Origin of the sequence: Rhizobium sp. 3T7 (genome assembly GCF_020166565.1) — a bacterium.
Classification (GTDB): domain Bacteria; phylum Pseudomonadota; class Alphaproteobacteria; order Rhizobiales; family Rhizobiaceae; genus Rhizobium.
In genome coordinates, this window is the sequence record NZ_JAIQXS010000007.1 from 227,012 (window position 1) to 268,676 (window position 41,665).

Sequence of the window (41,665 nt, forward strand, 5' to 3'; positions counted from 1 at the left end):
GAGGCGCAAAATGGCCTTCACTGAGGAAAGAAAGCTTGAGCTCGAATCGAGATATATTCTGGATTTCGAACGACTCTTGGCGACCAGGGCGCGACGAGATTGTCTCCTCGCGGGTTGGGCGACCAACCTGCTACGACGAAACGACTCTCGGGCATATCTTCAGGAGTTGAACGATATCGCGATAGGCACGCCAACCGACGACGACCTTGTCGCAAAGCTACTTCGTGACTTCGACCTAGCCGGAATCAAGATATCAAAGGATGATCTCGCCAGAACGATGCACGAGATGATGTTCGAGGCCGCGGAAGAATTGGACTCGGGTCGAACGTAGTCGGGCGATCGACCGGCCTGTGCGAAGATCTCTCGTTTGAGGCACGGGGGAGCCGCTGCTGGAGCCGGATCGCACTGCCGAGCCTGAAGATGCATTGGATCAATCTCTCGAAGCGATTTTTCTGCCACAACAGATTATCCGCCAACTCCAATCTAAAACGTCTCATCAGGCTTTGCTGCCCATCACCGACATTGATCCGTGTCAATGCAGTGCGGCACTAAAAATGATCGTCTGGCTTCATTTGCGGGAGGATCAACTGATGATCACTGAGGACCAGTCCTCCACCGTTTCCTTTCTTATGAAAGCCCTGTCGTCGGGGACTGGAAAGGTCGAAACGGTGGAAACCCACATATCGCGCATCTTTCTCGCCGGTGATCGCGCTTACAAGATGAAAAGGGCGGTCGAACTACCCTATGCGAATTTCTCGACCCCTGCTGTGCGGCTCGCAACGTGCCGCAAGGAGGTCGAATTGAACAGAGCGACGGCTCCAGATCTCTATCTGGGCGTGCGGACCATAAACCGGCACGCCGATGGTCAGCTAACCCTCGACGGGCAGGGGGAACTCGTTGACGCGCTTGTCGAAATGCGTCGCTTTGATCAGGCGTCGCTGCTCGATCGACTGGCCACGGAACGGCGACTAACCGCTCCGATGATGACGGCGCTTGCCAGAGAAATCGCTCGATTTCATCGTTCCGCGCCAATCGTCCGCGACGAAAGCGGAACTTCGAACATGGAAGCGGTTCTGCGGATCAACGAGGCCGGGTTTGCGATGAGCAGTGTGTTCTCAAGGCACGACGTCGCCAAACTGGTGCAAGGCTTTGAGTCCCGACTCTCAGCGCTTTCGGGCGTGCTAGACAAGCGCCAGGAGGCGGGGAAGGTCCGCAGATGCCATGGAGACCTTCATCTTCGAAACATTTTTCTCAATGCGGGCCTGCCCTGCATATTCGACTGCATCGAATTCAATGAAAGTATCGCGACGAGCGATGTCCTTTATGATCTGGCGTTCTTGCTAATGGACCTTTGGCACCGAGGTTACTTTCAATTCGCCAATTTGATTATGAACCGCTATCTCGACGATACCAACGAAGACGACGGCTTTGGTGCTCTCCCATTTTTCCTCGCAGTTCGGGCTGCCGTGCGAGCTCACGTCGTCGCATTACAGGCGGAGGGTGCAGAAAGCGGTACTTCCGCTTTGGCCAATGAAGCAAGGTCCTATTTCAACCTGGCCTGCTCGCTTCTGAAGCAACCTCCAGCCGAACTCGTCGCCATTGGAGGGCTCAGCGGTTCTGGCAAGACCACGCTCGCGGAGGCTTTGGCACCTCATTTGGGCGCGCCTGCGGGTGCACGCATCATCGAAAGCGATCGAATCCGCAAGGCACTATTTGGGGTGCCGGCCGAGACGCGGCTTCCTCCAGCAGCTTATAAGGAGGACATTTCGGCCAAGGTTTATCGCGAAATGACGTTCCGGGCCCGCATCATTCTAGGCGAGGGGGGAACGGCGGTGACCGATGCTGTCTTCGACAATGCCGCCAACCGCCGGATGATGGAAGCTGCGGGCCGAGAGGGCGGGCACCAATTTTCAGGATTTTGGCTGCAGGCAGAGCCGGTTGTGCTTTGGCAGCGTGTGGCAACGCGCAGCGGTGGTCCCTCCGACGCCACGCTGGACGTTCTCGCCGATCAGCTGGCGAGAGAAACGGCTGAGACCGGATGGCTGAAGCTCGACGCGGCTCTATCCACGGACAGACTTGTGGATCAGCTTCTCAATGTACTGGAGATCAACAAGGCTGCTGCGCCACTGGGCATTGGGGACGGCTAGCCAGTCGATCCGGCTTCTACCATGTGCCGCCACAGACAGGCGCAGTTCGACCTTTGCATTTCACCACAACCGAATCCGACAAAGATTTGATGAGAATCAAAGACCGCTGCTCGGGGACTTTGTAAGCTGGTCACCGATCTGGGAGGTTTCCAATGTTTACAAACATTCTCATTCCAACAGATGGGTCGAAGCTTGCCGAAGCAGCCGCCGAGAACGCTGTCGCCTTCGCTCGAGACGCCAAAGCGTCGGTCGTGTTCGTCTACGTAATCGAACCGTTCCATATTTTTACGACGGATAGTGAAAAGCTCACGATTGCCAAGGATGATTATGATCGGTTCGCAAACGCACAGGCCGCAAAGTTCCTGAGTGACGTTGAAGCGCGAGCGCGTCTTCAAGGTGTCGTCAGCCGCACCGTGAAAGTTCGGAGCGATCAGGTACACACCGCGATAGTTGACGCTGCTATAGAGAATGGATGCGACCTGATCGCAATGGGATCGCACGGCCGTGGGAGCGTCGCGAGCTTACTGATAGGCAGCGTCACGGCCAAGGTGCTGAGCCATTCGCGGATCCCGGTTCTCGTCTATCGCTAGCCTCAGCAGGGCTGCCCGGCTCGGTGTGCGAAATACTCGCGTCTCGATGAATGCCTGGACGCGATCCTTCCTATCAGCACGACCATGGAAAGAAGTGGAGATTGAATGATGACAACATGGACCGAATACACGCCTTTCGGGCTGTTTCATCTGCCGGCGGTTGCGAGCGCCGAGCAGGTTTTTGGCGCAGGAGTTCGTTTTCAGACTCAGGCTTTCAGGGCTGTCATGCGCTATCAGATCGAGAGTTTGGAGTTCCTGACGCACCGTTGCGAACAGGATATGAAGCTGATGGATGATCTTACCAAAAGCCTGGAATACAAAGACGCGTTCGACGTTGTCAGCAACTTCGTCCAGAACGCCAGCGCCGAATACGCAAATGAAGCAGCCAGAATGGCCATGATCGGCTCGCGGTTGGCTTCTCAAGCAGCCAAGCGCGTGAGCGAGGAAGCCAAAACGACGTTCGAGGATATGGCGGCGAGATCGCTCGCCTGAGCGCGTCCGCTCACGGCGCAATCGGTTTTTTGACCGAGGTCAAAGTGCGGATGGTGAATGCCGCAGTCCTGAACCGGCCGTTTTGCTCCCGGTTCGGTGCGCGATCTCATCGACGCAGCGCAAGTTAAGTTGATGCTCATTCTTTCCTGATTGAACTGCAATTTCCGATAGCGACAGCTCACGCATTGCAGCTTTGCCCCTAATGTTACCGGTCGACACGCGATGCGCCGGCAATCATCCTCTACCGCAAGGGATGCGCTGCATGGGCTACATCGGCCAACAATGGACAGTTGAACGGAAGCCGTCTCAGGCGCGGTCGCCTTCGGCAATCGGTGGTGGAAGCGCGACACCTAGTAGGGGTCGATCCATGTGAGGTGATCCGTGATCGATCTCACGCCGGGAACATTCTCCGCAGCCACCTTCGCGGCGCGGCGCTCCCGCTCGTCAAAGATTGTGCCATCCAATTCGGCGACACCGTTTGCGACGTGGCAGCGGATGAAGCCGTTGCGGCTCCAAACCTGCTTGGTCAGCTCGGCCTCGATCGCTGCTTGGATCGCCGCATCCTCGACAGAGGGGGCAGTGGGCTGCTGTAGCTGTGAAACAGCGCGCAGCAGATCTGACCGCGAAATGATGCCCACAAGTCTGCCATCGGACACGACCGGGAGCCGCTTGATATCGTTTCGCTCCATCAGCCGCACTGCATCGGAGATCGAATCTTTCGGAGAAATGACCGTGACCTGCGGTGTCATTAGCTCCTCGACACGACGGCCATGCGCGCGAACATATTCGTCGGCGATCTTGCCGGGGCTCGTCAGCCATTCGCGCAACCAGGAGCGCTTGCGGTCAGTTCCGAGTTCGTGACGTCTCAGGAAATCACCCTCGGTGATCATGCCAACCAGAACGCCGTTGGCATCGACGACAGGAAGACCGCTCACCCGGTTGTCGAGCATAAGCTTCGCGGCGTCCAGGATAGAGGAGGATGCGCCGATGGTAACCGGCGAGGGCGTCATGATGGCTCGGACAAGCATATGTCATCTCCTGGAGGAGCATTGCGATGTGGCGATCAGGCGAGTGCTAATGCCGCGCATCCATGGCATTGATCATGTGGCCTCCGAGGTTTGAGTGCATTGACAGAGGTCAAAGTTTCAACTTTCGGATCGGTTTTCCCGGTGGGCAGTTCATCCAGAGCGCAGGAAGCATCGGTAAGCAGAACGAGCAAGCTCGAAAAATCAGAGTTGCGGCGAGATCGGCAAAAGTTCAGGCGGCTGTCAGAAACGATCCCTAAACGAACCGCGGGCTGTAGAGGAAAGGCTGATCCAATGAAGACATTCACTCGTTATGCTCTCGCTGCGTTTGCTGCCGTGTCGATGGCTGGAACGTCGTGGGCAGCGACGACAGTCAAAGTCGTTGCGGGCGGCGAGGGCGGAGGCCCGATGACGCTGACGCTCGACCAGACCACGGTCAAAGCCGGCGAGACCATTTTTGCTGTGCACAACGACGCCATGACCGAAGAGCACGAGATGGTGCTGGTCAAGCTCAAGTCTCCCGATCAGAAGATCCCCGTGATCAAGTCCAAACACCGCGTCGATGAAAAGCAGTTGAAGAGCATCGGCGAGGTATCCGATCTGAAACCCGGCGCCGACGGCGAGTTGAAAGCAAAGCTGGCACCTGGCTCCTATCTCCTCCTTTGCAACATCAAGGGGCACTTCGAGGCAGGAATGGAGGCAAGACTGACCGTTACCGAATAATCCGCGCGCATGAGGTGGCCCGTCTGTCGCACGCAGCCACCTCATATTGTCATTGGCGCTTCGCCTCTTCTACCGAGATCTTGTCGTTCGGAGGGGCTGATCGTGCTGGCGTCGCGGATGAGTTCGTACTTGACCTGGGTAACCTTGAGGTCGCGATACCAGTCCACCAATGCACCCCACGGATCGGAGACCTTGTTGAGGCCTGCAACGAACGCCACGACGGTTCCGATCTCCGTCTTGCCCGTCACCACGTAGTAGCCGCCAAGTGCGAATATCCCCACATAGCCAAGCTGAATCATAAGATTCATCAGGAAGTTCAGCGAGTATTTCAGCCTGTAGATGCTGACGTTCGTCGCAAACAGCCTCTGGACACGGGCCGCCTGATGTTGCGAAGCCTTGGGCGATGCGTCGTGATCGACCATCTGTTCGCTGAGGTGTCGCATGACCGTGATCTTGGTCTTCACGCGCTGATTGATAAGACCCTGCAGAATGGGAACCAGGACGGCCTGGGGTATGAACACCACCGCGACTGCCAGCGCCAGCAGCGGCTGCAGATAGATCATGTAGCCGCCGACGGCGATCAGAACACCTACCTGGAGGATTGGCTCCGAAATGCTCGTGCCGACGAAGCCGCCAACAGGTTCGGCCTCGGCGAGCACGATCGACATTTCGACGCCCTCGGCCAACGTCGTTAGTTCCTCTAGGTGGCGTTCCCTCGCGTCGAGAACCGCCATGCGGAGCCATCGGATAGCGACTTCGCCGATCCAACCGCGGTAGATGTTCAAGGCGAGCTTGATACTCCCCTCGGTCAGGGCAAGTGCGAAGTAGGCGAAAACAAGCATGAGGATGGCGTTGAAGCTCGCGCCCTGTGTCGCGCCGTTGATGATCCTTCGCTGGATCTCCAGCGGCACGATGCCGACAACGAATAGCATGACCGAAAGCAGGACCAAAGCAGCCTGATGGCTCCGCCCCATTGCAAGGATGAAGCCGGCTAGCTTGCGCGGCATTGCGCTTTCCTTCCGGGATCTGGGACGGGCTTCCCGCCCTTCGATCAAAGGAGCGTCCTCAAGTGTCTTTTCGACTCTCATCCTGACATCCTCCAGGGGGGCAGGACATCCGAGCAGATCTGCGGGGGCGTTTCATTGACCCATCGCAATTATAAGCGGCTTGCTAGAGATTTGACCCGCGTCAATGACAGCGGCTTCGGTCGGCCGCAAAATCTCGACAGATCAAGGGCCTTCCCACCCCCACCGTTATCCGGGAAGATGCTCGACCCAGGAGGTCATCATGGCTTACAGCCCGTTTCGAACCTTTCCGGAAGCCGCCCAGGAGGCGGGCGTCTGGGTGCGCGAACTTGCAGATCTCCTTGGATGCGAGCAACGTGCCGCCTACGACGTGTTGCGCGCCACGTTGCATGCCGTCCGCGACAGTCTCTCGGTCGACGACAACGCGAAGATCGGCAACTCTCTCCCCGTCATCGTTCGTGGGATCTACTATGAGGGCTGGAACCCGATGAAGATGGCAACGCAACTCGAGCCCGGAGCGCTTTCAACCCGCCTGCTCGGCTTGATGCCGTCGACCGTCTCTGCGGATGAGCAAGTATTGGTCAAGATTCTGAAGCTGCTTGAAAATCGGTTGGGCGACAAACTGCCAGCAAGGCTCGATGTTGCGCTCAAAGTCTGCACACAGGCCATGCTTGAGATGCAGTTGAGATGACCTGACGTCCTTACAGCATTTTGCTGCCGCTTCTTACATTCCCCATCGACGCACAAACCAGCGTTTCACAAGGTGCGTCATGGTTGCGTACGACAACAGGATTGTCGCCAAGAGCGGCCAGTATGGCCAGGGCAGGGCGACAAATCCCAGGGCGGTTCCGAGTTCGGTGGAGGGCAGAAGGATGCCAATGATCCCGATAACGATGCTCGTGGCGACGAGTGCCGCACTGGCGTTGCTTTCAATGAAGGGAACGCGAGCGGTGCGTATGATGTGGATGATCAAGGTCTGGGTGAGCAATGATTCCACAAACCATCCCGTCTGAAACAGTGCCGGATCGCTCCATGCTTTGAAAACGAATAGCATCATGGCGAACGTCGCATAGTCGAAGATCGAACTAACCGGCCCCAAAAGCAGCATGAATCTGAAGATGCCAGCAATATCCCATCGGCGCGGCGTGGCGATAAATTCCTCGTCGACAGTGTCGGACGGGATGGCTATCTGCGAGACGTCGTAGAGCAGGTTGTTGGTCAGAACCTGTATCGCCGTCATCGGCAGGAACGGCAGGAACAGACTGGCCCCGATGACACTGAACATGTTGCCGAAGCTCGAACTCGCGCCCATCCTTATGTATTTCGTGATGTTCGCAAACACCTTACGCCCTTCGACGACGCCGTCGCGCAGGACGAGGAGGTTCTTTTCCAGCAGGATGATGTCTGCGCTTTCCTTCGCGATATCGACGGCGCTGTCGACTGATACGCCGACGTCGGCGGCCTTGAGCGCCGGGCTGTCATTGATTCCGTCGCCGAGAAAACCGACCACATGGCCGCTCGAGCGAAGGATCCGGACGACGCGCTCTTTTTGCATTGGCGTCAGTTTCGCAAGCACGGTTGCAGCCAAAGCTTTTTCTGCGAGCTCGATATCCGTCATTCCCTCGAGCTGCGACCCAAGGAGAATGTCGCCAGCCGGTATCCTGACATCACCGCAGATCTTGCGCGTGATCACTTCGTTGTCTCCGGTGAGTATCTTCACGCGCACCCCTTTCGCCTCCAGCGCGGCGATGGCGTTGGCGGCACTCTCCTTGGGAGGATCCAGAAACGAGATGTAGCCGAGCAGAGTGAGACCGCTTTCGTCTTCCACGCTGTAGCTCGACTTCGTTTCGGCGATCTCCTTGTACGCAACCGCGACGACGCGGAAGCCGCTATCGTTGAGTGCGACGGTCTCTTCCTTGGCCGTTGCCAGATGGCTCGCATCCAACGTTCCGGACCCCCCGCCATCCTCGTAGCGGGTGGATACCGCGAATATCTCCTCGACCGCGCCCTTGCAGACAAGAATGTGCTTGCCCTGATCGTCAGAAACGACGACGGACAACCGCCGGCGGGCAAAGTCGAAGGGTATTTCCCCTATCTTTCGAAAGCGCTGGTCGATCCCTAAATCTTCATGGACGTCCCCGTGCTGGAGGACCGCGACGTCGAGTAGGTTCTTCAGTCCCGACTGGAAGTAGCTGTTGAGATAGGCGTAGTGCAGCACTCGCGGCGAGTCGCCGCCATGGATATCAACATGCTGCTTGAGAATGATCCTGTCCTGCGTCAGCGTGCCGGTCTTGTCAGTACACAGGATGTCCATCGCGCCGAGGTTCTGGATCGCGTTCAGGCGCTTCACGATCACCTTCGACCGGGCCATTTCGAGCGCGCCCTTCGCAAGGTTGACGGTTACCGCCATCGGAAGCATTTCGGGAGTCAGCCCGACTGCTACCGCCACGGCAAACAACAAGGCCTGAAGCCAATCTCCCTTTGTGATTCCGTTGATGACAAAGACAAGGGGGCCGAGAACAACGGTCACACCGATCATCAGCCAGGTGAAGCGCTTGACGCCGAGATCGAAGGCCGTCTCCTCCTGCCGGGCCACCACCTCCTCGGCCAGCGCGCCGAAGAAGGTTTGCGGACCAGTCCTGACCACCAGACCGCTTCCGTACCCACTGACGACGTTCGATCCCATGAAGCAGAGGTTTGGACGATCGAATGCCGAGTCGACGGGATCCGAGGCAGGAACTGACTCCTTCTCGACGGGCATTGCCTCCCCAGTCAGGGTCGACTGGTTCACATAAAGGTCAGTGGCGTCGATGAGGCGCAAATCAGCGGGAATGAGATCGCCTGCAGATAACCGCACGACGTCCCCAGGCACGAGTTCTTCGACGGGTTCTTCTGTTACCTCGGGCTGGCTGGTGCCCGGACGAAGGACGCTGACAGTCGTCCTTACCATCGCGCGAAGTTTGGCGGCGGCCTGGCTGGAACGATGCTCCTGAACGAAGGCCATCCCCACCGAGAGGATGACAATGGCCGATATGACGACGGCGGCCCGCAGATCGCCGAGCGCGTACGAAATGATGGCAAGCATAAGCAGGAGGGCGTTCAGTGGGCTTTTGGCGCGAATCCAGATTTCTTGGAGCAGCGGGGCACGTTGCTCGCGGCTGATGACATTCGGGCCATACCGTTCGCGCCGCAGTCGTGCTTCGTCGGCGGCAATCCCTGACGGGCTGGAGGCGAGCGCCTCGCAGGCTTCGTTGTGCGAACACAGGCTGACCTCTGTGAGATCGTCGACAGCTTCGCTCGGGTCCTTGGTGGCATGCCGGATAAGGTTCGGCCCGCGTGCGTTGACGTTCATCATCTCGCCGAGCCCCCATCTGCGCTAGGCGAACGTCAAGATCTGGTGCCGGTCGGCGAAATCGATCACTTCGATCGCGACGACCTCTCCTTCCTCATCCTGAACCGTGATTTTCTGCGGCCTTTCAACCACATGCGTGATGCCCTTGACCGAAAGCTCTAGCATGTCCTCCTTGGGTTCGTAGGTCGCCCCCAGCAGAGGGGCGGATCTTACAAGGATCTGATCGCCAACCGTCGCACCCACGACTTCGATTTTGATCTCCTTGCTTTGCACGGCTTCGTGGAGATGCGAGAAGTAAGTCGCCCATTCGGCCTTTGCGAGAACTTTCAATCCCATTTTCCTACCTCCTACTGTCCACTCTGTCCCGCAGCACCCGCTCCTGAGAGCAACGCTTCTGCAGTGCGCGACATCTGGACGACCATCGTCCTTCTCCTAAGCTCTCCCGGTGCCGGGTCCCGCAAACGCGGACAGGGCGGCGAAGACGACGACTACGCCGCCCATGATGGCGCACCCACCTGTGCGAGATCAGCCGGCCTTGATCTCGATCTTGCGATCGTTCTGTTTCGCAGTGAGGCTCTTGGGAAGCGTCACTTTGAGAACGCCCTTCGAGAAAGCCGCGCTGACTTTGTCAACCTCGACCCCGTCGGGAAGCCGGAAGGAGCGCTGAAACGAGCCGTAGTGACGTTCCGAAACATGATACGCCTTTTGCTTGTCTTCCTTTTCTTCGCTCTTCTCGCCGCGGATGGTCAAAACACCGTCCGCAAGTTTGACCTCCAGGTTCTTTTCGTCCAAACCGGGCACTTCGGCCGTCACTTCGAAAGCATCGTCTTTTTCAACGACGTCGACGGCAGGCGACATGATCCATCCATTGGAAGATGCCGCAGTACGCGCAAAAAACGGCCGCGCGAGAGGCCGGAACGACGACGGTCCGAAATCCTCGAACAGGCGGTCAATTTCGGTGCGCAAGGTTTCGAACGGCGACCAGATGCTGCCGGCGGCCGGCATCGTCTTCTGTTCTGTCTTTACGGGGACTGTATCAGGCATGGTCATCTCCTGTTTGCCGAGCAGGTTCCGGAACTCCGGATCCCATCAAAGTTGCTTGCTCTCGACGTTGAGCCTCGCCATCAAACTACATCTTCGACCCGGCCGCTTTGATGCGCGTCAAGAACGGCAAAACATTTTCGGGTTCGGCGCGGCCAGTAATTCTTGATGGGCGGATACGAAGGAGGGGAAAGAAAAAAAGGACGAACTCAAAAGAGCTCGCCCTTCGGCGTCAGAAAGGAGGGCCGCAGGGTCACGCAGTAATCCGTTATTCGCCCGCGAAGCCTTCGCTCACCTTCAATCAGCCGATCCGAAGGTGATCCTCGACGGCCGTGACACCGGCGGCCGACCAAGCGGCATGTTCTGCGGCTTGTCGCTCGGACCACCGCTTCACCGTTCCATCGAGCGTCACCTTGCCGTCCATCACGTTGACGCTGATGGACTGAGCCTCCAGTTCGGCGTCCCGCTTGAACGCGTCTTCGATCCGCCGCTTGACGTCGCTGGAAGTTGGCCGTGGCGTCACCGCAATCACATTGGAAATGCCGACGACACCGGCCAAATCGCGGATGGCGCTAGCCGCCGCGTTCTTTTGGTATTGCCATTCCACATTGCCTTCCAGCGTGACCCAGCCATTCTGCACTTTGACCTTCACGGCGTCCCTCGGAACGGTCGTACGCCAAGCGAGCGTGCTGAGCGCGCGCGTTGCGATCTCGTCGTCCGCGGTGATGTGTGTGCCGTACGGGCGCACTTCGATCTCCTGGGCGATGGCATGAACGCCCTTGACACGCCGAGCAGCACGCTCGGCCGCGTCTTTCTCTGCGTAGGTCGCGACGTGACCAGTCAGCGTGATCACGCCACGCGCGGCCGTAACGCCGATGTGGGCGGCGTCGATGCTCGGTTCGAATTCCAGCTCATCCAGTACATTCTGTCGCAACGAAATGTCTGTCATGGGAAAGCCTCCTTCCATGTTCGACGGGGCTGGATCGTAGAGGCGAATAAGCGTGTAGGCTTTGATCTGGCTCAAACTGGCGAGCATTCGTCAGCGTCGATGGGTTGGGATATTTTTCGCCTGGTTTGATCAAGCGCAATGTCAGGTCGGCAAAATGGCGGATCATCTCGATGAGGTCTCGAGAACCCTTTGTTCAGTGGAGGAATGTCATGAATGATCTCGCACTACGTCAGAATATCATCGACGAACTCGGCTTTGAACCGAGCGTGGATGCCGCCAACATCGGCGTAGCGGTTGAAAACGGCGTTGTCACCTTGACGGGCCATGTCGGCAGCTACGCTGAAAAGATTGCCGCCGAGCTCGCAGTCAAGCGGGTCAAGGGAGCACGCGCGCTGGCAGAGAACCTCGAAGTCCGCTTCGCGGAGAGGAAGAAGCACGCTGACGATGAAATTGCCGCGCGGGCGCTCGATATCATCGAATGGGACACGCTTTTGCCAAATGGCGCGATCGATGTCAAAGTCCAGAAGGGTTGGGTGACGCTGTCTGGAGAAGTGCCGTGGCACTTCCAGCGCGTGGCGGCCGAAAAGGCAGTCATGAAGCTCGGGGGCGTGGTGGGCGTCACCAACGTATTGTCGATCAAGCCGGCAGCGTCGGTTCCGGATGTTAAGAACCGGATCGAAGGCGCGTTGAAACGCAACGCCGACGTCGAGGCTGCCCATATTCAGGTGGATGTCGCTGGCGGCAATGTGACTCTTAAGGGCGGCGTCACCGGATGGCGCGAACGCATCGCGGCGGAACGAGCAGCGTGGTCGATTCCCGGTGTCGTCAGTGTGGTCAATAACCTGTCGATACGTGGTTGACCGGGTTCCGCGGCCCACAGAAGCAAACTGCGGCTGCAGCCTTGCAAGGATATCCTGGGAGATCGACGAATGCATGCTCAAGATTGCTACAGATGGCTGCGCTGGTTCGTGCTCGACCACGCATTGTTGCTATTCCTAATAGCGATAATGATTGCCACTATGTTCAGTGTGCTCCTTTACCGCGCAAGCGGTGACGTAGGTCAACGGGGTTTCGACCTGCAGCGGTCTGTTCGGGACCATCTTTGACAATCGGGAGTGAAAGCCATGACAATGGTGCTCAGGAACATGAGCCACGCGGAATGCCTCGCAATGCTGGAAGGCAGTCACTACGGCCACCTGGCCTGCTGCAATGACGGGCAGCCTTATGTCGTGCCGTTGTATTTCGCCTTCCAGGCCAGGGTCGCCTACAGCTTCTCCATGCCGGGACGAAAAATCGAGTGGATGCGGCAGAACCCGAAGGTATGTCTTCAGGTCGAGGAATCGCCCAGCAAGGGTAGCTGGAAGAGCGTGGTACTGAACGGGCGTTTCCAGGAACTCACGGACACCGATGCCTGGCACGAGGAGCGGCTCCACGCGTGGTCATTGCTTGCAAAGCACTTCGACTGGTGGGAGGTCGGATCGTTGAAGCCGGTCGATGTGCCGCTCGCGACCGCTTCTTCGCACCTCTTTTACGGCATCTATCTGAACGACGTCTCGGGTCGGATCGCCATGCAAGTGGACTAGCGGCATATTCAAGGAACCGCGTCGCGTGGGCCGTTGATCGTTTGTCGAAGAGGAACAAGACTCCCGCTTTATCATTGCGTCGAGAAATTGGCTGCAACAGACTGTCACAAACTTCCACCAATTGGCACAAAAGAAACATCAGGGTGTAACATCCTGGTCGTCAAATGAATGCCGCATGATTGGAGGAAGGATCATGTTGGCGAACAATCTCAATGTCAGGCAGTTGCATGAGCAAATATCGGTCTCACAGGAGCCGATGGGCCTTGGCGTGCTTTTCAACCGAGCTCCGGTCGAACGTGCAGCGGCGGGCCAGGTCGTGTTCTTCGAAGGAGATCGCGCCGATCATGTCTTCGCGGTCCTGGAGGGCAACCTGCGCATCTGCCGACTCCTGCATGACGGCCGTCGAGTGATCACCGGATTTCTCGCCAAAGGCGATATCGTCGGCGTGTCGTTCAAGAACCGATATCTCTACAGCGCCGAGGCGATCGATGACGTTTCCTTTCAGCGGCGGACGAAAGCATCCTTCGAACAACAGCTACGGGCGCAGCCTCACCTGCGTCCCGTACTTCTGTCGCAGCTTCGCGACGAAGTAGCGGCGGCGCAGGACCAGATGGTGCTACTTTCCTGCAAGAGCGCCGAAGAACGGTTGTGCAGCTTTCTTCTGAACCGATTGGAGAAAAGCGCGTCGCAAGTCGCCGATCCGGCCGCCATCTGCCTGCCGATGACCCGGCTCGATATCGCGGACTACGTTGGACTGACCATCGAAACCGTCTCGCGCACCATCACCAAACTGGTCGGCATGGGCGTCATATCGGTAAGTGGCCGATATGGGATCGTCGTGCGCAACAAGTCTGCTCTTGTGCATAGGGCCGGGGAGAGCCAAGCTGACGTAGACGAAGACTTCCGCTTCGACAAAACGCCGATGCGACACCATCACTAAGCGGGAAGGCGACGATGGCAAACGATGCCGCGGTTTCGACGTCCAAGGGGCGGGATCTTGATATCATCGCCCGCGTCTTCGACGACACGAACGTGATCATCCACGGCGTCGACGGTGTCATCAGCCATTGGACATCGGGTTGCGAGCGGCTCTACGGTTGGACGCGGGAGGAAGCCGTGGGGCAAGTAGTCCACAAGCTGCTTGCCACCAAGTTTCCCAGGGCGATCGACGACATCAGGAAGGACGTTTACGCCGGCCTCACTTGGGATGGTGATATAGTTCATCGCCATAAGGATGGACATCCGATGACGGTTTCTGCGCGCTGGGTCGTCTTCGACGCGGCTTCGCCGACGCCCGTCGTCATACAGACCAATATCGATGTCTCAGAAGCCAGGAAGGTACAGGAAGATCTTGCAGACCGCGAGGCGCACCTGAGCTCGATTCTCGCAACCGTTCCGGATTCCATGGTGGTGATCAACGACACCGGCTCCATAACCTCCTTCAGCGCCGCTGCCGAAAAGCTGTTCGGCTACTCGTCGCGCGAGGTGATCGGCCGAAACGTTCGCATGCTCATGCCGTCGCCTTATCGGGAGGAACACGACCGATACATTGCCGACTACCTGCGGACGGGCAAGGCCCGGATCATCGGTCTTGGCCGCGTGGTGAAGGGCCGCAAGAAGGATGGGTCGGTCTTCCCGATGGAGCTCTCCGTTGGAGAGGCGATCTCGAATGACACTCGCATCTTCACCGGTTTCATCCGTGACCTGACCAGCAGGCATCGGATCGAAGAGGAGCTTCGTCAAGCTCAGAAGATGGAGGCTGTCGGACAGTTGACCGGCGGGCTCGCTCACGACTTCAACAACTTGCTGACCGTGATTAGTGGAAATCTTGAAATGCTCGACGCCTGCCTAACCGACGAAAAGCAACGCGAACTGGTACGTGAGGCCCAGGAGGCCGCCGACGATGGCGCGAAGCTGACCGGGCAGCTTCTTGCATTTGGAAGGCGTCAGCCCCTCAATCCCAAGAGCGTCGACATCGGCTCGCTGGTATCGAGCTTTTCCGAGCTCTTGCGACGAACACTCGGTGAGGCAATTGAACTTCGCACCAGCATCAAAGGCAGCGATCACATCGCGCTCGTCGATGGCTCCCAGCTCCAGAACGCCTTGCTCAATCTTGCGCTGAACGCGCGCGATGCCATGCCGAATGGCGGCAGCCTGACGCTCGAGATTTCACGAGCAAGACTGGATCTCGACTATGCCCGGATGTACCCCCAATTGAGGCCCGGCGATTACGTCTTGATCTCCGTAACTGACAGCGGAAGCGGGATGTCTGAAGACGTGAAGACCCGCGCCTTCGAACCTTTCTTCACCACCAAGGGTGTCGGTGCGGGAACCGGACTTGGGCTCAGCATGGTCTATGGCTTCGTCAAGCAACTCGGCGGGCACATTCAGCTCTACAGCGAACTCGATCGGGGAACGACGGTACGCATCTTTCTGCCTGCCGCTGCGGCTGCAGTCACTGCCAAGTCTAATAATGCGGCCAGCACTGAGGAAGCGCCGGGAGGTTCCGAGAAGATCCTGGTTGTCGAAGACGACGAGCGCGTCAGACGTGTTGTCGTCTCGAGGTTGCTAACGGGCGGCTACTCTGTGCTGGAGGCGGCTTCGGCCGCAGATGCGCTGAAGCTTCTATCCGAGGATCACACGATCGATCTTCTCTTTACAGATATTGTCATGCCGGGAGGCATGACAGGCGACGAACTGGCAAGGCAGGCTGTCTTGCTTAAGCCCGACATTAAAGTGCTTTTCACTTCGGGCTATGCTGAGCCGAGCATTGCCAATCGTTCATTGCCTTCCGCGAGTTGGTTGAAGAAACCATACAGAGCTCAGGACCTGGCCATCCGGCTGCGCCAGCTTCTCGATTGAGGTCGTTAAGTCCAAACGACCGACGGACGTTGCGAGATTTGGTGCATGCCTCGCAATACCGGTCGCCTGCCATTTGCGAGCCGGGCCAAAGCCGCCCTTTGGCGCATTTGGATAGCCGCATAATTGACGCCTCCAAAGCGATTGCCGATCTCACGCGGAATTTTTGTCGGCGCGACAATCGCTCAGACAGTTGTCAGCGAATTTTCAGCGAACCTCCTCCTGAAGTCGCGCTTCGATCTCGCGGACGGGCATCTTCGTATAGTCCTTCGCGATTTCTGCAACCAGAGCGGCTTGGGTCGCGGTTCCAAGATGCTGGCGTAGAAAACCGAGCGCGCGTGGAGGAGCGATCAAAAGCAGGCGTTGCGTCGCACCTCGCCTGATGTCTGCTTCGGTCTCCCCCGCCGCATTGGCTAGGAACTCCTCCTCCTGCCGCTCGTGCAGATCAGGGGCTTCAACTGCGCTTCGCACGCCGTCCGCGGATGCGTGAACTTTTCCTGGACGATCGGCGCCGAGCTCATGCGTCGGGACACCCTCATTGATCAAAGTGCGGACTTCGACGAGATTTAGGTACTGCGCGTCGCCATCGTTGCGCAGAAATAGTGCCTTAGATCCATCGCACACCAGGATCCAGTCCTTCGAGCGAATTCGTATTTTGTCCATAGTTTTTCTCCTCTCTTGCATTGTCGGAGACTGGGCCTTGGCGATTTGCCTTGCTCAGGCCCAGCAACTGGAAGGATGTTATCGCTGAACCGAACAAACGACATTGCCGTGGATCAAAGAGCGAGTATTCGGTGGTATCAGCTCACGTAAACATCCCGAATGCCGATGCGCCCTGGGGGCGCTTGCAGCCGCTGCAGCCGTGTTGATCTTTCTATCGTTTGATGACCAGGAAACTCATATGGCCATCACGGAAAATGCCGAGCAGGAGGAGATCCTTCACTGCCTTTGTAAGCTCTACCACCATTTGAGGCGTCGTTGTTTTCGTTCTGTTGACACTGGTTATGACGTCGCCGGGCCGAAGGCCGGCCACGGCAGCGGCGCTGCTGTCGGAGATCGCCATCACAACGCCGCCTTGCACCTTGCCAAAGGCAGCGGAAGCGCTGTCAAGCGTCTGGAGCGTCACCAGCGCCAGCAACCCTTCGCCATCTACGAACTCAGGATTTTCAGCCTGGGCTTCGGGTAGGCTCGCACTAAGCGTCGCGTTGATTTCGACTTTCCCCTCGGGGCGCATCACGGTCAGTCTCACGGTCGTGTCCGGCGCTAGGGCGGTGATCCGCGCTCGTAACTGGCCAGCGGTCGCTACGGGCGTGCCGTTCACGGCAGCGATGACGTCCCCAACCATCACTCCGGCCTTCGAACCTCCTGCGCCCGCCACAACATCGCTTACGAGCGCCCCTGTCGCAATTTCGACCCCGAGGGCGCGGCCGAAATCCGCACTATTATCCTGAACCTGGACGCCAAGCAGACCGCGCTCAATCCTGCCCTTCTCGATGAGTTGCCGCATGATGGCCTTTGCCGTGTCGATCGGGACGGCAAAGCCGATTCCTATGTTGGCCCCGGACGGTCCCAGGATCGCGGTGTTGATGCCGACGACTTTACCGTCGAGATCAACGAGCGCACCGCCGGAATTGCCCGGATTTATTGAAGCGTCTGTCTGAATGTATCCCTCTTCGGAATCGAGTCCGAAGCCAGTCCTGCCAAGGGCGCTTACAATGCCGAACGTAACGGACTTGCCAAGCCCAAAGGGAGTGCCAATGGCAACCACGTAGTCGCCGACCTGGAGCGAACCAGACTGCCCCAACTGCGCCTCGTTCAATCCGGTGGCTTCGATCCTGATGACCGCGAGATCTGTCTGGGGATCGCTCCCGACAACCTCGGCATTGTATGTCGCACCGTCGGCAATCGTGACTTTGATGCTCGTCGCGCCTTCGATCACATGGTTGTTCGTAAGGATGTACCCATTCTGCGCATCCGTAATCACGCCAGTTCCAGCCGTCACCGAAACCTGGGATGGAATCAAGTCGGAAGGCGAGGCTTGCGCGTGCCTGCCCGGCGTCAGGATCAGGGACTCGTCGTCTTCCACTCTTCCCCGAACGGCAATACTGACCACAGTCGGAACGACTCGGCGGAGCATCGGCGCGAGCGAAGGGGAGGCGGTTTCGCTTGCACTTGCTACGCCGCAGGCGCAGGCGACGGCAACCGAGGCGATCTGCAGATACCAAACGAGCGTCCGGATGGTGCGGAGCCGACAAATGAAACCACCCATTTCCTAATCCTCTTCGCGTCTGCCAAGCGCCAAAAATGCGGTTGCAGCCTGAAGATGACTTGGAAGAGGAGTGTCCGCATTGACCAAACGCAAAGAAGATATTGGTGATGGCAGCCGTGCCTGGAATGCTATATGCATTTTGTTGCAGTATCGCTAGCAAGACCACTTACATCGGTGGATCAGCGACTATTGGCTCACCTGACGCGTCGAGTAGCAGTCGCAATCCTGCGACCGCCAGCATGATCGTAGATTTCAGGAGGCGGTGCTCACATGACCACGGGGTCTCCCGGCAGCACGCGGATACTGGTGGTGGACGACGATGCGCGCGTCCGGGAGATGCTAAAGCGTTATTTCGAGCAGGAAGGCTATATCGTCGCCTGCGCCGCTGACGGAAAAGAAATGAAGACGCTCCTGAACTCCACGATTTTCGACATCATTCTTCTCGATCTTGTGCTTCCAGGACAGGATGGAATAGATCTTGCTCGCGAGATTCGAAACACCTCGAATATTCCGATCATGATGCTGACCGGACGCTCGGATATCGTCGACTGTGTGGTGGGGCTGGAGGTAGGTGCCGACGATTATGTCGTCAAGCCTTTTCATCTGCGCGAGGTTCATGCCCGGCTGAAGTCGATCTTGCGCCGTTTTCAAACGGGCGCGGAGCCCGTCTCGATCGCGGGCGACGTGGTCGCTTTCGAGGGCTGGCAGCTCGACCGGGAAAAGCGACGGCTTCTCAATCCCAAAGGGGCGGAGGTGGAGCTCTCGACTGGCGAGTTCGATATGCTCGATGCCCTCGTCAGGAATGCCGGCCGAGTGCTGACAAGGGACGCATTAATGGATCTCACACGCCACCGGGAACGGGAAGCGTTCGATCGGGCGATCGATACCCAGATCGCTCGTCTGAGGCGAAAAATAGAAGTCGATCCGGGACGCCCACAATTCATAAAGTCGATCCGGGCCGTAGGATATGTGTTCACTGCAAAGCCGGTGACATCGGATCGGAAGCCAATCGGTAAATGAGCCCGTGGTCCCAGCGTCGAAAGAACGACGGATCTTCCAGTTCTTTCAAACTTTTGGGAACAGCGTTCCATACTCTTATGAATTGGCAGCCGGTCGCACAGCCCTGGAGGCCCGCGAACAGGCTCTCCGCGATCTCGTTTTGGTTTGCGGCACTCAGAGCGATGAAGATAGGAACGTCCATCATCATGCCGGCTTCCGGATGCATCACGATTCTGAATACGCCCAGCCCCCTGACACGGCCCGCGTGATCACAGATGTTGAGGCAGCGCCAGTTGCGAACTTCATCGAACAAAGCCTCCCAGTCCCTCTCGCCGAAGGTGGGCGCGACACTGCGCACGAGCGCAAACGCGGCAAGCTCTTGATCAGGGCGCAGTTCGCCGATGGTGTAATCGTGCTGCATCGCGGCTCTCCCGGTCGACGGCCATTCAAGTCTCATTTGTCGCGCAAACAAGGCTTTCGGTCATTGTCATAGATCAATAAACTCCGCGGGCTATATGCCATGCTTGGAATTCCCGACCATTTCTGGATGGACCGACGCATGCTGCCACTCGATGCGACGCCACTTGGCAAGACGATTTTCAACGGTCGGTGCGTGAGGGATTTCGCTGAGCGCCTTTGGCCACTCCTCCTGTTTTCCAGCGCGCTGGGATGTCTTCTGATCTCCCTCGTCCTGCAAGCGACGGGTGCCAGATCTCCTGCCGAGGTTCTTCTGATTGTCGCGATCGTCTCGGTGCTTGCACGCCTGCTGGTCGAAATCGTATCGAAACTTCGCCACGGCGAATTCGGCCTCGATCTTATTGCGGCGCTGTCCATGTCCGCGGCCCTATGGTTCGGGCAATATCTGGCAGGCGCTATCGTTTCGGTGATGTACGCTGGCGGACATCTCCTAGAGTTCTACGCCCATAGTCGTGCTGAGAGCGGAATGACCGACCTTCTGTCGCGAGTGCCGCGAACCGCCTCGCGCATTGCAGAAAATGGGCTGGTGGAGATACCAATCGCCGCAATCGGAATTGACGACAAACTGCTTATCCGCCGCGGCGACATCGTCCCCGTCGATGGGCGGGTGGAAAGCCGCACCGCACTCGTCGATCAGTCAGCACTTACGGGAGAACCGCTTCCCGTACGCCTGGGGCAAGGACAGCCAGTCATGAGCGGGGCGTCGAACGCGGGTGATGCGTTTGAAATGATCGCCGCCCGACCGGCTGCGGAGAGCACGTATGCCAGCATCGTCAGACTCGTCGAGGAAGCCAAGCAAAGCAAGGCTCCGATCTTCCGTGTCGCTGATCGATTTGGGCTCTTGTTTCTTGTGCTGACGGTAAGCGTGGCCATTCTTGCCGTGACGCTCTCCGGAGACAGCTTGCGGCTTTTGGCCGTTTTGGTCGTCGCGACTCCGTGCCCGCTCCTTCTTGCGGTTCCGGTCGCCTTCGTATCGGGCACATCACACGCTGCCCGTCACGGCATCCTGGTCAAGGGAGCGGCAGTGATTGAAGCACTGTCCAACATTCGCACTGTCGTTTTCGACAAGACCGGTACGCTTACGATTGGACAGCCTGCCGTCACTGACATTGACTGCAAGGGCGATGCGAACGAGCTGCTGCGACTGGCTGGATCAGCCGAGCAGATATCGTCGCATTCCATCGGCCGCGCGATCGTCTCCGAAGCCCACCGACGCGGCCTCGCTCTCGTAAAGCCGGAGAAGGCCACAGAGGTCGCGGGCGAGGGCGTTGAGGCTTCGGTTGATGGCCACAATGTTCTCGTCGGCGGGCCTTCGTTCATTGCTTCGAAGATCAGCGGCGCTTTATTTCCCGTCACCAATGTTTTGGCCAGTGCCCTTGTGTTCGTGGACGGACGATATTCGGGCACCATCTACTTCGAGGACACGCTTAGAGAGGAAGCCCCTGAGACGGTCGTAAAGCTGCGCGCTACGGGCATCAAACGGATCATTCTTGCCAGCGGTGACCGGATCGGCGTAGCGCGCGCGGTCGCAGAAAGGCTCGACCTGGATGCTGTGGAGGCGGAGTTGTCGGCGGGCAAGAAAGTCGAAATCATCCGATTAGAAAGAGAATCCGGACCTGTCATGATGATAGGCGACGGGGTCAACGACGCGCCGGCACTTGCGGCAGCCGATGTGGGCCTCGCCGTTGCGCGGGGAAATCTCGCCGCCGCATCGGAAGCGGCTGACGTCGTGCTGTTGCGCAGCGATTTGAAGGAAATCGTGACCGCGCTGAAAATTGGGCGGCGTTCGAAACATATCGCGCTTCAAAGCGTCTACGCCGGCATAGGTCTCTCGGCCATCGCAATGCTGGTCGCCGCGTTCGGCTTTCTGCCTCCGGTCCAAGGAGCGCTCATCCAGGAGGCCATTGATGTGGCGGTCGTCTTGAACGCGCTTCGGGCACTGGCTTAGTGCGCTAGCAGCAGGGGGACGCGGAGATTGCCGAGCAGACCACGCGTTACGCCACCGAACATCGCTTCACGAAGCTTGGAGTGACCATAAGCTCCGGCGATCAGCAGGTCGGCACGGCCTTCGAGGGCACCATCCTGAATGGCAGATGGTATGTCTTCGCCATCACAATGCAAAGCCGCGAGTTCCACCTCAAGGCCCGAATGCTTTAAGGCTTCGACATAGCGGTCCAGCAGCTTGTCATGGGATAGCTCTCCATTGCGCACACAGGCGACGATCGCCTTGGTGGCGGATCCGATCAGCGGATAGGCGGTCGACAGGGCGTGGGCAACAGTGGCGCTGCCATCCCAGGCTATGCAAACGGTGTCGATACGTCCGTAGAAATCCTCTGGCGGCAGCAAAAGCAGCGGGCGACCACTTTCGAAAACGAGGCTTTCGATTGTTGGCCGCGCGATTTCGGAGTTTTCGACGATCGTAAGGTCATATGCGCGAGAAACCTCTGTCAGCTTCAGGCTCGCCGACATTGCCTCCGCATCGAACGTATCGAGCCTGACATCGAGAGATACCCTTTCAGACCGATGCTTCAGATGCCTGACAAGCTGGGCGGCCACCTCGCGGTCGAAGCGATCAGCCTGAAGTATCTCGTCGTCGACAGAATTTTCAGCGGGTTCGAGCTGATGGCCAGGACGCCGAGCGACGGAAAGGCTCGCTACCAGATCCGCCGCGTGATGGAGGCAGAACTGGATGGCGTTCTCGATAATCGTAAACGAGCTTGCCTCTGGATATGTGCTCAAGGGCAGATGGAACTGTGGCCTCATGGCGATCCCCATTGGACGGGTTCACTGACTTTCGATTGGGCAAGCCCCGGCGACTGCCGGGGCCGATAGGCGTAGAGTCTGGGTCAACGGGACAGGAAAAGCGGGATCTGGCTGTCCTTCAGCATCGACCGTGTCACACCGCCGAAAAGCCGCTGTTGGATCCGCGGGTGGTTGTAAGCACCCATGACCACCATGTCGGCCGCCACGTCTACCGCGTGCTGACGCAATGTCTCGTCCACACGGCGCCCACCGCTCGCGATGCGGTCAACTTCCACCTTGATCCCGTGACGGACAAGGAAGGTGGCGATGTCGGATCCCGGCTCTTCACCATTCGCGAAGCTGCTAGCGACAGGATCCACGAGGGTGACGTGCACGGCGTCGCAGCCCTTCAGAAATTCCATCGACTGGCGGGTTGCACGCGCGGCCTCTTCGCTCGAATCCCAGGCAAGCAGTACGGATTTCGGAAACGCCACGACCGGCTGCATGCGAGGGTTGATGAGAATTGGCGTTGGGGACTGGAACAGCGCTCCATCGACAATTCGCCGCTGAAGATCTTCATTCGCTGCGGCCTGAGGGCCAATAAGCACAAGATCGGCATAGAGTGCACGTTGTGCAATGTCCTCGTCGGCCCAGGCGAACTCGGTGTAGATTTCCTGCACATCGAAGGACAGTTCAGTTCTTTCGAGGATCTTGCGGACCGCGGCCGTCTCCTCGGAAAGGCGATCGATTTCTTGTTGCTGCCCTTCGAGCCAGGTGGTGGAAAGCGCTTCATAGGTAGCAATCGCCGGAACGCGCCCCATGCAGACGACGAGGGCGGTCATATGTGCGCCCTGCGTTTCGCAAAACTCGATGGCGGTCTTGAGGTCCAGATCCCAGCGGTCGACGCCGAAAACGCATATAACGGTCTTAATGCTCATCTTGCTGCCCTCCTTGGTTTGGTAGGAGAATTGTACTAGCTGCAGGGGCCCTGTCTTTGATGTTGATCAAAGTCGCAAATGCGCGTCGCCAACCCAGCAATGGCTAGATTGACTGCCTCTCGCAGAGTGGGCCGAGCCGCTACAGAAGCGGCCAGTGCGTTCATTAAGCGCTACGGGGACGGCTTGGCCGGACCTGTCTGGTGCGCGAGCGCTGCACTGGCCGCGGCAGCCGCTCCGCCACTTTTGTCGTCTCCACCCACTTGGACCGTTGGCTGAGCGAAGGTGATCCCGTTTGCCAGGAAGACCTCTCGAAGCTTGGCGTAAGCTTTGCGCCGGATGTAGGTTTGCATGCCGGGGACCGTGGTCATCCCGAAGCTCAGCACGATCCCGTAATCGCCGAACTCCTCCACGCCCTTCATCTTCAACGGTTCGATGAATAGCGGTCCAAGCTCGGGATCGGCCTTGAGATCGGCACCCACCTTCTTGGTAAGCTTGCGAGCCATTTCAATGTCGGTGTCGTAGCCGACCGATATCCGGAATTTGTCGATCACCCAGTCGCGGCTCATGTTTTCCACCGCGCCGAGTTCGCCGAAGGGTACCGTGAATACCGGACCGCGATGGTGTCTGAGGCGAACCGAACGAAGACTGAAGCCCTCGACGGTTCCCTTGTACTCTTTCGCCTGAATGTATTCACCGACACGAAACGCGTCGTCGAGCATATAGAAGACACCGCTGATGATATCCTTCACAAGAGCCTGCGATCCGAAGCCTATCGCGACGCCGAAAATCCCAGCTCCCGCAATAAGCGGGCCGATTTGCACCCCCAACTCGGAAAGTACGATCAAGCCGGCCAAGACCAAGACGACAACCGCAATCGCATTTCGAAAGATTGGCAGCAGAGTCCGGAATCGCGCGCGGCGCGCCGCATCAGCAGGTGAAAGAGAGGTAGTGTCTGTAGCCACCTGCAGCGTACGGTCGAACCAGTTCCTTGCCAATTGCCAGACCAGGTCGGCGAGAACCAGGACACCCACGCTTTTCATGCCACCATAGACCAACGCCGAAATCCATGGATCCCGCCGCCCAGGCGCATCCGGATTGAAATGCCAGACGATTGCCAGCCATCCAACCGCCATCCCAATAACGACGGCTCGAATGCCGCGTGTGATCAGAACGCCTCGCAGCCCGGTGGCGTCGGAACAAAGATGGCCGGCAACGCGCGCGACGCCTTTGAGAACACTGGGAAGAACGATGGCATAAATGCCAAGCCAGAACAGGCCTCTCATGTCGAGCGACCAAGCGATCCATAGCACGACGCCGAACGCTGTTAGACCGGCCTTCAATGTCGATGACATATGCATTGTGGACCAGACCGTTTCAGTCGCCACAACGAGTATCATTGCGGAGAAACAGAAAGCGATGGCGTCGGAAACATCACGGCTGATGCCGAGGGGCTCCGCGATAGCCGCATTGGCGATCGCAATGCAGATCAATCCCGCAAGGATCGACAGGCGTAGGCGTTGGCCGGGCGAAATAGCCGCCAAGGATATCAGAGCGATTGCCAAGCGAACGGCGATGAAAGCCGCCAGATAGGCGAGCAACGTCAAGCGGGCGAGGGGTGGCCAATGGACCGCGAAAAAGACCACAGCCATAGCCGCCGAGAAGACGCCGAGCGAACCGAGCCGAGCGGGCAGATCATTGTTGCGCATGACAAGTCTGCGCCACACCAATTCAGCGATGAGACCAATGGCGACCAGGCCCGCGAAAATCGCAAAGACGGGGGCATAGCCCCTGGCGATGGCCTCCTCGCGGGTTCGGACAGCCGCCGTGCTGACCTCTGCCGGAATTCGTGGAATGGCACTTAATACCTTGTCAATGCGGTTACGGACGGCGGCTTCCCAGTTAACGAGGGCAAAACTGCTTTCAGCCGCACCGGGAGAGGAAGTTGGGTTCCCGGACCTGTGGCTATCGAGCCACGCGCGGACATCGGGGTCATCCAACAGGCGTATGAATTCGTCAACCTTTCGGTTCGCCTGAGAGGGAGGCTGCTGCGCGGCAGCGATCGAGGCGAGCACGAGGAAGAATCCTACGATTACAGATTCCAGTTTCATTCGAGGGAACCTCGCGGGCGCACCGGACGGAGTTGACTGTGGTAGGCAGGTCTCAAATTTCAAACGGAGGTCTGGTATCGGACTCCGTTTGATACCTATTCGCAAGATGTGGCGGTAGTCGAACAGCGGGCGAGAAGCTATCATGAGGCAGCTCGCTTTTCGAGGCTATCGCGCGGTGTCCAAGGTAAGATCGAACCTCTTCTCGTGGCCTCGGATCCAAGCCTACGCCGAGCGATGCCGCCGAGGCAGTATTTTACCGTACGTTACGTGCCTGGATCTATAAGGACACAAGGCCGACCAATCAAACCAGAGCGTGGTCGTTGCTTGCGCGGTAACGACCAACGAAGCGCCCAAGTTTACGCCGCTGGGTCGTGAAACGACCGATACGTGCTATGCAGCCGCAAAGGTCCGACAGGCAAGCGGTCGGGGAGCGTAGTGCCGTCTTTCTTAGAAAATGTCCTTTCCACCAAGGCCCACGAATTCAGTCTTGAACCCCTGTTTGCGCGCGTTCTTCAGCAAGCGGTCGGCGCTCATTATGTCAAGACGCATGCTTCCGGCGAAGCAACTGCGAAGCGCGCAGCAAAGCTCGTCAGCGGCCCAGTTTCGCGCCCGCAAGGAGATCATGGTTACGACCCAGTGGTCGTTATCTGACCGCTCGAGTAGAATATCCACATCCCTTGGCCTATCGTTGTTTGGAGCGATCGCGCGACTGGTGATGACGGCACGATTGGCGTTGAGGGTACTGGTTACGATATGGTCCATGTTGCCTTCCTCCTCCTCGTCGTGAGCGTATGGACAGCTACGCCAACAATCCTTCGTATCGCTCGGCGAGGGCGGAGTCTTTGATTCAGGTCAAGGCAAGAACCCTTGGTGTGTTGCTGATTGAGTGACTTTTCGATCGATGGAGGCTGACGTGAAGGCGATGATGCTTGACAGAGTTCGGACGCCACTGCGCCTTGTCGAACTGCCGGATCCGTCTCCGTCAGCGGGACAAGTCTTGATCAGGGTCGAGGCTTGCGGTGTCTGCCGGACGGACCTCCACGTGTTCGATGGCGATCTTCCTGACCCAAAGCTTCCCCTGATACTTGGCCATGAGATTGTAGGGACCGTCATCGCGCTAGGATCCGGCGCGCCGGAAACGTTGCTAGGTCGAAGGGTTGGCGTGCCATGGCTCGGTCGCACCTGCGGCTGCTGCTCCTTTTGCCGTGACGGAAAGGAAAATCTCTGCGACGCCCCAGGGTTCACCGGCTACACGATCGACGGCGGGTTCTCGACTCATGTCGTCGCCGACGCGGACTATGCGTTCACGCTACCAGAGGGCTCGGATCCGGTTGCCACCGCGCCATTGCTTTGCGCGGGCTTGATCGGATGGCGATCATTGAAGATGGCGCGTGGCGGGAAAACCGTTGGGCTCTACGGCTTTGGCGCCGCCGCTCATATCCTGGCACAAGTCTGCCGCTGGAAACAGCAGGAGGTCTATGCGTTCGTCCGACCGGGAGACGACGAAGGAAAGCGCTTTGCATTGGAAATGGGAGCCGTATGGGCGGGATCGTCTGACCAAGTTCCGCCGGAACCGCTCGACGCCGCCATCCTTTTTGCTCCGGCGGGCGAGCTGGTGCCCAAGGCACTGGCTGCCGTTCGGAAAGGCGGTGTGGTTGTCTGCGGCGGCATCCACATGAGCGATATTCCTGCCATGCCCTATCGCCTATTGTGGGGGGAGCGGCGAGTTGTGTCGGTGGCCAATCTTACCCGCACTGACGCCCACGAATTTTTCGTGGTCGTACGAGCAGCAAACATTCGAACTGTCACAACCGCTTATTCCCTTGAGCGGGCCAACGATGCGTTGGCGGCTCTACGAGCCGGTCGACTCAACGGGGCGGCTGTCCTAGTACCGGTAGAAGCGGCTTGATCACTTAGAGCGTCGCTGCATGCTCAGCATATTTCGATGGTGGCAATCCAACGATGCAGGTGAATGCAGTCCCGAAGGCGCTTGCAGACCGGCGCATCGCACATCATTCGGAAACGGGGGTGCAATTCCCTGCATTGACAACCATTGCGGACATCATGCATGAAAATCGGCATGCGAGACGAGGCAGGAACTGGGTGTTCACGTGGCGCGCCTGTTGCTGCCTTGCGATGAGTTTATACGTGACCAGTCTTTCAAAAATACTCGAATTCTTACTGTCCGTCCGCCGTCGCCTCATAAAATGCTTGCGATCGCCGAATGCACCATCGCTTCAACGCCGCGGACGCGATCTCTTCTTTGTTCGGTGCCGCTTTCATTTTCGGATTACAATATTCGGACTGCGGGCTTATGCCTCTCAGAAGGCAGAAGATCGAGGCGGCGCTCGCATTCTGCAGGGCCTTGGGTGCGGCGGCGAAAGTTTCGAGCAATGTTTTCGCGTTCTTGATTTGAGTCAAAGACGGACACGGCTGGGAGGTTCATTGTTCGCTTGTGAAGGTGAGCCGGGCGGAGGATCGTTCAATGGCCAACACAATCTTGCATGTCCAGTCCGAGAGATCTCCGGCGGTGCCGGTGCATGTCTCCGTTTCGGTGCTAGGCGCGACGCTCGCCGCCTTCGCCGCCATTTCGTTCCTGCTGTGCATGCTGCTCGGCTTCGTCGCGCCCGAATGGGGCCTGCACAGGCCATGGCTGCAGTTCTATCTCGGCCTGACGGGCTTCGATCTTCGAAGCCTGGCGCTGGGCCTCCTCCAAAGCGTCATCTTCGGCGCCTATGCAGGAGCATCGATCGCTGCGATCTTCAATTTCATCAGCCGGCGTTTGGGCTGAGCAGGGGAGCGGAGCCGCGCACATGGCCGCCGACCGCCGCAGGTTCGCATGGGTGAACGCAGGGCTGGCCTTCCTGGTCGCACTCGCGCTTCTGCTTGCGCCCGCGGCCGGCGTGCAGGCAATGCAGTGCCATGCACATCCGGCCCACGTACAGTCCGACGTCGAGCATTCCTTCGTCTTGAAAAAAGACGCCCACTTCTCGCTCCCAGGCGGCCTTCAGGTTCCCGACCATAAGGGTTGCTGCGCAGTCCCGTGCGGCTTCTGCATCGTTCTGGCCAGCATGGACAAGACGGAAGCTCCAGCAGCCACAGGCTCCTTTTTCCGTTTCGCATGGAGCGACCAGACCGGCAGCGGTCTGGCGCTTCCGCCCACGCTCGGTCCTCCTCGTCTTCCGATCTGAGGATGCCGGAGGCCGCCTTCGTCGCGGCATCCGGTTGCTTCCACGGGCTTCCCTCCGGACGCCCACGATCCAATGGTCGGCGCAGCCGACCCGGCAGGACCAAGACAATGAAACGCCGTGAATTCCTCAACGACCTGATGGTCGGCGCAGCCGCGCTCGGCACATCGGCCATACTTAGCCCCATGTGCACCTTGGCACAGGAGGCGGCCAAAACGCCACGCGCCTTGTCCGTCGGCTACAGGACCATCGACGTCAAGGGCAGATCCGCCCGAGTCTTCGGCCTCGTCCAGCCGGACGGCAGGCCGGGACTGGCGCTGGACGCCGGAACCGAATTCGACGTCGATTTGTCGAGCGCCATCGACGCACCGACCCTGATCCACTGGCACGGGCTTACGCCGCCCTGGGCGGCCGACGGCGTGCCGGACAATCCGGCGGCACTGCTGCAGCCGTCCAAAACCCGCCGCTACACCTTTCCGGTCGGCGCGGGCGGCACGCACTGGATGCACGCCCATACGCTGCAGGCGCAGAACCTGCTCGCCGCTCCGCTGATCGTGCGGACGGCTGACGACCTTAAGCGGGACGAGCAGGAGGTCGTCGTCCTGCTGCACGACTTTTCCTTCCTGCCGGCGGAGGAACTGCTGGCGAAGCTGAAGGGGAACGCCGCGCCTGGCGCCATGCCGATTAACCACGGCTCGATGCAGGGCATGGCCGGCATGCAGCACATGCAGCCCGGCAACGACATGGCTGGCATGGCGATGCCAGGAATGGCGGCCATGGACCTCAACGATATCGACTACGACGCCTATCTCGCCAACGACCGCACGCTCGACGACCCCGAAGTCGTCTGGGTCGACAAGGGCGTCCGCGTCCGTCTGCGCATCATCAACGGCGCGACGGCCACCGCCTTCACCATCGACACCGGCCGCCTCTCCGGAGAACTGGTCGCCGTCGACGGGCAGGGCGTGGAGGCGCTCGCCGGGACGTCCTTCCCCGTCGCCATGGGCCAGCGCCTCGACATCCGCTTGAGCCTGCCGAAGGAGGGCGGCGCCTTCCCAGTCCTCGCCCTTCGCGAAGGGGCCGTTGAGCGCACGGGCGTTGTCCTGGCCACGGCAGGGGCGGATATTCGAAAGATTCCCGTCGTGGGCGACGCGAAGGGGCCGGTTCTCGGGTTGGACCTCGAGCGGCGGCTGCGTCCCGTCAGTCCCCTGGCGACCCGTGCGGCCGACCGCCGCTTCGATCTGTCGCTGACGGGCGACATGGCCACCTACACCTGGGGCGTCGACGGAGCGGACGGTCTCGTCGTGAAGCGCGGCGAGCGGATCGAGGTGGCGATTAGCAACGCCTCGATGATGGCGCATCCGATGCACCTGCACGGGCATCATTTCCAGGTGGTCGGCATCAACGGAACCCCGGTCGCGGGCGCGGTCAGGGACACCGTCCTGCTGCCGCCGATGACGAGCGTCGCCCTGGCCTTCGACGCCGACAATCCCGGCCGCTGGCCGCTTCACTGCCATCATCTCTACCACATGGCGACGGGCATGATGGCCTACGTCACCTACGACGGCATCGGCTGACGTGGTCCCTCGGATCGCGAGGGCTTCCCCGATCTCCCTCGAACGAGACATCCTCATGAACGACAACCATTCCCCATCTGCCTGGAGCACGTACAGCCGAACCGTCTTCATCGCCTTCGCCGTCATCGCGGCAGGGCTCATCGCCTACGAGCACCGCGTGCATGTGCTCGGCGTCCTGTCCTGGCTTCTCATCCTTGCCTGTCCGCTCATGCACATGTTCATGCATCACGGACACGGCGTCCACTCCGGTCATGATCATTCGGGCCACGATGCGCGCATGACGCCGCACAAGCCGAAGGAGAAAGAAGATGTCTGACACTCCCGCCTACGGGCTCTGGAGCCTGGTGATCATCAATTCCGTGGTGTTTATCGTCTTCGCCGCGAGCTTCACCAGGCTCGAGACAAAGCGTGACTGGCGGTCGCTCGGCGCCTTCTCCGCCTTCGTCGTGGCGCTCTTCACGGATATGTACGGCTTCCCGCTCACCGTCTATCTGCTGTCCGGCTGGCTCGGGCGACAGTTTCCGGGCGTCGACTTCTGGTCGCACGACGCCGGCCACCTACTGGAGATGATGTTCGGCTGGCGCGTCAACCCGCATTTCGGGCCGTTCCATCTCGCAAGCAACGTCCTGATCGTCGCCGGCTTCTGGCTCCTCGCGTCAAGCTGGCATGTGCTCTATGCCGCCCAGCGCGACCACCGTCTTGCGACCACGGGGCCATACGCGCGCGTCCGGCACCCGCAATACGACGCCTTCGTCGTCATTATGATCGGATTCCTGCTGCAGTGGCCGACCCTGGTGACGCTCGCCATGTTCCCGGTTCTGGTATGGGTCTACGTGCGCCTTGCGAACCGGGAGGAGGAGGCCTCGCGGGCCGAGTTCGGAGCTGCATGGGACGCCTATGCCCGAGCGGTTCCCCGGTTCCTTCCGAGGTTCGGCCGCAGAACGGATGCCGCTGGAAGCCATCGCGGAGGAGCCGTCCATGACTGACCACAACGTCCATGAAGGCCATGCCCATGGCGGCCATCACCATCAGGAAGAAGGGCGGGCGGCCATGCAAGCGGCCACTAGGTCGGCGGAGGCTCCGGAAGGCGTGATCTATACCTGCCCGATGCATCCGCAGATCCGGCAGGCAGGTCCCGGCACCTGTCCGATATGCGGCATGACGCTCGAGCCGGAGGTCACGACGACGGAGACCGGGCCGAGTGCCGAACTTGTCGATATGACCCGGCGGTTCTGGATCGGATTCGCCTTGTCGCTGCCCGTTCTCGCGCTCGAAATGGGCGGCCATCTCACGAACCTGCACATGGTGCTCGGTGCACAGATCTCGAACTGGATCCAGCTCGTGCTTGCGACGCCCGTGGTTCTATGGGCCGGATGGCCGTTCTTCGAGCGGGCCTGGGCCTCGCTCGTCAACCGCAGCCTCAACATGTTCACGCTGATCGCGATGGGCACGGGCGTCGCCTGGATCTACAGCGTCGTCGCCACGGCGGCACCGGACATCTTTCCCGACACCTTCCGCGCCGCCGACGGCTCCGTCGCGATCTACTTCGAGGCGGCGGCGGTCATCACTGTACTGGTGCTGCTCGGCCAGGTTCTCGAACTCAGGGCGAGGGAGCAGACCGGCGGCGCCATCCGGGCACTGCTCGACCTCGCACCGAAGACGGCACGCCGCATCCGTGAAGACGGATCGGACGAGGACGTCGGGCTGGACGTCGTCGCGGTCGGGGACCGTCTGCGCGTCCGGCCGGGCGAGAAAGTCCCTGTCGACGGGGAGTTGCTGGAGGGGCGCAGCTCCGTCGACGAATCCACGATCACCGGTGAATCCATGCCGGTCACAAAGGAGGTCGGCGCCAAACTGATCGGTGGCACGATGAACCAGAGCGGCGGCTTCGTCATGAAGGCCGGCAGGGTCGGACGCGACACGATGCTCTCGCAGATCGTCCGTATGGTGGCCGAAGCGCAGCGTTCGCGCGCTCCGATCCAGCGGCTAGCCGACCAGGTGTCGGGCTGGTTCGTCCCGGCTGTGATCCTCATCGCGGTCTCCGCTTTTGTCGCCTGGGGCGTCTGGGGACCGGAGCCGCGCTTGGCCCACGGCCTCGTCGCCGCCGTCGCGGTGCTGATCATCGCCTGCCCATGTGCGCTCGGACTGGCGACGCCGATGTCAATCATGGTGGGCGTCGGGCGCGGTGCGCGAATGGGCGTCCTCATCAAGAACGCCGAGGCGCTGGAACGCTTCGAAAAGATCGACACGCTTGTCGTCGACAAGACCGGCACGCTGACGGAGGGCAGGCCGAAGGTGACCGCATTGAAGGCCGTCCAAGGTTTCGACGAAGCGGAACTCCTGACGATGGCCGCAACGCTCGAGCGTGCCAGCGAGCATCCCCTGGCTGCGGCCATTGTCGCGGCGGCGCAGGAGAGGGGCCTTGCCCTGGGTGAGGCCCGCGCGTTCGACAGCCCGGTCGGCAAGGGCGTCACGGGAACGGTCGACGACAGGAAGCTGGTCATCGGCAGCCACCGGATCATGGCCGAGGCGGGCATCGATCTGTCGTCGCTCGCGGCGGAGGCTGAGACGCTGCGCGGCGAGGGCGCGACGGTGATCTACGTCGCCGTCGACGGCAAGGTGGGCGGCCTTGTCGCCATAGCCGATCCGATCAAGGCGACGACGCCCGAGGCCCTTCGCTCGCTCAAGGAGAAGAACATCCGCGTCGTCATGCTGACCGGAGACAACAGGACGACGGCGGAGGCGGTGGCCCGCCGGCTCGGCATCGACGAGGTCGAGGCGGAGATCCTGCCGGAGGACAAGGGCAAGGTGGTCGCGAGGCTTCGAAGCGAAGGTCGCGTCGTCGCGATGGCCGGCGACGGGGTTAACGACGCCCCGGCGCTTGCCGCCGCCGACGTCGGCATCGCCATGGGCACGGGAACGGACGTCGCGATCGAAAGCGCCGGCGTGACGCTGCTCAAGGGAGATCTGCAGGGCATCGCTCGCGCCCGCAAGCTCAGCCATGCCACGATGAGCAACATCCGCCAGAACCTCTTCTTCGCCTTCATCTACAACGCAGCCGGCGTGCCCGTGGCGGCGGGCGTGCTCTATCCGGCGCTCGGGCTGCTGCTCTCGCCGATCATCGCGGCCGCCGCCATGGCGCTGTCCTCCGTCAGCGTCATCGGCAACTCGCTGCGCCTGCGTCGCTCGTCGTTGGACTAGGCCAGCGCCGGTTGGAGCATGATGTGCGAATGGCTGTCCTGCGCAGGACGCACCTACAGGAACGATGTCTGCACATGACACCATTTCATATCTGGCCATTTTCGGTGCTTCAGTTCGCTCGAACGGATGCCGGGTCTTTGCGTAAAGGATCGCTACAACCCAACCCGACGACATCGTGAATTGTTTGCAGTCGTACGGAACCTGGAGCGCCAAGGGACATTAACTGTTTAGGGTGGGTGCGCTGCGATTCTCCCGGTGACTCCTGCGACAGAGAAGCGAGCAGGTGAAACGCTCGGCCAGCGAATGGAGGAAGTTATGGCCTACAGAGATATCGTTGTCTATTTGGACGCTGGAGCAGATTCCACGGCCCGTGTGCGCACTGCCATCAGTATCGCTGCCAAGCACCAAGCCAGGCTGATCGGCGTCGACGTCAGCACGAAAGAAGCACTAAAGGGGGAGAGCCGCGATCTCGCGCTCGCGATTGAAGATGAATTGAAGGCCGCGGTTCAGACGGCTGGCCTTGACTTCCAATATCACGCGGCACGGCCGGAGGCTCATAGCGCAGAGCAGCTTTTTTCCCATTGCGCGGACCTTCTGGTAACGACACAGCCGCATCCGGACCACCGCCATCTATCCAATTCAGCAATCCCCAAAGAAATTTTGATGACAGCCGGGGTTCCCATGTTGGTCCTTCCAACGGGCTGGACAGGAGAAGACGCAATCGGCGAGCAGGTGGTCATCGCCTGGAATTTCAGCCGCGAGTCAACCAGGGCCGTTCATGACGCAATGCCGATCCTCAAGGCCGCACGCAAAGTTTTCCTGTTCGTGTTTGCCAGCAACTACAGCGACAAAAACGCAGACGTCCAGGAGATAAAGGGTCATCTCGAACAGCATGGAGTTGGGGTAGCCCTGGCAGGCTGGCGGAACACGGGGGAGACCGATTTCACCAGTGCGTTGTTTGCCGGCCTCGACCGTGAGAGCGCAGATCTTATCGTCTGCGGCGCCTGTGGCCACTCGCCGCTCTTCGAAGATATGTTCGGCGGTGCGACCCGCGATCTGCTGAATAACATTTCAACGCCGGTCCTGATGTCGCACTACTAAATCGCAGCCTTGCGGCTGGCCTGGCGATTTCTTGTGGGCTGCTTGCTAGCTCGGACATCGGTCGTCGTGCCGGGTTGAAGCAGGGCGGTCTCCAATGTCTGTGATCGCCAGTCCCTGGAAGTGCCCCCCTCAGGACAACCCAATGTCTGGGGCATGTCAGAGGCGTGCCTCGGTTTCGAATCTGAAAGATCATGCTTGACTCTGACTATGAAGTCGACGCCGAAATCGTGCTGTCATGCTTCCCTCCCGCTCTCCCGCTGGCGGGAAGGAACGGCGCATCGTATGCGTGCATGAGGCGGGCCACGCTTTCGTCGGTCTCGCGATCGGCTATCGGACGTTGACGGCGGTTGCGGTCGTTCGCGAAGTACGTACTGGGAAGGCGTTAGTAGGCGGCGCCTATTTCGAAAAGAAGACCGAACGCGTCAGAAGCCGTCAGTCATATCTTGACGAAATCCGCTGGAGGCTCGGAGGCATCGCTGCGGAGAGTGTTGTCTTTCATACCACTACTGGCGGCGTCGGTGGTACTGACGAAGCCGACCTTGCCCAAGCTGCGGATCGCGAACGGCTTCGCCACATTCAGTCGCCGACACTTTCTGATAGGGATCGACTCCGGCGGTCCATGCCTGAGGTCGAAAATGAGGTGTCGCGTATCCTTGGCGATCGGTCTGAGCGGGCTCGTTCGATCACCAAGGAGAAACGCTCGCTCATCGAAGAGTTGGCCGCGCGGCTTTACGAGGAAGGCTTCGTAGAGGGAACGGACGTTCTGGAAATGATCGAGCGGTCGGGTGGCTGGCGGAGGGCAGGGGAGCCGTGACAAGCAATTGGAAACTCGTTGTGCGAAGCCTGAAGAGTGGTCGGTTTCCCGAGACGCGCATGCTGGTCAAGAAGGCGCTTTTGGAAGCCGCTCATTTGCCGTGGAAGCTTCGAGAAGCACGTCGGCGCCTGTTCCTTCTCACTACCGGGGCCGCGAACGGAACGCTGGCCGTCATAGAGACGGACGGCGGTCTGGTATGCGTCATCGGCCTCGACGATCTCGTAGATATCGTAATGGATCCGCCGCCCACGCTTCATGACGTGATGCGCAATGCTGGAGTGAAGGTTACGAATAAAACCTGCCATTTCCCGGAGATGACGCCTCGCATGGAGAGCAAGCCCTGCCCGTCGACGTAATCGGATGCCTCGGCAGGTGATTCCGCCAATGTCGCACTCAGCTACGCGAGCAGCTCTTCCTTCCCGTCCGCCACAGCACCGAGAATCTCACGATCTATCGGGAGGAATGGACGACATCTGCCGCAGCCATGCCGCGCCTACGATACTCATGCCGTCAACGGCGACGACGACGTCGCCAGCAAGCATGCTGAACTCCTTCTGGACGGCACTGGCCAATGTTTTTCGACGAAGTTTCTTCAATGGACATTGACGAGGATCAATGAACGAGGGCTTGCCTCCTGTATTGTCATCTTCAAAGAATACGACGTTTTCGAAGATTTCTACCACGGACTGCTCCAAACTCGCTGACACCGCCGCAGGCCGTGGCGTTTGCCAGGGATGCGAACGCGTCCGTTGCATCCAAGCAGAGCGAGGGGGCGAGATGCTATCAAAGCCAGCGTTGCAAGCGTACTGGGGCACTCTAGCCACTCTCCTGGTCGTGTACGCGGGCGACAGCGCCGCTGCCGATCGCGGCAATGGCCAACGGATTGCCGAGCGTTGGTGCTCTGAATGTCATGTTGTTGCGTCGGGGCAGCAGCAAGGCTCGGACCAAATTCCAACTTTTGCGCAAATCGGGCGCTCGGATCGTTTCGACGATCGGTCACTTGCGGCCTTTCTATCGGCCCCGCATCATTCCCGCATGCCAAATCTTTCACTCACACGGTCCGAGGTGGCGGATCTCGTTGCGTACATCAAGAGCCACGGTCGGTGAAACTGCTACGCGGCTTCGCCGCAATTAGCATTTCGGACTTTGACAGATCAACGTGGGCGTGTGCCGATTGCGCGTTTCCATATCGAGAACCAAATAGCCGAAGTTTGATGAATGGGCACGGCCGTACTGGTCCCGTGACCGCTCGACGTTGGAAGGTCCTGCAACAGAGCGCACCTGCGGCAGGGGATGATGGCGTTTGACGTGGATCAATTTCACCGAAGGCAATTCGCGTCATTAGTAGACTGACGTGTCAGCCGCCGTATGGCGGGACAATCGAGGAGACGATCCATGCCGCACAAACAGGTTCTCTTCCATTCCGAAGCCCGAGGGAAGGTTCTGCAAGGCGCAGGCAGACTGGCTGATGCAGTGCGAATCACGCTCGGTCCTCGTTCGAAGTCCGTGCTCATTGAAAAGAAGTGGGGCGCTCCGATTGTATGCAACGATGGCGTCACCATTGCTAAAGAATTCGACCTCAAAGATCCGGAGGAGAACCTAGGCGCTCGAATGCTGCGCACGGCGGCCGAGAAGACCGGCGAAGTCGTGGGTGATGGGACGAGTACGGCTACTGTTCTCGCTCATGCCATTCTGGCTGATGGACATCGAAACGTAGTCGCCGGCGCAAGCGCGATCGATCTAAAGCGGGGTCTCGACCGAGCTGCCGCTCGGGCGGTGCAGGCGTTGCGGGGGCTTTCCCGTCCCGTAACTACAGACAAGGAGAAACAACAAGTTGCGGCAATCTCAGCTCACAACGACGAGAACATCGGAGCACTTGTTGCTGAGGCGATGGCAAAGGTCGGGCGAGAAGGCGTGATAACCGTCGAGGTGTCCAAGACGATGGAAACCCGGCTCGACGTTGTAGAGGGCATGCAATTCGACCGAGGCTACGTTTCTCCCTACTTCGCAACGGATCCAGAAAAGATGGAAAGCGTACTCGAGGACGCCAAGGTTCTCCTGTTCGACAAGAAGATCACAGCACTAGGAGACCTCGTCAGCCTGCTTGAACAAATCGCGCGCTGCGGCAAGCCGCTTCTCGTTATAGCGGAGGACGTGGAAAGCGAAGCACTGGCAACGCTGATCGTCAACCAGATCAGAGGAACGCTTCGCAATTGTGCCGTCAAGGCGCCTGGCTTCGGCGATCGACGCAAAGCCATGCTGCAGGACCTCGCGATACTCACTGGTGGGCAGCTCATCTCGGAGGATCTGGGGCTAAAGCTCGACAAGGTGACTTTGGAACAGCTTGGGACAGCCGCCCGCGTCGTCATCGACAAGGAGAAAACGACGATTATCGGTGGCGGAGGCGCGAAGTTGGCCATCAGTGGCCGTGCCGACCAGATCCGCCGCGAGATCGCGGCGACCACCAGCGACTACGACAAGGAGAAGCTTCAGGAACGTCTCGCCAAGCTTTCTGGTGGCGTCGCCGTCATTCGCGTCGGCGCTCCCGCGGAGGCTGAGGCCATGGCCAGGAAGGATGCGCTTGATGACGCGGTCAGCGCGACCAAGGCGGCGATGGAGGAGGGGATACTTCCCGGAGGAGGCCTTGCTTTGCTGCGGTGTATAGAATCCGTGGCTTCGGAGGAGGAACTTTGCCTAGGCGACGAGAGGACAGGAGTTCAGATCCTGAAACGGGCGCTCGAGGTTCCAGCCCGCCAGATCGCGGAAAACTCCGCGGTGGACGGTGGTGTCGTAGTCGCAAGAATGCTGTCCGGAGAAGGGAATATGGGATTCGACGCCTCCTCCAATCGCTATGTAGATCTTATGCAGGCTGGAATCGTCGACCCCACTAAAGTTGTGCGCGTCGCACTGGAAAATGCCGTTTCGGTCGCGAGCATTCTTCTCCTGACGGAGGCGACGATGACGGAGATACCGGAGCCCGTCCAGCCTATGACCGCTCCGCCGATGGGACTCTAATGCATCGCTAGCAGACATTGGGCAAAATGGAAGTGTCGGTAGACACCTTTGTTGCCGAGCGTCACTCATTACGTCAAATCGGCTTTGTCCTGGAGACACTCATGAGCAGACTGCATTCGGAACATCACCTAATCTCCCGCATCGGCTGGCTCCGGGCAGCCGTCCTCGGCGCAAACGACGGGATCGTCTCGACGGCGAGCTTGATCATGGGCGTCGCCACCGCGTCCACGGGACCGTCACAGATCGTGGTGGCGGGCGTCGCGGGTCTGGTCGCGGGCGCGATGTCCATGGCGGCCGGCGAATATGTGTCGGTAAGTTCGCAGGCGGACACCGAGGAAGCCGATCTTGCGCGGGAGCGGATGGAGTTGGAGACGCAGCCCGAAGCGGAGTTCGAGGAACTGACGCAAATCTATGTCAAACGCGGTCTCACCCAAGATCTGGCCAGGCAAGTCGCGACTCAGCTGACCACTGGTGATGCTCTCGACGCGCATTCGCGCGACGAACTCGGTATCGTTGATCACATGGCGGCTCGGCCCGTTGAGGCAGCGCTGACGTCGGCCGCCACATTCGCGGTGGGGGCCGCATTGCCCCTTCTCACGGTCGTCCTTTCACCCGCCCCGATGCTGATCTACACCGTTGCAACCGCGTCTTTGGCTTTCCTCGCGCTGCTGGGCGCAATCGGTGCGAAAGCGGGCGGCGCGAACGTCTGGCGAGCCACCACCCGCGTCACTTTCTGGGGCGCTTTCGCCATGGCATTGACGGCTGGAATCGGTGCGCTGGTTGGCACCGCGGTCTGAGAGGCGGCCTCAACCCTCTGTACCTTCCTGCACGCCCAGCTTGTCGGACGGAGTGAGCTTTTTATGATGTTGCGGTTCTCGCCGCGCAATGAACGAGAAGCCGATCCAAGTTCGCTCCTCGGCGCCGCTTGGATCCACTCTCAACACGGATTCGGAAGCCGGCTCTCGCAATATCCGATGTCAAACCTCCGCCACCACATCGGCGAGCATCGAGCGGACCTTGCCTGCCAGAAGGCTCAGCATTTCATTGTTGATCGACTGCATCGACGCGACCGGATCAATGGCGCTCACCATGACATTGCCGCCACTGACGTCGCGCACAATGACATTGCACGGCAGCATGGCTCCGACCTTCGGTTCCAGTTTCATCGCCTCGAACGCCATGTGCGGATTGCAGGCTCCGAGGATGAGGTAGTCGTCGATGTCGACGTCGATCTTCTTCTTCATGGTTGCCTTGACATCGATCTCCGTCAGAACACCGAAACCGTGCTTGAGAAGAGCCGATTTCGTCCTGCGGACGGCATCTTCGAAACTGGTTGTCGACAAGGTTCTATCCAGCGTGTAGGTCATAAGATATCTCCGTTAGCAGTGGGAAACATCTGCCGTTTGCTGGGGCTCGGTTCGGCTTTCTCGGATTCGGTCCATCCCTGCCTCAGAAGTCCGATCGTCTCCTCATCGGTGAGCTGGTGGAAATCCTCGTAAAAGGAGCCAACGCCCCAGAAATCTTTGGCGGGATGAAGGCATACGACCACGTCGGCATATTGACGCATTTCGGCGAGTGTTTCTTCCGGCGCGACTGGAATGGCGAGAACGATTTTTGCGGCACCTTGGCCTCTCAAAGCAATAACCGCCGCTTTCGCCGTCGCCCCTGTGGCAAGTCCATCATCGACAATGACTACGGTGCGACCCTTGGGGTCTACTCGCGCGCGGTTGCCGAGGTACAGCGCGCGGCGGCGCTCAAGTTCGACAAGTTCGCGCTGTCGGGCCCGTTCAAGGTAGGCATCGTCAGCACTACTCGCCAGCCGCACATTCTGGTTGATGACCGTCTCGGCGCTTTCACCGTCCACAACGGCGCCCAGCGCGACTTCAGGCGCGCCTGGAGCGCCAATCTTACGGACAAGGATCACATCGAGCGGAGCATTTAAGGCGCGCGCGATTTCCAGCGCCCCCGGCACCCCACCGCGTGGCAAGGCATAAACAACTGGACGATCGAGCTTCAGCTTGACGAGCTTGGTTGCAAGCTGACGACCAGCATCTACTCTGTCCAGGAACTGAAAGTGTTGTTGATTCATTAGACAAATATGCGTGATCGCTAATTGTCTGCATTGAGCGAAATCAAACCACTTCTAAGATCGAGATCCGTTCGGCTTCTCGGCGACGGGTTTTGGAATTGAGAGACGGCCGTCGCTTGCGATGCGGTCAACGTCGACCTTCACGCCATGTCGGGTAAGGAACGTCGCTATGTCAGATCCGGGCTCTTCGCCATTTTCCCAGCGCCGTGTGACAGGATCGACCAATGTGACAGGTAGAGAACCGCAGCCCGTCAGAAACTCCATCGACTGCCGGGTGGCTCGCGCAGCCTCTTCGCTAGAGTCCCTGGCGAGTAGGATCGACTTTGGACATGCCGTTACAGTCTGCATGCGCGGATTGATCAAGATCGGTGTAGGTGATTGAAACAGGGCACCATCTACGACGCGGCTTAGAAGAGCCTCGTTGCCGGCTGCTTGCGCGCCCACGAGGACCAGGTCGGCATATAGCACGGGTTCCTAGCCACTGAAGTGCGGAATCTCTAAAACTCTACGGTTCCGAATCGTTCCCACCGTCCTGTCAACCGAGTACCGTATCTGTCAGGAGGCGGCAATCTTCCTCGCTGTATCCCGGACAAGACAGAGCCGCTTAAGCTCGAGGAGTGCATCAGGAAGGGCGCGATGAGCCGGGTTGGTGGGCTCCGACTGTGCAATGACATTGGCGACCAAAGCCGGTACGTCGACCGTAGTGCCACCCGTATTGCCACCCGTATTGAGGATAGCTGACGCCACCTCGGTAAAGAGATCGTCGGATTTCCGCAGTCGCAACGCGTGACGTGGCATTCCTCCTCCACGAAGTAGCGCGCTGAGCCACTTCCCGTCCCAAGAAGGCGAACTCGCATAAAGCTCGTTTCCTGAGAGCTTCGCCATGAGTTCCCTGACGACGGGTTCGACGTCGCTTCCTTCCTCTTGTAGGCGATCGCGCGAGATCCCGTGAACCCTTTCCGCATCCGCGGACCAGTCGGTCCATCCGGGTTTTGGCTTGATCAGGAACGACTGCGAGCGGCCGTCCTCGAAGACCCAGGCGATTTCGATGGGGTAGCTGTGCTTGCCAAGGGAGGAGGCTTCGAAGTCGAGGAATACGATCATGGCCAGTAGGTAGGGCGGGACCGAGTTGGCCGCAACGCCCGATCGAACCCGACCGAGGGGAAGATCACGATGGAATCCCGTTCTCTTTGAGCTCTCGATGGGCCAGCCCAGCTCGAACGCGTCAACGTTCCGGGGCAGTGACATCGGTGACGGACGTCCACGAGACCTTCGTGCGGTAATCTTGGCGATAACGTTGCCGGTCTTCGAACTCACCGGACGACTGTCGCATCTCTAACTGGCCTATGTGTCGCATCTCT

The 41,665-nt window shown here is 59.3% G+C and carries 41 protein-coding genes and 2 pseudogenes; 25 read left to right on the forward strand and 18 right to left on the reverse strand.

Annotated elements, in window-relative coordinates:
• Positions 1–10 precede the first annotated feature (10 nt).
• From K9B32_RS13225 to K9B32_RS13240, 4 genes are all read left to right on the forward strand, one after another.
• Entirely contained in the window at positions 11–331 is a 321-nt protein-coding gene (locus K9B32_RS13225) for an ATPase inhibitor subunit zeta (protein WP_224562726.1), read from the forward strand.
• A gap of 259 nt (positions 332–590) precedes the next feature.
• On the forward strand, positions 591–2,147 hold the full coding sequence (locus K9B32_RS13230) for an AAA family ATPase (protein ID WP_224562851.1): 1,557 nt from the start codon (positions 591–593) through the stop codon (positions 2,145–2,147).
• Positions 2,148–2,299: 152 nt separating this feature from the next.
• Positions 2,300–2,737, forward strand: a complete 438-nt coding sequence (locus K9B32_RS13235; RefSeq protein ID WP_224562729.1) for a universal stress protein — start codon at positions 2,300–2,302, stop codon at positions 2,735–2,737.
• A 225-nt stretch (positions 2,738–2,962) separates the two neighbouring features.
• On the forward strand, positions 2,963–3,229 hold the full coding sequence (locus tag K9B32_RS13240) for a phasin family protein (protein ID WP_224562731.1): 267 nt from the start codon (positions 2,963–2,965) through the stop codon (positions 3,227–3,229).
• A 306-nt stretch (positions 3,230–3,535) separates the two neighbouring features.
• On the opposite strand, the pseudogene K9B32_RS13245 reads toward K9B32_RS13240, so the two are convergent.
• Positions 3,536–4,257: pseudogene (locus K9B32_RS13245) on the reverse strand (CBS domain-containing protein).
• A 291-nt stretch (positions 4,258–4,548) separates the two neighbouring features.
• Here K9B32_RS13245 and K9B32_RS13250 point away from each other — a divergent pair.
• A complete protein-coding gene (locus K9B32_RS13250) occupies positions 4,549–4,977 on the forward strand; it encodes a plastocyanin/azurin family copper-binding protein (protein WP_224562733.1) in 429 nt (142 codons plus the stop codon).
• A 41-nt stretch (positions 4,978–5,018) separates the two neighbouring features.
• Here the strand turns inward: K9B32_RS13250 and K9B32_RS13255 are convergent, their stop codons facing one another.
• Entirely contained in the window at positions 5,019–5,984 is a 966-nt protein-coding gene (locus K9B32_RS13255; protein ID WP_224562735.1) for an ABC transporter ATP-binding protein, read from the reverse strand.
• Between the two features lie 280 nt (positions 5,985–6,264).
• Between K9B32_RS13255 and K9B32_RS13260 the strand changes: the two genes are divergently transcribed.
• A complete protein-coding gene (locus tag K9B32_RS13260) occupies positions 6,265–6,693 on the forward strand; it encodes a DUF2267 domain-containing protein (RefSeq protein WP_224562737.1) in 429 nt (142 codons plus the stop codon).
• A 33-nt stretch (positions 6,694–6,726) separates the two neighbouring features.
• On the opposite strand, the gene mgtA is transcribed toward K9B32_RS13260, so the two are convergent.
• The 4 genes from mgtA to K9B32_RS13280 form a co-directional block, all read right to left on the reverse strand.
• Positions 6,727–9,357 (reverse strand): magnesium-translocating P-type ATPase, encoded by a 2,631-nt coding sequence (mgtA, locus tag K9B32_RS13265; RefSeq protein ID WP_224562740.1) that lies wholly within the window; start codon positions 9,355–9,357, stop codon positions 6,727–6,729.
• A 21-nt stretch (positions 9,358–9,378) separates the two neighbouring features.
• Positions 9,379–9,690 (reverse strand): DUF5335 family protein, encoded by a 312-nt coding sequence (locus K9B32_RS13270; protein ID WP_224562742.1) that lies wholly within the window; start codon positions 9,688–9,690, stop codon positions 9,379–9,381.
• Positions 9,691–9,879: 189 nt separating this feature from the next.
• Positions 9,880–10,398: an Hsp20/alpha crystallin family protein gene (locus K9B32_RS13275; protein WP_224562744.1), complete on the reverse strand. Its 519-nt coding sequence runs from the start codon at positions 10,396–10,398 to the stop codon at positions 9,880–9,882.
• Between the two features lie 298 nt (positions 10,399–10,696).
• The gene (locus tag K9B32_RS13280; protein WP_224562745.1) at positions 10,697–11,344 is read right to left on the reverse strand and encodes a BON domain-containing protein; all 648 of its coding nucleotides are present in this window, start codon (positions 11,342–11,344) and stop codon (positions 10,697–10,699) included.
• Positions 11,345–11,553: 209 nt separating this feature from the next.
• Between K9B32_RS13280 and K9B32_RS13285 the strand changes: the two genes are divergently transcribed.
• From K9B32_RS13285 to K9B32_RS13300, 4 genes are all read left to right on the forward strand, one after another.
• Positions 11,554–12,204, forward strand: a complete 651-nt coding sequence (locus K9B32_RS13285) for a BON domain-containing protein (protein WP_224562747.1) — start codon at positions 11,554–11,556, stop codon at positions 12,202–12,204.
• Positions 12,205–12,468: 264 nt separating this feature from the next.
• Complete coding sequence (locus K9B32_RS13290) at positions 12,469–12,927, forward strand: pyridoxamine 5'-phosphate oxidase family protein (protein ID WP_224562749.1); 459 nt, start codon at positions 12,469–12,471, stop codon at positions 12,925–12,927.
• A gap of 193 nt (positions 12,928–13,120) precedes the next feature.
• Complete coding sequence (locus K9B32_RS13295; RefSeq protein ID WP_224562751.1) at positions 13,121–13,867, forward strand: Crp/Fnr family transcriptional regulator; 747 nt, start codon at positions 13,121–13,123, stop codon at positions 13,865–13,867.
• 14 nt (positions 13,868–13,881) lie between these two features.
• Complete coding sequence (locus K9B32_RS13300) at positions 13,882–15,789, forward strand: PAS domain-containing sensor histidine kinase (RefSeq protein WP_224562753.1); 1,908 nt, start codon at positions 13,882–13,884, stop codon at positions 15,787–15,789.
• Positions 15,790–15,993: 204 nt separating this feature from the next.
• Here K9B32_RS13300 and K9B32_RS13305 read toward each other — a convergent pair whose 3' ends face one another.
• Together K9B32_RS13305 and K9B32_RS13310 are read right to left on the reverse strand one after the other, a co-directional pair.
• Positions 15,994–16,449, reverse strand: a complete 456-nt coding sequence (locus K9B32_RS13305; RefSeq protein ID WP_224562755.1) for a host attachment protein — start codon at positions 16,447–16,449, stop codon at positions 15,994–15,996.
• A gap of 211 nt (positions 16,450–16,660) precedes the next feature.
• Positions 16,661–18,055 (reverse strand): trypsin-like peptidase domain-containing protein, encoded by a 1,395-nt coding sequence (locus K9B32_RS13310; protein ID WP_224562758.1) that lies wholly within the window; start codon positions 18,053–18,055, stop codon positions 16,661–16,663.
• 270 nt (positions 18,056–18,325) lie between these two features.
• Here K9B32_RS13310 and K9B32_RS13315 point away from each other — a divergent pair, with 270 nt between their 5' ends.
• The gene (locus K9B32_RS13315) at positions 18,326–19,075 is read left to right on the forward strand and encodes a response regulator (protein WP_224562761.1); all 750 of its coding nucleotides are present in this window, start codon (positions 18,326–18,328) and stop codon (positions 19,073–19,075) included.
• On the opposite strand, the gene K9B32_RS13320 is transcribed toward K9B32_RS13315, so the two are convergent.
• Positions 19,029–19,475 carry a hypothetical protein gene (locus tag K9B32_RS13320; RefSeq protein WP_224562764.1) on the reverse strand — a complete coding sequence of 149 codons (447 nt, stop codon included), beginning with the start codon at positions 19,473–19,475 and terminating at the stop codon, positions 19,029–19,031. The genes K9B32_RS13315 and K9B32_RS13320 overlap by 47 nt on opposite strands.
• A 99-nt stretch (positions 19,476–19,574) precedes the next feature.
• On the opposite strand from K9B32_RS13320, the gene K9B32_RS13325 reads away from it, so the two are divergent.
• Positions 19,575–21,479, forward strand: coding sequence for a heavy metal translocating P-type ATPase (locus K9B32_RS13325; RefSeq protein ID WP_224562766.1), 1,905 nt, complete (start codon positions 19,575–19,577; stop codon positions 21,477–21,479).
• On the opposite strand, the gene K9B32_RS13330 is transcribed toward K9B32_RS13325, so the two are convergent.
• The 4 genes from K9B32_RS13330 to K9B32_RS13345 form a co-directional block, all read right to left on the reverse strand.
• A complete protein-coding gene (locus K9B32_RS13330; protein WP_224562768.1) occupies positions 21,476–22,294 on the reverse strand; it encodes a universal stress protein in 819 nt (272 codons plus the stop codon). The genes K9B32_RS13325 and K9B32_RS13330 overlap by 4 nt on opposite strands.
• A gap of 83 nt (positions 22,295–22,377) precedes the next feature.
• Positions 22,378–23,211, reverse strand: a complete 834-nt coding sequence (locus K9B32_RS13335) for a universal stress protein (protein ID WP_224562770.1) — start codon at positions 23,209–23,211, stop codon at positions 22,378–22,380.
• A gap of 170 nt (positions 23,212–23,381) precedes the next feature.
• On the reverse strand, positions 23,382–25,319 hold the full coding sequence (locus K9B32_RS13340) for a mechanosensitive ion channel family protein (protein ID WP_224562772.1): 1,938 nt from the start codon (positions 25,317–25,319) through the stop codon (positions 23,382–23,384).
• 447 nt (positions 25,320–25,766) lie between these two features.
• Positions 25,767–26,081: a hypothetical protein gene (locus K9B32_RS13345; protein WP_224562774.1), complete on the reverse strand. Its 315-nt coding sequence runs from the start codon at positions 26,079–26,081 to the stop codon at positions 25,767–25,769.
• A gap of 151 nt (positions 26,082–26,232) precedes the next feature.
• On the opposite strand from K9B32_RS13345, the gene K9B32_RS13350 reads away from it, so the two are divergent.
• The 10 genes from K9B32_RS13350 (at position 26,233) to K9B32_RS13395 (ending at position 35,556) form a co-directional block, all read left to right on the forward strand.
• Complete coding sequence (locus K9B32_RS13350; protein WP_224562776.1) at positions 26,233–27,228, forward strand: zinc-dependent alcohol dehydrogenase family protein; 996 nt, start codon at positions 26,233–26,235, stop codon at positions 27,226–27,228.
• Positions 27,229–27,804: 576 nt separating this feature from the next.
• A complete protein-coding gene (locus K9B32_RS13355) occupies positions 27,805–28,110 on the forward strand; it encodes a hypothetical protein (protein WP_224562779.1) in 306 nt (101 codons plus the stop codon).
• A gap of 22 nt (positions 28,111–28,132) precedes the next feature.
• Positions 28,133–28,510 carry a hypothetical protein gene (locus tag K9B32_RS13360; protein WP_224562782.1) on the forward strand — a complete coding sequence of 126 codons (378 nt, stop codon included), beginning with the start codon at positions 28,133–28,135 and terminating at the stop codon, positions 28,508–28,510.
• A 107-nt stretch (positions 28,511–28,617) separates the two neighbouring features.
• Positions 28,618–30,084, forward strand: a complete 1,467-nt coding sequence (locus K9B32_RS13365) for a multicopper oxidase family protein (RefSeq protein ID WP_224562785.1) — start codon at positions 28,618–28,620, stop codon at positions 30,082–30,084.
• Positions 30,085–30,139: 55 nt separating this feature from the next.
• Positions 30,140–30,400, forward strand: a complete 261-nt coding sequence (locus tag K9B32_RS13370) for a DUF2933 domain-containing protein (protein WP_224562786.1) — start codon at positions 30,140–30,142, stop codon at positions 30,398–30,400.
• A complete protein-coding gene (locus K9B32_RS13375; RefSeq protein WP_224562788.1) occupies positions 30,393–31,070 on the forward strand; it encodes a methyltransferase family protein in 678 nt (225 codons plus the stop codon). Before K9B32_RS13370 ends, K9B32_RS13375 begins: the two co-directional genes overlap by 8 nt.
• A complete protein-coding gene (locus K9B32_RS13380) occupies positions 31,063–33,285 on the forward strand; it encodes a copper-transporting P-type ATPase (protein WP_224562790.1) in 2,223 nt (740 codons plus the stop codon). Before K9B32_RS13375 ends, K9B32_RS13380 begins: the two co-directional genes overlap by 8 nt.
• A gap of 315 nt (positions 33,286–33,600) precedes the next feature.
• Positions 33,601–34,386, forward strand: a complete 786-nt coding sequence (locus K9B32_RS13385; RefSeq protein ID WP_224562792.1) for a universal stress protein — start codon at positions 33,601–33,603, stop codon at positions 34,384–34,386.
• A 235-nt stretch (positions 34,387–34,621) separates the two neighbouring features.
• Positions 34,622–35,200 carry a hypothetical protein gene (locus K9B32_RS13390; protein ID WP_224562794.1) on the forward strand — a complete coding sequence of 193 codons (579 nt, stop codon included), beginning with the start codon at positions 34,622–34,624 and terminating at the stop codon, positions 35,198–35,200.
• 59 nt (positions 35,201–35,259) lie between these two features.
• On the forward strand, positions 35,260–35,556 hold the full coding sequence (locus tag K9B32_RS13395; RefSeq protein ID WP_224562796.1) for a hypothetical protein: 297 nt from the start codon (positions 35,260–35,262) through the stop codon (positions 35,554–35,556).
• 87 nt (positions 35,557–35,643) lie between these two features.
• On the opposite strand, the gene K9B32_RS13400 is transcribed toward K9B32_RS13395, so the two are convergent.
• Complete coding sequence (locus K9B32_RS13400; protein ID WP_224562799.1) at positions 35,644–35,883, reverse strand: hypothetical protein; 240 nt, start codon at positions 35,881–35,883, stop codon at positions 35,644–35,646.
• Positions 35,884–36,082: 199 nt separating this feature from the next.
• Between K9B32_RS13400 and K9B32_RS29110 the strand changes: the two genes are divergently transcribed.
• The 3 genes from K9B32_RS29110 to K9B32_RS13410 all read left to right on the forward strand — a co-directional run bounded on the left by K9B32_RS29110 (position 36,083) and on the right by K9B32_RS13410 (position 39,012).
• Entirely contained in the window at positions 36,083–36,307 is a 225-nt protein-coding gene (locus K9B32_RS29110) for a hypothetical protein (protein ID WP_411969707.1), read from the forward strand.
• A gap of 288 nt (positions 36,308–36,595) precedes the next feature.
• The gene (gene groL / locus K9B32_RS13405) at positions 36,596–38,215 is read left to right on the forward strand and encodes a chaperonin GroEL (RefSeq protein WP_224562802.1); all 1,620 of its coding nucleotides are present in this window, start codon (positions 36,596–36,598) and stop codon (positions 38,213–38,215) included.
• 101 nt (positions 38,216–38,316) lie between these two features.
• Positions 38,317–39,012, forward strand: coding sequence for a VIT family protein (locus tag K9B32_RS13410; RefSeq protein WP_224562805.1), 696 nt, complete (start codon positions 38,317–38,319; stop codon positions 39,010–39,012).
• Positions 39,013–39,192: 180 nt separating this feature from the next.
• Here K9B32_RS13410 and K9B32_RS13415 read toward each other — a convergent pair whose 3' ends face one another.
• The 4 genes and pseudogenes from K9B32_RS13415 to K9B32_RS13430 form a co-directional block, all read right to left on the reverse strand.
• The gene (locus tag K9B32_RS13415; RefSeq protein ID WP_224562808.1) at positions 39,193–39,582 is read right to left on the reverse strand and encodes a DUF302 domain-containing protein; all 390 of its coding nucleotides are present in this window, start codon (positions 39,580–39,582) and stop codon (positions 39,193–39,195) included.
• Positions 39,579–40,304: a phosphoribosyltransferase gene (locus tag K9B32_RS13420; protein ID WP_224562810.1), complete on the reverse strand. Its 726-nt coding sequence runs from the start codon at positions 40,302–40,304 to the stop codon at positions 39,579–39,581. The genes K9B32_RS13415 and K9B32_RS13420 overlap by 4 nt, the downstream gene beginning before the upstream one ends.
• A 105-nt stretch (positions 40,305–40,409) precedes the next feature.
• Positions 40,410–40,778, reverse strand: a pseudogene (locus tag K9B32_RS29115) (universal stress protein); the annotation flags it as partial.
• Positions 40,779–40,859: 81 nt separating this feature from the next.
• Positions 40,860–41,408: a transcriptional regulator gene (locus tag K9B32_RS13430; protein WP_224562854.1), complete on the reverse strand. Its 549-nt coding sequence runs from the start codon at positions 41,406–41,408 to the stop codon at positions 40,860–40,862.
• Positions 41,409–41,665 lie beyond the last annotated feature (257 nt).

What these genes read in the sequence shown, in the direction of transcription:
- K9B32_RS13395 (WP_224562796.1), top strand. Translation starts at nt 35,260, where the DNA reads ATGCTGGTCAAGAAGGCGCTTTTGGAAGCCGCTCATTTGCCGTGGAAG.
- K9B32_RS13305 (WP_224562755.1), bottom strand. Translation starts at nt 16,449, where the DNA reads ATGGACAAAATACGAATTCGCTCGAAGGACTGGATCCTGGTGTGCGAT.
- K9B32_RS13295 (WP_224562751.1), top strand. Translation starts at nt 13,121, where the DNA reads ATGTTGGCGAACAATCTCAATGTCAGGCAGTTGCATGAGCAAATATCG.
- mgtA (WP_224562740.1), bottom strand. Translation starts at nt 9,357, where the DNA reads ATGATGAACGTCAACGCACGCGGGCCGAACCTTATCCGGCATGCCACC.
- K9B32_RS13430 (WP_224562854.1), bottom strand. Translation starts at nt 41,408, where the DNA reads ATGATCGTATTCCTCGACTTCGAAGCCTCCTCCCTTGGCAAGCACAGC.
- K9B32_RS13415 (WP_224562808.1), bottom strand. Translation starts at nt 39,582, where the DNA reads ATGACCTACACGCTGGATAGAACCTTGTCGACAACCAGTTTCGAAGAT.
- K9B32_RS13385 (WP_224562792.1), top strand. Translation starts at nt 33,601, where the DNA reads ATGGCCTACAGAGATATCGTTGTCTATTTGGACGCTGGAGCAGATTCC.
- K9B32_RS13310 (WP_224562758.1), bottom strand. Translation starts at nt 18,055, where the DNA reads ATGGGTGGTTTCATTTGTCGGCTCCGCACCATCCGGACGCTCGTTTGG.
- K9B32_RS13345 (WP_224562774.1), bottom strand. Translation starts at nt 26,081, where the DNA reads ATGGACCATATCGTAACCAGTACCCTCAACGCCAATCGTGCCGTCATC.
- K9B32_RS13360 (WP_224562782.1), top strand. Translation starts at nt 28,133, where the DNA reads ATGGCCGCCGACCGCCGCAGGTTCGCATGGGTGAACGCAGGGCTGGCC.
- K9B32_RS13250 (WP_224562733.1), top strand. Translation starts at nt 4,549, where the DNA reads ATGAAGACATTCACTCGTTATGCTCTCGCTGCGTTTGCTGCCGTGTCG.
- K9B32_RS13275 (WP_224562744.1), bottom strand. Translation starts at nt 10,398, where the DNA reads ATGCCTGATACAGTCCCCGTAAAGACAGAACAGAAGACGATGCCGGCC.
- K9B32_RS13235 (WP_224562729.1), top strand. Translation starts at nt 2,300, where the DNA reads ATGTTTACAAACATTCTCATTCCAACAGATGGGTCGAAGCTTGCCGAA.
- K9B32_RS13260 (WP_224562737.1), top strand. Translation starts at nt 6,265, where the DNA reads ATGGCTTACAGCCCGTTTCGAACCTTTCCGGAAGCCGCCCAGGAGGCG.
- K9B32_RS13420 (WP_224562810.1), bottom strand. Translation starts at nt 40,304, where the DNA reads ATGAATCAACAACACTTTCAGTTCCTGGACAGAGTAGATGCTGGTCGT.
- K9B32_RS13230 (WP_224562851.1), top strand. Translation starts at nt 591, where the DNA reads ATGATCACTGAGGACCAGTCCTCCACCGTTTCCTTTCTTATGAAAGCC.
- K9B32_RS13340 (WP_224562772.1), bottom strand. Translation starts at nt 25,319, where the DNA reads ATGAAACTGGAATCTGTAATCGTAGGATTCTTCCTCGTGCTCGCCTCG.
- K9B32_RS13325 (WP_224562766.1), top strand. Translation starts at nt 19,575, where the DNA reads ATGCTTGGAATTCCCGACCATTTCTGGATGGACCGACGCATGCTGCCA.
- K9B32_RS13300 (WP_224562753.1), top strand. Translation starts at nt 13,882, where the DNA reads ATGGCAAACGATGCCGCGGTTTCGACGTCCAAGGGGCGGGATCTTGAT.
- K9B32_RS13335 (WP_224562770.1), bottom strand. Translation starts at nt 23,211, where the DNA reads ATGAGCATTAAGACCGTTATATGCGTTTTCGGCGTCGACCGCTGGGAT.
- K9B32_RS13255 (WP_224562735.1), bottom strand. Translation starts at nt 5,984, where the DNA reads ATGCCGCGCAAGCTAGCCGGCTTCATCCTTGCAATGGGGCGGAGCCAT.
- K9B32_RS13320 (WP_224562764.1), bottom strand. Translation starts at nt 19,475, where the DNA reads ATGCAGCACGATTACACCATCGGCGAACTGCGCCCTGATCAAGAGCTT.
- K9B32_RS13410 (WP_224562805.1), top strand. Translation starts at nt 38,317, where the DNA reads ATGAGCAGACTGCATTCGGAACATCACCTAATCTCCCGCATCGGCTGG.
- K9B32_RS13370 (WP_224562786.1), top strand. Translation starts at nt 30,140, where the DNA reads ATGAACGACAACCATTCCCCATCTGCCTGGAGCACGTACAGCCGAACC.
- K9B32_RS13225 (WP_224562726.1), top strand. Translation starts at nt 11, where the DNA reads ATGGCCTTCACTGAGGAAAGAAAGCTTGAGCTCGAATCGAGATATATT.
- K9B32_RS13285 (WP_224562747.1), top strand. Translation starts at nt 11,554, where the DNA reads ATGAATGATCTCGCACTACGTCAGAATATCATCGACGAACTCGGCTTT.
- K9B32_RS13315 (WP_224562761.1), top strand. Translation starts at nt 18,326, where the DNA reads ATGACCACGGGGTCTCCCGGCAGCACGCGGATACTGGTGGTGGACGAC.
- K9B32_RS13375 (WP_224562788.1), top strand. Translation starts at nt 30,393, where the DNA reads ATGTCTGACACTCCCGCCTACGGGCTCTGGAGCCTGGTGATCATCAAT.
- K9B32_RS13240 (WP_224562731.1), top strand. Translation starts at nt 2,963, where the DNA reads ATGCGCTATCAGATCGAGAGTTTGGAGTTCCTGACGCACCGTTGCGAA.
- K9B32_RS13365 (WP_224562785.1), top strand. Translation starts at nt 28,618, where the DNA reads ATGAAACGCCGTGAATTCCTCAACGACCTGATGGTCGGCGCAGCCGCG.
- K9B32_RS13290 (WP_224562749.1), top strand. Translation starts at nt 12,469, where the DNA reads ATGACAATGGTGCTCAGGAACATGAGCCACGCGGAATGCCTCGCAATG.
- K9B32_RS13355 (WP_224562779.1), top strand. Translation starts at nt 27,805, where the DNA reads ATGGCCAACACAATCTTGCATGTCCAGTCCGAGAGATCTCCGGCGGTG.
- K9B32_RS13280 (WP_224562745.1), bottom strand. Translation starts at nt 11,344, where the DNA reads ATGACAGACATTTCGTTGCGACAGAATGTACTGGATGAGCTGGAATTC.
- K9B32_RS13390 (WP_224562794.1), top strand. Translation starts at nt 34,622, where the DNA reads ATGCTTCCCTCCCGCTCTCCCGCTGGCGGGAAGGAACGGCGCATCGTA.
- K9B32_RS13330 (WP_224562768.1), bottom strand. Translation starts at nt 22,294, where the DNA reads ATGAGGCCACAGTTCCATCTGCCCTTGAGCACATATCCAGAGGCAAGC.
- K9B32_RS13380 (WP_224562790.1), top strand. Translation starts at nt 31,063, where the DNA reads ATGACTGACCACAACGTCCATGAAGGCCATGCCCATGGCGGCCATCAC.
- groL (WP_224562802.1), top strand. Translation starts at nt 36,596, where the DNA reads ATGCCGCACAAACAGGTTCTCTTCCATTCCGAAGCCCGAGGGAAGGTT.
- K9B32_RS13270 (WP_224562742.1), bottom strand. Translation starts at nt 9,690, where the DNA reads ATGGGATTGAAAGTTCTCGCAAAGGCCGAATGGGCGACTTACTTCTCG.